At 72.3% G+C, this 48,654-nt stretch carries 39 protein-coding genes and 1 pseudogene (1 of these 40 running past the window's edge); 11 read left to right on the top strand and 29 right to left on the bottom strand.

All coding sequences use genetic code 11. The features are described from left to right. Nucleotides 1–577 (bottom strand): GNAT family N-acetyltransferase (locus ACWCP2_RS23310; RefSeq protein WP_450910494.1); only part of this gene is annotated, 577 nt, incomplete at its 3' end. A 129-nt stretch (nt 578–706) separates the two neighbouring features. On the opposite strand from ACWCP2_RS23310, the gene ACWCP2_RS23305 reads away from it, so the two are divergent. Continuing rightward, nucleotides 707–1,408: a nitroreductase family protein gene (locus ACWCP2_RS23305; protein ID WP_450910493.1), complete on the top strand. Its 702-nt coding sequence runs from the start codon at nt 707–709 to the stop codon at nt 1,406–1,408. 60 nt (nt 1,409–1,468) lie between these two features. Then, nucleotides 1,469–2,392 carry a quinone oxidoreductase family protein gene (locus ACWCP2_RS23300; RefSeq protein ID WP_450910492.1) on the top strand — a complete coding sequence of 308 codons (924 nt, stop codon included), beginning with the start codon at nt 1,469–1,471 and terminating at the stop codon, nt 2,390–2,392. A gap of 90 nt (nt 2,393–2,482) precedes the next feature. Here the strand turns inward: ACWCP2_RS23300 and pruA are convergent, their stop codons facing one another. Next, on the bottom strand, nt 2,483–4,114 hold the full coding sequence (pruA, locus tag ACWCP2_RS23295) for an L-glutamate gamma-semialdehyde dehydrogenase (RefSeq protein WP_450910491.1): 1,632 nt from the start codon (nt 4,112–4,114) through the stop codon (nt 2,483–2,485). 33 nt (nt 4,115–4,147) lie between these two features. Next, entirely contained in the window at nt 4,148–5,074 is a 927-nt protein-coding gene (locus ACWCP2_RS23290) for a proline dehydrogenase family protein (protein WP_450910490.1), read from the bottom strand. 201 nt (nt 5,075–5,275) lie between these two features. Here ACWCP2_RS23290 and ACWCP2_RS23285 point away from each other — a divergent pair, with 201 nt between their 5' ends. Further along, the gene (locus ACWCP2_RS23285; protein ID WP_450910489.1) at nt 5,276–6,709 is read left to right on the top strand and encodes a PucR family transcriptional regulator; all 1,434 of its coding nucleotides are present in this window, start codon (nt 5,276–5,278) and stop codon (nt 6,707–6,709) included. Nucleotides 6,710–6,754: 45 nt separating this feature from the next. On the opposite strand, the gene ACWCP2_RS23280 is transcribed toward ACWCP2_RS23285, so the two are convergent. Together ACWCP2_RS23280 and ACWCP2_RS23275 are read right to left on the bottom strand one after the other, a co-directional pair. Then, nucleotides 6,755–7,630, bottom strand: a complete 876-nt coding sequence (locus tag ACWCP2_RS23280; RefSeq protein WP_450910488.1) for a hypothetical protein — start codon at nt 7,628–7,630, stop codon at nt 6,755–6,757. A 68-nt stretch (nt 7,631–7,698) separates the two neighbouring features. Beyond that, complete coding sequence (locus ACWCP2_RS23275; RefSeq protein ID WP_450910487.1) at nt 7,699–8,289, bottom strand: TetR/AcrR family transcriptional regulator; 591 nt, start codon at nt 8,287–8,289, stop codon at nt 7,699–7,701. A gap of 103 nt (nt 8,290–8,392) precedes the next feature. Here ACWCP2_RS23275 and ACWCP2_RS23270 point away from each other — a divergent pair, with 103 nt between their 5' ends. After that, on the top strand, nt 8,393–9,928 hold the full coding sequence (locus tag ACWCP2_RS23270; RefSeq protein WP_450910486.1) for an MFS transporter: 1,536 nt from the start codon (nt 8,393–8,395) through the stop codon (nt 9,926–9,928). Between the two features lie 88 nt (nt 9,929–10,016). Here ACWCP2_RS23270 and serA read toward each other — a convergent pair whose 3' ends face one another. The 6 genes from serA to ACWCP2_RS23240 all read right to left on the bottom strand — a co-directional run bounded on the left by serA (nt 10,017) and on the right by ACWCP2_RS23240 (nt 19,830). Then, on the bottom strand, nt 10,017–11,606 hold the full coding sequence (gene serA / locus ACWCP2_RS23265; RefSeq protein WP_450910485.1) for a phosphoglycerate dehydrogenase: 1,590 nt from the start codon (nt 11,604–11,606) through the stop codon (nt 10,017–10,019). A 279-nt stretch (nt 11,607–11,885) separates the two neighbouring features. After that, nucleotides 11,886–12,887, bottom strand: a complete 1,002-nt coding sequence (ilvC, locus tag ACWCP2_RS23260) for a ketol-acid reductoisomerase (protein WP_403712719.1) — start codon at nt 12,885–12,887, stop codon at nt 11,886–11,888. 141 nt (nt 12,888–13,028) lie between these two features. Next, nucleotides 13,029–13,553, bottom strand: a complete 525-nt coding sequence (ilvN, locus tag ACWCP2_RS23255) for an acetolactate synthase small subunit (protein WP_243337813.1) — start codon at nt 13,551–13,553, stop codon at nt 13,029–13,031. 32 nt (nt 13,554–13,585) lie between these two features. After that, a complete protein-coding gene (locus ACWCP2_RS23250) occupies nt 13,586–15,475 on the bottom strand; it encodes an acetolactate synthase large subunit (RefSeq protein WP_450910484.1) in 1,890 nt (629 codons plus the stop codon). A gap of 215 nt (nt 15,476–15,690) precedes the next feature. After that, the gene (locus tag ACWCP2_RS23245) at nt 15,691–18,591 is read right to left on the bottom strand and encodes a putative bifunctional diguanylate cyclase/phosphodiesterase (RefSeq protein ID WP_450910483.1); all 2,901 of its coding nucleotides are present in this window, start codon (nt 18,589–18,591) and stop codon (nt 15,691–15,693) included. 282 nt (nt 18,592–18,873) lie between these two features. Further along, a complete protein-coding gene (locus ACWCP2_RS23240; RefSeq protein WP_450910482.1) occupies nt 18,874–19,830 on the bottom strand; it encodes a 2-hydroxyacid dehydrogenase in 957 nt (318 codons plus the stop codon). A gap of 90 nt (nt 19,831–19,920) precedes the next feature. On the opposite strand from ACWCP2_RS23240, the gene ACWCP2_RS23235 reads away from it, so the two are divergent. From ACWCP2_RS23235 to ACWCP2_RS23225, 3 genes are all read left to right on the top strand, one after another. Further along, nucleotides 19,921–20,922 carry an aldo/keto reductase gene (locus tag ACWCP2_RS23235; RefSeq protein ID WP_450910481.1) on the top strand — a complete coding sequence of 334 codons (1,002 nt, stop codon included), beginning with the start codon at nt 19,921–19,923 and terminating at the stop codon, nt 20,920–20,922. Nucleotides 20,923–21,019: 97 nt separating this feature from the next. After that, nucleotides 21,020–22,435: a PQQ-dependent sugar dehydrogenase gene (locus ACWCP2_RS23230; RefSeq protein WP_450910480.1), complete on the top strand. Its 1,416-nt coding sequence runs from the start codon at nt 21,020–21,022 to the stop codon at nt 22,433–22,435. Between the two features lie 41 nt (nt 22,436–22,476). Continuing rightward, nucleotides 22,477–22,662, top strand: a complete 186-nt coding sequence (locus ACWCP2_RS23225) for a DUF6191 domain-containing protein (RefSeq protein ID WP_450910479.1) — start codon at nt 22,477–22,479, stop codon at nt 22,660–22,662. 33 nt (nt 22,663–22,695) lie between these two features. Here ACWCP2_RS23225 and ACWCP2_RS23220 read toward each other — a convergent pair whose 3' ends face one another. The 6 genes from ACWCP2_RS23220 to ACWCP2_RS23195 all read right to left on the bottom strand — a co-directional run bounded on the left by ACWCP2_RS23220 (nt 22,696) and on the right by ACWCP2_RS23195 (nt 30,345). Beyond that, entirely contained in the window at nt 22,696–25,746 is a 3,051-nt protein-coding gene (locus ACWCP2_RS23220; protein ID WP_450910501.1) for a helix-turn-helix transcriptional regulator, read from the bottom strand. An 81-nt stretch (nt 25,747–25,827) separates the two neighbouring features. Further along, on the bottom strand, nt 25,828–25,995 hold the full coding sequence (locus ACWCP2_RS23215) for a hypothetical protein (RefSeq protein ID WP_450910478.1): 168 nt from the start codon (nt 25,993–25,995) through the stop codon (nt 25,828–25,830). 220 nt (nt 25,996–26,215) lie between these two features. Further along, a complete protein-coding gene (locus ACWCP2_RS23210) occupies nt 26,216–26,815 on the bottom strand; it encodes a hypothetical protein (protein WP_450910477.1) in 600 nt (199 codons plus the stop codon). 124 nt (nt 26,816–26,939) lie between these two features. Further along, nucleotides 26,940–27,494, bottom strand: coding sequence for a GNAT family N-acetyltransferase (locus tag ACWCP2_RS23205; protein WP_450910476.1), 555 nt, complete (start codon nt 27,492–27,494; stop codon nt 26,940–26,942). Nucleotides 27,495–27,533: 39 nt separating this feature from the next. After that, nucleotides 27,534–29,777 (bottom strand): MMPL family transporter, encoded by a 2,244-nt coding sequence (locus ACWCP2_RS23200; RefSeq protein WP_450910475.1) that lies wholly within the window; start codon nt 29,775–29,777, stop codon nt 27,534–27,536. Nucleotides 29,778–29,934: 157 nt separating this feature from the next. Then, complete coding sequence (locus ACWCP2_RS23195) at nt 29,935–30,345, bottom strand: signal peptidase I (protein WP_450910500.1); 411 nt, start codon at nt 30,343–30,345, stop codon at nt 29,935–29,937. 66 nt (nt 30,346–30,411) lie between these two features. Here ACWCP2_RS23195 and ACWCP2_RS23190 point away from each other — a divergent pair, with 66 nt between their 5' ends. Continuing rightward, nucleotides 30,412–31,227 (top strand): GNAT family N-acetyltransferase, encoded by an 816-nt coding sequence (locus tag ACWCP2_RS23190; RefSeq protein WP_450910474.1) that lies wholly within the window; start codon nt 30,412–30,414, stop codon nt 31,225–31,227. Between the two features lie 473 nt (nt 31,228–31,700). Here the strand turns inward: ACWCP2_RS23190 and ACWCP2_RS23185 are convergent. Then, nucleotides 31,701–32,975: pseudogene (locus tag ACWCP2_RS23185) on the bottom strand (chloride channel protein); the annotation flags it as partial. 105 nt (nt 32,976–33,080) lie between these two features. On the opposite strand from ACWCP2_RS23185, the gene ACWCP2_RS23180 reads away from it, so the two are divergent. Beyond that, nucleotides 33,081–33,671 carry a DinB family protein gene (locus ACWCP2_RS23180; protein WP_450910473.1) on the top strand — a complete coding sequence of 197 codons (591 nt, stop codon included), beginning with the start codon at nt 33,081–33,083 and terminating at the stop codon, nt 33,669–33,671. A 46-nt stretch (nt 33,672–33,717) separates the two neighbouring features. Here ACWCP2_RS23180 and ACWCP2_RS23175 read toward each other — a convergent pair whose 3' ends face one another. Beyond that, the gene (locus ACWCP2_RS23175) at nt 33,718–34,518 is read right to left on the bottom strand and encodes an alpha/beta fold hydrolase (RefSeq protein ID WP_450910472.1); all 801 of its coding nucleotides are present in this window, start codon (nt 34,516–34,518) and stop codon (nt 33,718–33,720) included. 149 nt (nt 34,519–34,667) lie between these two features. Between ACWCP2_RS23175 and ACWCP2_RS23170 the strand changes: the two genes are divergently transcribed. Together ACWCP2_RS23170 and ACWCP2_RS23165 are read left to right on the top strand one after the other, a co-directional pair. Then, on the top strand, nt 34,668–35,063 hold the full coding sequence (locus ACWCP2_RS23170; protein WP_450910471.1) for a PPOX class F420-dependent oxidoreductase: 396 nt from the start codon (nt 34,668–34,670) through the stop codon (nt 35,061–35,063). A gap of 99 nt (nt 35,064–35,162) precedes the next feature. Next, nucleotides 35,163–37,076, top strand: a complete 1,914-nt coding sequence (locus tag ACWCP2_RS23165; protein ID WP_450910470.1) for a protein kinase domain-containing protein — start codon at nt 35,163–35,165, stop codon at nt 37,074–37,076. A 157-nt stretch (nt 37,077–37,233) separates the two neighbouring features. Here ACWCP2_RS23165 and gatB read toward each other — a convergent pair whose 3' ends face one another. The 10 genes from gatB to ACWCP2_RS23115 form a co-directional block, all read right to left on the bottom strand. Beyond that, nucleotides 37,234–38,742, bottom strand: a complete 1,509-nt coding sequence (gene gatB, locus ACWCP2_RS23160; protein WP_450910469.1) for an Asp-tRNA(Asn)/Glu-tRNA(Gln) amidotransferase subunit GatB — start codon at nt 38,740–38,742, stop codon at nt 37,234–37,236. A 15-nt stretch (nt 38,743–38,757) separates the two neighbouring features. Continuing rightward, nucleotides 38,758–39,009: a hypothetical protein gene (locus ACWCP2_RS23155; protein WP_356509652.1), complete on the bottom strand. Its 252-nt coding sequence runs from the start codon at nt 39,007–39,009 to the stop codon at nt 38,758–38,760. Continuing rightward, complete coding sequence (gatA, locus tag ACWCP2_RS23150) at nt 39,006–40,517, bottom strand: Asp-tRNA(Asn)/Glu-tRNA(Gln) amidotransferase subunit GatA (protein WP_450910468.1); 1,512 nt, start codon at nt 40,515–40,517, stop codon at nt 39,006–39,008. Before gatA ends, ACWCP2_RS23155 begins: the two co-directional genes overlap by 4 nt. 5 nt (nt 40,518–40,522) lie before the next feature. Then, nucleotides 40,523–40,819, bottom strand: coding sequence for an Asp-tRNA(Asn)/Glu-tRNA(Gln) amidotransferase subunit GatC (gatC, locus tag ACWCP2_RS23145; protein ID WP_007266718.1), 297 nt, complete (start codon nt 40,817–40,819; stop codon nt 40,523–40,525). Nucleotides 40,820–41,238: 419 nt separating this feature from the next. After that, nucleotides 41,239–41,685 carry a nucleoside 2-deoxyribosyltransferase domain-containing protein gene (locus tag ACWCP2_RS23140; protein ID WP_450910467.1) on the bottom strand — a complete coding sequence of 149 codons (447 nt, stop codon included), beginning with the start codon at nt 41,683–41,685 and terminating at the stop codon, nt 41,239–41,241. A gap of 20 nt (nt 41,686–41,705) precedes the next feature. Then, nucleotides 41,706–43,784, bottom strand: a complete 2,079-nt coding sequence (locus tag ACWCP2_RS23135; RefSeq protein WP_450910499.1) for a putative bifunctional diguanylate cyclase/phosphodiesterase — start codon at nt 43,782–43,784, stop codon at nt 41,706–41,708. Nucleotides 43,785–44,294: 510 nt separating this feature from the next. Beyond that, entirely contained in the window at nt 44,295–46,505 is a 2,211-nt protein-coding gene (gene ligA, locus ACWCP2_RS23130; RefSeq protein ID WP_450910466.1) for an NAD-dependent DNA ligase LigA, read from the bottom strand. A 31-nt stretch (nt 46,506–46,536) separates the two neighbouring features. Next, on the bottom strand, nt 46,537–47,532 hold the full coding sequence (locus ACWCP2_RS23125) for a methionine synthase (protein ID WP_450910465.1): 996 nt from the start codon (nt 47,530–47,532) through the stop codon (nt 46,537–46,539). After that, complete coding sequence (locus ACWCP2_RS23120; protein WP_450910464.1) at nt 47,529–48,218, bottom strand: SDR family oxidoreductase; 690 nt, start codon at nt 48,216–48,218, stop codon at nt 47,529–47,531. Before ACWCP2_RS23120 ends, ACWCP2_RS23125 begins: the two co-directional genes overlap by 4 nt. A gap of 103 nt (nt 48,219–48,321) precedes the next feature. Then, nucleotides 48,322–48,654, bottom strand: partial view of a DUF1330 domain-containing protein gene (locus tag ACWCP2_RS23115; RefSeq protein WP_450910463.1) — the 3' portion only. The gene runs 12 nt beyond the window's last position; only the last 333 of its 345 coding nucleotides appear in the window; its start codon lies off the right edge, out of view — the gene reads right to left on this strand; the stop codon is at nt 48,322–48,324.

Raw genomic sequence — 48,654 nt, 5'->3', positions numbered from 1 at the left:
GCGGGAAGCCGAGGACACCCTCGACTCCTGGGACGAATACTCCGACCTGCACACCGACCCGGACGAGCCGGACCCCGCCGGGCGGCGCCCAGACGTACGTCGACCCCTCCTCCTCGGGCAGCCGCTCGGGCCCGCCGGGCCCGAGCACCCCGATCTCCCCGCCCCACACCCGCCAGCCGCGGCCCGCGTACAGCCGGGCCCCGGCGTCGGAGGCGCTGAGCGCGCCGAGCACGTAGGCCCGCGCGAGGACCCCCTCGGCCGCCTCCATCACCACGCCGCCGAGCCCGCGCCGGCGCCGGTCGGCCCGCACGGCCACGGCCTCCACGTAGCCGGTGCGCAGGGCCCGCCCCCGGTGCAGCACCCGCCGCTGCACGACGCTGCCGTGCGCGACGAGTTCCCGGCCCTCGTACACGAGCGCGTGCATCCCGCCGAGCGCGTGCTCGAAGTCCTCGTCCCCGAAGTCCCCCTCGAAGGCGGCATCGAGCAGCTCCCGCACCCGGCGCAGCTCCCCCTCGCCGAGTTGCGCGGTGTGCCGCAGCGAGACGGCGCCCGCGCTTCCCGTGTCCTCGTCACCCATCCCGGGACCGTACCAAGCGGGCTCCCCCACCACTCGTATCCGCTATGCGGACATGAAATATCGCCCACCGGCCGAATCGGGCCGACGCGACTCTGGCGGTCTGGACCATTGGCTCGGCAGACTCGCCCCATGTCTCCCGATACCCAGCAGTGGACCCCGATCCACGGCCAGCCGTACCGTCCCGCCCCCTACCGCCCCGAGCGGATGCCGGCGCCCGAGTCCCTCGCGCGGGCCGCCGAGCTCCGTACGCGGATGGACGAGCGCAGGACCGTACGCCACTTCTCCGCCGACCCGGTGCCCGAGCAGGTCGTCCGGGACGCCATCGCGTGCGCCGCGACCGCGCCCTCCGGCGCCCACCAGCAGCCGTGGACCTTCGTCCTCGTCAAGGACCCGGCCGTACGGGCGCAGATCCGCGCGGCCGCCGAGCAGGAGGAGCAGCTCTCCTACGACGGCCGCCTCGGCGACGAGTGGCTCGCCGCCCTGCGCCCCATCGGCACGGACGCCGTGAAGACCCACCTCACCGACGCCCCGGCCCTGATCGTAGTCTTCCAGCAGCGCTACTGGCTCGGCGAGGACGGCACGAAGCACAAGCACTACTACGTCGACGAGTCGGTCGGCATCGCGGTCGGCATGCTCCTGTCCGCCCTCCACCTCTCGGGCCTGGCGGCCCTGATCCACACGCCGAGCCCGATGCGCTTCCTCTCCCACGTCCTGAACCGCCCGGAGAACGAGAAGGCCTTCGCGGTCGTCCCGGTCGGCTACCCGGCGGACGACTGCGAGGTCCCTGACCTGGTCCGCAAGTCCCTGGACCAGGTCTTGGTGGAGGTCTAGGGGCGCGGGCGGCCGGAGTTACCGTGGACCTCGCACAAGATCCACAACGGGAGGTCCCCCTTGCTCCGCATCCGCTACGAGGTCAACGGCGGCCCCGAGGCCCTGTTCGCCGAGGAGGCCGCCGTGCCCGCTCCGGGACCCGGTGAGGTGCTCGTACGGACCGAGGCCGTCGGGGTGACCCTGCCGACCGTCCGCAAGGTGCGGGAGGCCGCCGAACCGGCGCCCATCGGCGGCGAGATCGCCGGGCGGGTCGTCGCCACCGGCGAAGGCGTCACCGCCCTCGCCGCCGGCGACCGCGTCACGGGTCTGTGCTTCGCCCACGCCTACGCCGAGTTCGCCGTCCTGAACGCCGCGATGGCCTCCCGGATCCCGGACGGCGCGAGCGCCGTCGAGGCGGTCGCCCTGGTCCGCAGCGGGCTGGTGGCCCGCGGGGCCTACGAGGCCGCGCACGTGCAGCCCGGGGAGTCGGTGCTGGTCACGGCCGCCGCCAGCGCCGTGGGGACGCTCGCCCTGCAGTTCGCCAGGGCAGGCCGGGCGGGGCGCGTGGTCGCCGCCGTCAGCAGCGCCGACAAGGCGGACTTCGTACGGGGCCTGGGCGCCGACGAGGTCGTCCTGTACGGGGACACCGCGTGGGGAGGCCCGTACGACGTCGTCCTCGACGGCGTCGGCGGCGACCTGCTCGGCCCCGCCGTCCGGGCCCTGGCGACCGGCGGCCGGCTGGTGGCCTTCGGCTCCGGCGGCGGCACGGTGGAGGCGTACGAGCTGCTGGTCCGCGGCGCCTCGGTGATCGGCTTCCAGATGCGGGCCATCGCCTTCGGCAAGCCCGAGCTGTACGAGCGCTGGCGCCGCGACCTGTGGGAACTGCGCGACGCGGGCACCCTGCGCACCGCCGTGCACGAGGAGATCCCCCTTGCCGAGGCGGCCCGGGCGCACGCCCTGATCGAGCAGCGCCGCAACCTCGGCAAGGTCGTGCTCGTCCCGTAGCGGCGCGCCACGGCCGCCGGGCATGAAACCGCCCCCGCTCCGGACTTGGGGGTACCGGAACGGGGGCGGGGTTCAGTGGGACCGGGACGGTCAGCCCATGTGGGGGTAGCCGTACTCGGTCGGCGGGACCAGGGTCTCCTTGATGGAGCGGGTCGAGGTCCAGCGCATCAGGTTCGAGGCCGCGCCGGCCTTGTCGTTGGTGCCCGAGGCGCGGCCGCCGCCGAAGGGCTGCTGGCCGACGACGGCGCCGGTCGACTTGTCGTTGATGTAGAAGTTGCCCGCGGCGAAGCGGAGCTTCTCCATCGCGTCGGCCGCCGCGTAGCGGTCCTGCGCGATGACGGCGCCGGTCAGGGCGTACGCCGAGACGGACTCCATCTGGGCCAGCATCGCGTCGAACTCCGCGTCCTCGTAGACGTGGACGGCCAGGATCGGGCCGAAGTACTCGGTCGTGAAGACCTCGTTCCCGGGGTCCGTGCACGCGATGACCGTCGGGCGGACGAAGTAGCCCTCGGAGTCGTCGTACGTGCCGCCGGCGACGATCTCGCAGGTCGGGTCGGCCTTCGCGCGGTCGATCGCGGCCTTGTTCTTCGCGAAGGAACGCTCGTCGATGACGGCGCCGATGAAGTTCGTCAGGTCGCGGACGTCACCCATGGTGATGCCGTCGACCTCGGCCGCGAAGGCCTCCTTGAAGCCGTCGTTCCAGATCGAGGCCGGGACGTAGGCGCGCGAGGACGCCGAGCACTTCTGGCCCTGGTACTCGAAGGAGCCGCGGGTCAGGGCGGTCTTCAGGATCGCGCGGTCCGCGGACGGGTGCGCGACGACGAAGTCCTTGCCGCCGGTCTCGCCGACCAGGCGCGGGTAGGACTTGTAGTGCTCGATGTTGTTGCCGACCGTCTTCCACAGGTACTGGAAGGTCTTGGTCGAACCGGTGAAGTGGATGCCCGCGAGCTCCGGGTGGGTCAGCGCCACCTCGGAGACGGCGATGCCGTCGCCCGTCACCAGGTTGATGACGCCCTTCGGCAGGCCGGCCTCCTCCAGCAGCTCCATCAGGAGGACCGCGGAGTGGGTCTGCGTCGGGGACGGCTTCCACACGACCACGTTGCCCATCAGGGCCGGGGCGGTGGGGAGGTTGCCCGCGATGGCCGTGAAGTTGAAGGGGGTGATCGCGTAGACGAAGCCCTCGAGCGGGCGGTGGTCGCTGCGGTTCCACACGCCGGCGGAGTTCGCGACCGGCTGCTCGGCCAGGATCTGGCGGGCGAAGTGGACGTTGAAGCGCCAGAAGTCGACGAGCTCGCACGGGGTGTCGATCTCGGCCTGCTGCGCGGTCTTCGACTGGCCCAGCATCGTGGACGCGGCCAGCTTCTCGCGCCACGGGCCGGACAGCAGCTCGGCGGCGCGCAGGATGATCGCGGCGCGGTCGTCGAAGGACATCGCGCGCCAGGCCGGGGCGGCGGCCAGGGCGGCGTCGACGGCCTCCTGGGCGTCGGCCGCGGTGGCGTTCGCGTAGGTGCCGAGGACCGACTTGTGGTCGTGCGGCTGCACGACGTCGAAGCGCTCGCCGCCGCCCATCCGCTTGACGCCGTTGATCGTCATCGGGAGGTCGACCGGGTTCTCGGACAGCTGCTTCAGCTGCGTTTCGAGGCGCGCGCGCTCCGGGGTGCCGGGGGCGTACGAGTGGACCGGCTCGTTGACCGGCACGGGGACCTGGGTTACAGCGTCCATGATGCGGGGTGCTCCTTGAGCTAGTGGGAGGGCCTAGTTCTTGGTGATCATCGAGCGGAGGAAGAAGAGCAGGTTGGCCGGCTTCTCCGCGAGGCGCCGCATGAAGTAGCCGTACCAGTCGGTTCCGTAGGCCGTGTAGACGCGCATCCGGTGGCCCTCGGCGGCCAGCCGCAGGTGCTCCTCGCTGCGGATGCCGTACAGCATCTGGAACTCGTACTCGTCCAGCTTGCGGCCGGCCTGGCGGGCGAGCTCCTGGCCGATGGCGATCAGGCGCGGGTCGTGGGACCCGATCATCGGGTAGCCCTCGCCCTCCATCAGGATCTTCAGGATGCGGACGTACGCCTTGTCGATCTCGGCCTTGTCCTGGTACGCGACCTCGGCGGGCTCCTTGTAGGCGCCCTTCACGATGCGGACGCGACTGCCGGCCGCGGCCAGCCGGCGGGCGTCGGCCTCGGTGCGGAAGAGGTACGCCTGGATCACGCAGCCGGTCTGCGGGTGCTCGCGGCGCAGCTCCTCGTGGATGGCGAACATCGAGTCGAGGGTGGTGTGGTCCTCGGCGTCCAGGGTCACGGTGGTGCCGATGGCGGCGGCGGCCTCGACGACCGGGCGGACGTTGGCGAGGGCCAGCTCGTGGCCGCCTTCCAGCGCCTGGCCGAACATGGAGAGCTTCACCGACATCTCGACGGTCTCGCCGAGGCCCAGGTGGGCGAGCTGCTCGATGAGGTCGAGGTACGCGTCGCGCGCGGCGTGGGACTGCTCCACGGTGGTGATGTCCTCGCCGACGACGTCGAGGGTCACCTCCAGGCCCTTGCCCGTCAGGTCCTCGACGATCGGGATGACCTGGTCGACCGTCTCACCGGGGATGAACCGGTTCACCACGGGCTTGGTCACCGGGGCGGCAGAGACGATTCGGCGCATCTTGTCGCTGCGCGAGGCGGCGAGGATCGCGGGACCCAGCACGGGGTACCTCCAACGGGGGCGGACAGAAGGAGACATTCAGCCCGCGCCGGGACGACGGAGGCCATAAGGAAAACGCAAGTAAAACCACCGTGAAACCTAGGGATCTCCCCGATCCTCTGCCATCGACAGCTGTCACGCATCCGTGGCCCGGATCTCATACATCTGTCTGAAGGGCGGTCGCGAGGGTGGGAGAATGTGCGGGTGAAGGGCGATTACCAGGACCTGGTGGACGAGATTTCGGCGCTGCTCGGCGCTCCGGCGACGCTGGAGAACCGGGACTTCCGCCTCATCGCCTTCGGCGCGCACGACAGCGAAGACGATCTGGCGATGGACCCCGTACGGACCCGCTCGATCCTGACCCGCCAGTCGACGGCGGCCGTCCGGTCCTGGTTCGAGGGCTTCGGCATCGCCCGCGCCACCGGACCCGTCAGGATCCCGGCGGCCCCGGACGCCGGCGTCTTCCGGGGGCGCGTCTGCCTGCCGGTGCGCCACCGCGGGATCGTCCAGGGCTACGTGTGGCTCCTCGACCGGGAGCCCGGCCCCGACGCGGAGTCCCTGGCCGCCGCCATGGAGGTGGCCCAGCGGATCGGGCTGCTGCTCGCGGAGGAGGCCCGGGCGGGGGCCGACCTGTCCCGGGAGTTCCTCGCGGTGCTCACCGCCGGGCGCGGCTGGCAGCAGGACATGGCGGTGGCCGCCCTACGGGTGGCACTCGGTCCGGGCGCCGAGGGGCCGCACGCCGCGGTCTGCGTGAGCCCGTGGTCCGGCGAGGCCCCGGCTTCGGTCCCGGGAGCGGCGGCCGTGTGCGTGGTCCCCTGGCGGGGGGCCGGCGCGCAGGAGCCCCGCCCGGGCGACGGCGCCCCGGCGGGCCGGCCCTCCCTCGCCGTCCTGGTCCGGCTGCGCGGCGCGGACCCGCTGGCTCCGGCCCTGACGGCGATCTCCCGGCTGCTCCCGGGCGCGGCCGGCCCAGGAGCCCCTGGTTCCGGCGGCCCCGTCCCCGGCGGCCCCGTCCCGCCGGCCCGACCGGGCACCCGCGCGGGCCGGCCCGCGGCGGGCGGCGGTGCGGGCGGCGGTGCGGGCGGCGGTGCGGGCTCCGGGGGCGGCTCCGGGGGCGGCTCGGACGCCGGCTCCCGGGCAGGGCGTACCGCGCCGGCCGCCGCCGGTGGCTCCGCGGGCGGCTCCGGCGGTTCCGGCTCCGGCGGCCCGGGCTCCGGCCGGGGCGGGCCGACCGCCGGGGTGTCCGACCCCGTGCGGGCGCTCACCGCGCTGCCCGCCGCCTGGCAGCAGGCCACCGCAGCCGCCCGGGCCGCAGCCGCCGGGCCGCGGCTCGGGCCGGTGGCGCAGTGGTCCGCGATCGGGCCTTACCGGATGCTCGCCTCCGTCGCCGAGGAGGCCCTGGACGACCCGGTGACCCGCGCCCTGCGCGGCCCGGCCAATCCCGAACTGGCCCGGACGGCCGAGGTGTTCCTGGACTGCGCCGGCCAGGCGGGCCGCGCGGCGGCGGCCCTGGGGATCCACCGCCAGACCCTGTACTACCGGCTGTCCCGGGTGGAGCAGCTGACGGGGCTCGACCTGGACGAGGGCGAGGACCGCCTGCTCCTGCACATGGCCCTCAAGGCCACCCGCCTGCACGGCTGACGGGGCGGGGCCGGGCGGCCCCGGCCCCGCAGGGGCTCGCGCCGGTCAGCTCGCCCGGCTGCGCGACAGGCCGATCGCCGCACCGGACACCGCGTCGACCAGCACGCGGTCTCCGAGCGGCCGGGTGAGCGCGACCGGGACCGTCGCCCGGAGCAGGACCGCGGGGCACCCTCCGCCCTCGGCGACCTCCTTCCCCGGCAGGATCCGGCCGCCGAGGACCACGGTGTCGGTGCCTTCCAGCACGTCGACGGCGACCCCGCCGTCACAGGCCCCGTGTCCGGCGCCCACGGTGAACTCCGTGGAGGTGCGGTCCGCGGGTCCGTGGTCCATCACCGAGGTGGCGCCAGCGGCCGGGTCCAGCGGCCCGATCGGCGGCTCGGCCGGCCGGGCGTCGGCCAGGGCGACCCGGACGAGCGGCTCCCCGTACCCCTCAAGGTCGAAGAACCACGCCGGGACCAGGGCCGGCCCGCGGCTGGTCTTCACGCTCAGGTCGCCGAAGCGGGCGCCGGTGACGGTCAGCGGGCGCTCGCGGGTGGGCGCCCCGCCGGTGAGCTCCCGGTACGCGTCGCTCGCGCTCAGCGCGGTGGCCTCCAGGGTGGCGCCGTCGGCCCAGCGGATCAGGGCGGGGGCGGCGCCCCGCGCGGGCAGTTCGCCGCGCAGGGCGAAGTTCTGCTCCGTGTAGGCGGTCTTGTCGTTCCCGTCGTGGAAGGCGTCCGACGGCAGCGTCACCGGCTCCTGGAGGAGGTGGAACCCCTCGCGCCACTCCTTGAGTTCGGCCGAGCCCTCCCAGGCGCGCGCCACCTCCTCCATGCGGGGCCGGAGTCGGGGCGCGGTGACAGCCCGGGGGGCGCCCGCCTCTCCGCATCCGGTCACCACGAGCACCCCGAGCAACACCGCAACCCACGTCACCGCACGTCTCATGACTCCCCCTCAGGCCGGGCCGGTCCGGGGCTGGGACGCGGGCGCCGCGGCGGCGGTTCCGGCTCCGGTTACCCCCCGGCCGGCGGGGCCGTCTTCGTCATGGTCTCCACCGCCCGCCGCATTCCCTCGGTCAGGTCCGCGGGAGTCGCGGCCGACGCGGGGTCGAAGAGCCACTGGAGCATGAACCCGTTCAGCAGGGCCTGGTAGAAGGCCCCGGTGGTCCGCAGGTCCTCCTCCGTCAGCTCCTCCTCCGGCACTCCGGTGAACATCGCGATCAGCCCCTTGCGGCCCTCCCCCTGCGAGGCGGCGAGCAGTGTGCGCAGCTCCGGGAGCCGGTCCCGGGCGAGCGCGACCTCCATGCTGGCCGCCCATACCGGGGCCGACTCCTCGTGTTCGGCGTGCACCCCGTCCCAGACCGAGCGGAAGCGCTCCAGCGAGCCGCCCTCTCCCTCCACCCCGGTGGTGAACCGGTCACCCCAGTCCTGCATGACGGCGATGAACGCCTCCGTCATGAGGGCGTCCTTGGAGCCGTAGTGGTAGCCGATCGAGGCCAGGTTCGCACCCGAGGCCTTGACGATGTCGCGGGCGGTCGTGCCCACGAAACCCTTCTCGACCAGGCACTTCTTGGCGCCTTCCAGCAAATCCTCGCGATGTCCCATGGCTTCACGGTAGCCAAGACGTCCGTCCAAGACAAACGTCCTACACAATCGTTCTATACATCCGTACTAGACAGACGTTTATGACGCTTGTACATTGCTGCTCATGACGAACCCCGCAGCACGCCCCGCCGGTCGCCGGGAATGGATCGCCTTCACCGTTCTCGTGCTCCCCCTGCTCCTGGTCTCGATGGACGTCTCCGTCCTCTACTTCGCCATCCCGGCCATCACCCGGGAGCTCGACCCCAGCGCCACGCAGCAGCTCTGGATCTTCGACAGCTACGCCTTCGCCCTCTCGGGCCTGCTCATCACGATGGGCTCGCTCGGCGACCGGATCGGCCGCCGCAAGCTGCTGCTGATCGGAGCGGCGGCCTTCGGACTGGCCTCCGTCGCCGCGGCCTACGCCACCAGCGCCGACATGCTCATCGCGGCCCGCGTCCTGCTCGGAATCGGCGGCGCGACCCTGATGCCGTCCACGCTGGCCCTGGTCCGCAACCTCTTCCAGGACGACAAGCAGCGCGGCAAGGCCATCGCGATCTGGTCCGGCGCCATGACCGGCGGCGTCGCCCTCGGCTCGGTCATGAGCGGCGTGATGCTCAACCACTTCTGGTGGGGCTCCGTCTTCCTGATCAACGTGCCCGCGATGCTGCTCCTGCTGGTCCTGGTCCCCGTGCTGGTCCCCGAGTTCAAGGACCCGGCGCCCGGCCGCTTCGACCTGCTGAGCGTGCCGCTGTCGATGGCGGCCGTGCTGCCGGTGGTCTACGGCCTCAAGGAGATCGCCGCCGAGGGCTTCACCCCGCTGTACGCCGGCTGCATCGCCGCCGGCCTGGCCTTCGGGTACCTCTTCGTCCGCCGCCAGCGCACCCGCGGCGACGCCATGGTCTCCCGGGCCCTCTTCCGGGGGCGCGGCTTCGGCGCCGGCATCGGCCTGAACACCGTCGCCGCCTTCGCCATGATGGGCTCGGCCTACTTCACCACCCAGTACCTGCAGTCGGTGCTCGGCATGGGCACCCTGGAAGCCGCCCTCTGGAGCCTCGCGCCCTCGGTCCTCATCGGCGCCGCCGCCCCCGTCGGCGCGGTCCTCGCCCAGAAGACCGACCGGGCCCACGTCGTCTCCGGCGGCTTCGTCCTCGCCGCCGCCGGGTTCACCCTGATCAGCCTGGTGGGCACCGACTCGCTGTGGCTGCTGCTCGCCGGAGCCGGGGTGCTGGCCGCCGGCATCGTCACCGTGATGTCCCTGGTCTCCGACATGGCGCTCGGCTCCGCCCCCGCCGAGAAGGCCGGCTCCGCCGCCTCCCTGCTGGAGACCGGCCAGGAGTTCGGCGGCGCCCTCGGGATGGCCGTCCTCGGCAGCCTGGGCACGGCCGTCTACCGCTCCGACCTGGCCGGCTCCGAGCCCGCCGTACGGGAGACCCTCGGCGGGGCCGTGGCCACCGCCCAGGGGCTCGGCGGCGCGGCCGGCGGGCAGGTCCTGGCCGCGGCCCGGGAGGCCTTCGTCCACGGAATGCAGTACGCGGCCTGGGGCGGTACGGTCCTGCTCCTCGCGGCGGCGGTGCTCGCCGCGGCCCTGCTCCGGGGCCGCGGAGCGCAGGCCCCGGCCGCGGCGGAGCGGGCGGCGGCCGGCGAAGCCCTCGCGCACTGAGCGGCGTAGGAACGCCCGAAGGGGCAGGACACACGAAAGGGCCCGGGGGTCTCCCCCGGGCCCTTCGCGCGTGTCCGCAGCCGCAGCGTCAGCCGAGGCTGACCGTACGGGCCGAGACGGCGCCGATCTCGGCGGCGATGTCCGCGAGGACGTTCACCGGGGCCTCGGCGTCGACGGTGAGGACCGCGAGGGCCTCGCCGCCCTCTTCGGCGCGGGCGACCTGCATGCCCGCGATGTTGAGGCCGGCCTCGCCGAGGATGCGGCCGACGGCGCCGACCACGCCCGGGCGGTCGGCGTAGCGCAGGACGACCATGTGGTCGGCGAGCGCCAGGTCCACGTCGTACTCGCCGATGCCGACGATCTTCTGGAGGTGCTTGGGGCCCACGAGCGTGCCGGAGACCGAGACCTCCTGGCCGTCCGACAGGGTGCCGCGGACGGTCACCACGTTGCGGTGGTCCGGGGACTCCGAGGAGGTGGTCAGGCGGACCTCGACCCCGCGCTCCTGCGCGAAGAGCGGGGCGTTGACGTAGGAGACCGTCTCGTCGACGACGTCCTCGAAGACACCCTTGAGCGCGGAGAGTTCGAGCACCTTGACGTCGTGCTGGGTGATCTCGCCGCAGACCTCGACGTCGAGGCGGACCGCGACCTCGCCGGCCAGCGCGGTGAAGATGCGGCCGAGCTTCTCGGCGAGCGGCAGGCCGGGACGGACGTCCTCGGCGATGACGCCGCCCTGGACGTTGACCGCGTCGGGCACGAGCTCGCCGGCGAGCGCGAGGCGCACCGACTTGGCGACCGAGACACCGGCCTTCTCCTGGGCCTCGTCCGTGGACGCGCCGAGGTGCGGGGTGCAGACGACCTGGTCGAGCTCGAACAGCGGGGAGTCCGTGCAGGGCTCCTTCGCGTACACGTCGAGGCCGGCGCCGGCGACGCGGCCCTCCTTGATGGCCGAGTACAGCGCGGCCTCGTCCACGATCCCGCCGCGGGCGGCGTTGACGATGCGGACGGACGGCTTGACCTTGTGCAGGGCTTCGTCCCCGATGAGACCGAGGGTCTCGGGGGTCTTGGGCAGGTGCACGGTGATGAAGTCGGCGACCTCGAGCAGCTCGTCGAGCGTCAGCATCTTGACGCCCATCTGGGCGGCGCGCGCGGGCTGCACGTAGGGGTCGTACGCGACGATCTTCATGCCGAAGGCCGACATGCGCTGCGCGACCAGGACACCGATGCGGCCGAGGCCGACGACACCGAGGGTCTTCTCGCTGAGCTCGACGCCCGTGTACTTGTTCCGCTTCCACTCGCCGTTCTTCAGGGCGGTGTTGGCCTGCGGAATGTTGCGGGCCGTCGCGACGAGCAGGCCGCAGGCCAGCTCGGCGGCGGTGACGATGTTGGAGGTCGGAGCGTTCACGACCATCACGCCGGCCTTGGTGGCGGACGAGACGTCGACGTTGTCCAGACCGACGCCGGCGCGGGCGACGACCTTCAGCTTCTTGGCCGCGGCGATGGCCTCGGCGTCGACCTTGGTCGCGGAGCGGACCAGGATCGCGTCGACGTCGACGATCGCGGGGAGCAGCTCCGCGCGGTCGGCGCCGTTGCAGTGACGGATCTCGAAGTCCGGGCCGAGCGCCTCCACGGTGGCGGGCGACAGCTCTTCGGCGATGAGTACGACAGGTTTCGAGCTCACGTGGGTCATCCTCACAAGTCCAGTGCGGACGGCCGTCCCGACGGCCGCAGGCGGTGGAGGGGGTAGCCGCGTGGAAGACGCACGACACTGTGGGCCTGACGCGTTGTGTTGAGCAGTGTAGTGGCGGATCCGGGAGGGAATTCCGCCTGTACGGAAGGATCACCCGCACGAGATTGGCCGGGGTGGACAAGCGGGCCCCGGCGAGGCCCTCCGTACGGGTGCCCGGGTCCGTGTGCCGCGGGGCCGGGACGGTGTGTCCCGGCCCCGCGGCGCCGCGGATCAGCTCTCGTCGTTGTCGACCCAGCTCATCAGCTTGCGGAGCTTCTTGCCGGTGGTCTCGAGCAGGTGCGCCTCGTCGGCGCTCTTGTACGCGTTGTACTTCGGCAGGCCGGCCTTGTACTCGGCCATCCAGGTGTTGGCGAACTCGCCGCTCTGGATCTCCGCGAGGACCTTCTTCATCTCGGCCTTGGTGGCGTCCGTGATGATGCGGGGACCGGTGATGTAGTCGCCCCACTCGGCGGTCTCGGAGACCGACCAGCGCATCTTCTCCAGGCCGCCCTCGTACATGAGGTCGACGATGAGCTTCAGCTCGTGCAGGCACTCGAAGTACGCGATCTCGGGCTGGTAACCGGCCTCGGTCAGCGTCTCGAAACCGGCCTTCACCAGCGCGGAGGCACCACCGCAGAGAACGGCCTGCTCACCGAACAGGTCGGTCTCGGTCTCCTCGGTGAAGGTGGTCTTGATGACGCCGGCGCGCGTGCCGCCGATGCCGGCCGCGTACGACAGCGCGAGCTGGAAGGCGGAGCCGGTGAAGTCCTGCTCGACGGCGGCGATGCAGGGCACGCCGCGGCCTTCCTCGTACTGACGGCGGACCAGGTGACCCGGACCCTTGGGCGCGACCAGGGCCACGTCCACGTTGGCCGGGGGCTTGATGAAGCCGTAGCGCACGTTGAAGCCGTGGCCGAAGAAGAGCGCGTCGCCCTCTTCCAGGTGCGACTCGATCGACGCGGCGTAGATCTCGGCCTGGAGCGGGTCCGGGGTCAGGATCATGATGACGTTCGCCCAGGCCGCGGCCTCAGCGACGGGGAGGACCTTCAGGCCCTGCTCCTCGGCCTTGGCCTTGGACTTCGAGCCCTCGTGCAGGCCGACGACGACGTCGACGCCGGAGTCACGGAGCGACAGCGCGTGGGCGTGGCCCTGGCTGCCGTAACCGATGACCGCGACCTTGCGGCCCTGGATGATGGACAGGTCGGCGTCGTTCTCGTAGAACAGCTCGGCCACTGGGATATCTCCTTGGTGCGCTGGTGTTGCTCCCACCGTACGGCGGGGAACGGAATACGTGGTTCTCGGTCTCGCCATACGAGCGAGCGAGAAACGGACGGGCGGGGCACGGCCGGGCCGGTGTCACCGGCCCGGCCGGGCTCAGGCGCTGCGGTCGAGCGCGCGCAGGCTGCGGTCCGTGATGGACCGGCCGCCGCGCCCTATGGCGATCGTGCCGGACTGGACGAGCTCCTTGATGCCGAAGGGCTCCAGCATCTTGAGCATCGCGCCCAGCTTGTCGGTGCCGCCGGTGGCCTCGATGGTGACGGCCTCCGGGGAGACGTCGACGGTCTTGGCGCGGAACAGCTGGACGATCTCGACGATCTGCGAGCGCGTCTCGTTGTCGGCGCGGACCTTCACCAGAACGAGTTCCCGCTCGATGGCGTTGGTGTGCTCCAGCTCGACGATCTTGAGCACGTTGACCAGCTTGTTGAGCTGCTTGGTCACCTGCTCCAGCGGGAGGTCCTCGACGTTCACGACGATGGTGATGCGCGAGATGTCGGGGTGCTCGGTGACACCGACCGCGAGGGAGTCGATGTTGAACCCGCGGCGGGAGAACAGTGCGGCGATCCGGGCGAGGATGCCGGGCGTGTTCTCGACCAGGACGGAGAGCGTGTGCTTGGACATGTGAGTCGTTCTCTCTCTCGGGCTCTCTCGGCTCAGTCGTCTTCGTTGTCGCCGAAGTCGGGGCGGACGCCCCGGGCGGCCATGACCTCGTCGTTCGAGGTGCCGGCGGCGACCATCGGCCACACCATGGCGTCCTCGTGGACGATGAAGTCGACGACGACCGGGCGGTCGTTGATCGCGTTGGCCTCGGCGATGACCTTGTCCAGGTCGGCCGGGTCCTCGCAGCGCAGCGCCACGCAGCCCATGGCCTCGGACAGCTTGACGAAGTCCGGGACGCGGGTGCCCATGCGGGGCGCGGCCGACTCGCCGAGCTGGGAGCCGACGGCCGTGTCGGTGCCCGTCTCGCCCGCGTGCAGGACGGTGTTGGAGTACCGCTGGTTGTAGAACAGGGTCTGCCACTGGCGGACCATGCCCAGCGCACCGTTGTTGATGATCGCGACCTTGATCGGGATGTTGTTCAGGGCGCAGGTGGCCAGTTCCTGATTGGTCATCTGGAAGCAGCCGTCGCCGTCGATCGCCCAGACGGTGCGCTCCGGCATGCCGACCTTGGCGCCCATCGCGGCGGGGACCGCGTAGCCCATGGTTCCGGCGCCGCCGGAATTCAGCCAGGTGCGGGGCTCCTCGTAGTTGACGAAGTGCGAGGCCCACATCTGGTGCTGGCCGACGCCGGCCGCGTAGATGGTGCCCTGCGGCGCCAGCTGGCCGATCCGCTCGATGACCTGCTGAGGGGAGAGCGAGCCGTCCTCGGGCAGGTCGTAGCCCAGCGGGTACGTGTCGCGCCAGCGGTTGAGGTCCTTCCACCAGGCGGTGTAGTCGCCGGCGTTGCCGTCGTTGGCCTCGGCCTGGACGGCCTGGATCAGGTCGGCGATGACCTCGCGGGCGTCACCGACGATCGGGACGTCCACGGCGCGGTTCTTGCCGATCTCGGCCGGGTCGATGTCCGCGTGGATGACCTTGGCGAAGGGGGCGAAGCTGTCCAGCTTGCCGGTGACGCGGTCGTCGAAGCGGGTGCCGAGCGCGATCAGCAGGTCCGACTTCTGCAGGGCGGTCACGGCGGTGACGGCGCCGTGCATGCCCGGCATGCCGACGTTCTGCGGGTGGCTGTCCGGGAGGGAGCCGAGGGCCATCAGGGTGGTGACGACCGGGACGCCGGTGAGCTCGGCCAGGACCTTCAGCTCGGCGGTCGCGCCGGACTTCATGACGCCGCCGCCGACGTAGAGGACCGGCCGCTTGGCGGCGGCGATCATCTTGGCGGCCTCGCGGATCTGCTTGGCGTGCGGCTTGGTGACCGGCCGGTAGCCGGGGAGGTCCTGGCTGGGCGGCCACGAGAAGGTGGTCTTCGCCTGCAGGGCGTCCTTGGCGATGTCGACCAGGACCGGGCCGGGGCGGCCGGTGGAAGCGATGTGGAAGGCCTCGGCGATGGTCCGGGCGATGTCCTCGGCCTTGGTGACCAGGAAGTTGTGCTTGGTGATCGGCATGGTGATGCCGACGATGTCCGCCTCCTGGAAGGCGTCGGTGCCGATCGCCTTGGAGGAGACCTGGCCGGTGATCGCGACGAGCGGCACGGAGTCCATGTGCGCGTCGGCGATCGGCGTCACCAGGTTCGTGGCCCCCGGTCCGGAGGTGGCCATACAGACGCCGACCTTTCCGGTGGCCTGCGCGTAGCCGGTGGCGGCGTGGCCGGCGCCCTGCTCGTGGCGGACCAGGATGTGGCGGACCTTCTTGGAGTCCATCAGCGGGTCGTACGCCGGGAGGATGCAGCCGCCCGGAATGCCGAAGACGGTGTCGCACCCCACCTCTTCGAGAGAGCGGATGAGGGACTGCGCACCCGTGACGTGCTCAACTGCGGCGGACTGGTGTCCGCCGGAACGGGGCCGCGGCTGCGGATGGTGGGCCCCGGTGGCCTGCTCGGTCATCGGCATTCTCTTCTCGAAGCTGAGGGTTTTGCGAGGAGGGTTTTACGAGATTCGACGTTGCCAGTGCAACAAAAAACCCCTCGTGCCGGGAGGCAAGCGAGGGGAGCGCGTCGGGTGCGTTGAGCGGGGACATGCTGGTCCCAGCTTCAGCCGACGCGCTTTCCAAGTACGAGAATTCGGGTGCGCATGGCATTGACCCTCCCTCCGGCGGGAGGGTGATGTCAAGCGGGTGGGACGGGCGTCTCATTATGTGAGCCTCTGTGGATGACCATCGAGCCCCCGGGCGAACCACCGGCCAACGCGGGTTGGGCCGCACCGCCCGGTACTGGGAACGTACCGCGCACGAGCGCTCGCCGCAGCCTGTACTCGTCCAGAGGGCCGGAGAAGGCCATTCCCTGCCCGTGGGTGCAGCCCATCGCACGCAGTGCCATGACCTGCTCCGGGAGGTCCACCCCCTCCGCCACCGACTGCATGCCGAGATCGTTTGCGATCCGCAACAAACCCGCGGTGATCTTGTGCAGCCGGGGGGATTCCACGACCCCTTCGACCAGGCCCCGGTCGAGCTTGAGCATGTCCACGGGGAGCCTGCGCAGGGCGCTGATGGCCGCGTACCCGCTGCCGAAGCCGTCCAGGGCGATCAGTACCCCGAGCCGGTGCAGGGCCGCCAGGCGGCGCTCCAGGTCGTCGAAGGGCACCCTGGGATCGGAGACGGCGAGCTCCAGGACGAGCCCCCCGGACGGCAGCCCGTTCCGCGTGAGCAGCGCCTCCACGGAGCCCAGCGGCATGGACCGGTCGAGGAGCCGCTGCGCGGTCATCCGTACGGCCACGGGGACGTCGTGCCCGGCCCGGTGGCGCTCGGCGGCCTGCTCCACGGCCTCCTCCAGCAGCCAGCGCCCCAGCTCGGCGGTGCGCGAGGCGTCCGGGACCGCGCCGCGGGAGGGCTGCCCGCCCTCGCTGTACTCGGCCACCCGCAGGAACTCGGCGGGGGTGAACAGGATCCCCTGCGCGGAACGCCACCGGGCCTGTGCCACCACGGCCGAGATCTTCCCCGTGGCCAGGGAGACCACCGGCTGGTGCAGCAGGGCGAACTCTCCGTCGTGCAGCGCGGTGCGCAGCCGGCCCGCCAGCTCCGCCTTGCGGACGACCTCGGCCTGCATCTGGGGGACGTACATCTCGACCCGGTCCTTGCCGCCCGCCTTCGCCCGGTACATCGCGAGATCCGCGTTGCGCATCAGGTCCGAAGGGGTGATGCCGGGATCCGCGAAGGCCACGCCGATGCTGGCGGCGACCCGGACCTCGCTCCCGGCGATCCGGTAGGGCTGGGAGAGGGTGGTGCGCAGCCGGTCGGCGATCTCGTGGACCTGGTACTCGCGGGCGGTGCGGTCGCGGCTGCCGTCGCCCAGGATCAGCGCGGCGAACTCGTCCCCGCCGAGGCGGGCCGCGGTGTCCCCGGAGCGGACCGAGTCCTGGAGCCGGCGGGCGGCCTCGATGAGCAGCTCGTCGCCCGCCTGGTGGCCGATGGTGTCGTTGACCGCCTTGAACCCGTCGAGGTCGATGAAGAGCACGGCGGTGCTGTGGTCCCCGGCCCGGCGTCCGGTGAGGGCCTGGCGGACCCGGCGGGTGAACAGGGCCCGGTTGGGCAGGTCGGTGAGCGGGTCGTGCTCGGCGCTGTGCTGGAGCTGTGCCTGGAGCCGGACCCGTTCGGTGACGTCGCGGCTGTTCAGGATGAGCCCGCCCTGGTGGCGGTTGACGGTGGACTCCACATTGAGCCACTCGCCATCGCCCGATCTGAACCGGCACTCGATGCGGGTGGTCGGCTCCTCGGCGGGCGGCGCGGCCAGGAAGCGGCGCACCTCGTGGACCACGCGGCCGAGGTCCTCCGGGTGAATCAGGGCGGCCAGCTCGGTGCCGACCAGCTCCTCCGCCTCGCGGCCGTAGACCCCGGCGGCGGCGGGGCTGACGTAGCGCAGGGTCCCGGTGGGCGCGGCGATCATGATGACGTCGCTGGAGCCCTGGACCAGGGAGCGGAAGTGGTTCTCCTTCTGGGCCAGTTCCTGGGTCAGCGCGATGTTGTCGAGCAGCATGATGCCCTGGCGGATGACCAGGGCGAGGACGACCGTGCAGCCCGTGAAGACGACGACCCGGTCGACCTTCCGGCCGTCCACCACGTTGTAGAGGATCCCGAGGGTGCAGACGGCCGCCGCGAGGTACGGGGTCAGGGCGGGCAGGGAGCCGGTGATGGGGCGGCTGTGCTGCCGCTCGGCGCGCGCGTGCGGGTGGACCGGTTCGGGGCCGGGACCGGGGCCGGGGTGCAGGCGGCGGGCGCCCCAGGGCGCGTACGCGAGGAGGAGCGAGCCGGCGAACCAGCCGGCGTCCAGGAGCTGGCCGGACTGGTACTCGGCGCTGAGCAGCGGCGAGGTGAACAGCGCGTCGCTCAGCACGGTCAGGGCGAGGGCCGCGATGGCGGTGTTCACGGCCGAGCGGTTGGTCTCGGAGCGGCGGAAGTGCAGCACCAGCACCATCGAGACGAGCGCGATGTCCAGGAGCGGGTAGGCCAGCGAGAGGGCGGCGCGCGGGACGCTGCCGGGGGCGCCGGACTGGGCGGTGCGCGCGGCGTGCGCGAGGGCGAGGCTCCAGGAGAGGGTGAGCAGGGAGCCGCCGATGAGCCAGGAGTCGAGGCCGAGGCAGACCCAGCCGGCCCGGGTGACCGGGCGCTTCGCGAGGACGAGCAGGCCCACGATGGCGGGCGGCGCGAAGCAGAGGAAGGCGAAGTCTGCGATCGAGGGCTTCGGCACGGCCTCGCCGAGCACCACCTCGTACCAGCCCCAGACGGCGTTTCCGAAGCAGCCCATGAGCGAGGAGAACGCGAACAGCAGCCAGGCCGGGCGCTCACGGCTGTCGATGGCCCGGGCGTAGGTGAAACAGGAGACGGCGGCGAGCAGGCCGGCGGAGCTGAGTCCGAAGTCGCCCATGATCTCGGCGAGTTCCTCGGAGCCCCAGCCGAGGGCGGCGCCCACGGCGTAACCGCTGCTGACCACCGCGAGGAGGAGCTGCATCGCCAGGCCCTTGCCGCTGCCGGCGAGGGGCTGGCGGGTCAGCAGCGCCGCCCCCGGGGTGCTCACCGGTCCCCCTCGCCGGCTGGTTCCGGCGCGGTCCAGTCCCGGCACCTTCGCCTCCGGCGGCTTCGCCGCATCGGATCCTTCGTCCATTGGCCGTGCATCGCCCGTCGCCCCCCAAAGTGTCCGATCACTCCCCAGCGCCAGACGTTCGTGGCGCAGCCCCTTGTTCCGGACGATACACCACTTTCGTCACTCAGGGACATAGTTTCTCTACGCTCCGTCACCATCAAGGGAGTTGTGTCCACCGAGCGCATCCGGACGAACGCGGAGCGTGCGCGCCGCGCGTCAATCCGTGATCAACACCGTGTTCTCCACGGGCTCTCCGGCGGCGAACCGGCGGAGCTGACGGGCCACCAGACGCTTGGCCCGCGGCTCGAACGCCGAGCTGCTGCCGCCCACATGGGGCGTGATCAGGACACCCGGAGCATGCCAGAGCGGGTGTCCTGAAGGCAGCGGTTCCGGATCGGTGACGTCCAGCGCGGCGCGCAGCCGGCCCGACTCCACTTCCGCCAGCAGGGACTTGGTGTCGACGACGGGTCCGCGGGCCACGTTCACGAGCAGCGCGCCGTCCTTCATGCGGGCGAGGAACTCCGCGTCCACGAGCCCCCGCGTCTCCTCGGTGAGCGGGGTGGAAAGGATCACCACGTCGGCCGCGGGCAGGAGTTGGGGCAGTTCCGCGAGTGCGTGCACCGGCCCGCGCGCCGTGGTGCGCGCCGTCCGCGCCACCCGCACGACGCGCTCGCACTCGAAGGGCGCGAGCCGGTCCTCGACGGCCGCGCCGACCGCGCCGTAGCCGATGATCAGTACGGACTTGTCCGCGAGGGCCTCGTAGAACCCGAAGCACCACTCCTCGCGGTCCTGGCCGCGCACCATGCCGGGGATCCCGCGCAGGGAGGCCAGGGTCAGGGTGAGGGCGAGCTCCGCGGTGCTCGCGTCGTGGACGCCCTTGGCGTTGCACAGACGTACGCCGGGGGCCAGGTCGCCGAGGCCTCCCAGGACGTGGTCGACCCCGGCGGTCAGGGTCTGGACGACCCGCAGCCGGGGCATCGCGGCCAGCGGTCGCAGGGTGACGGCCGGGGACTTCATGTACGGGGTGACGTAGAAGACGCAGGCGGCCGGATCGGCGGGGAAGGTCTCCTCGCCGTCCCAGTGGCGGTAGCGGAAGCCATCGGGCAGCCCTTCGATCTCCTCGGCGGGGAAGGGGAGCCATACGTCGGGGGTCTCGCGCGTCTCTGCAGTCATGATCAGGAGGCTATGCCAGGGGATCCGGACCGAGCCGTTAGTTTGTGTGCCGGAACCGGGAGGACCAGGCGGGACCAGGGGGGACACGCGGTGGAGCGCAGGTCGATCGGGGCGGGGGCGCTGACGGTGGGTGCCGTCGGCCTCGGCTGCATGCCGATGAGCGGGGCGTACGCGCCTTCGCGCAGACGGCGCGAGGACTCGCTGCGCACCCTGCACACGGCCCTCGACCTGGGGGCGAACCTGCTCGACACCGCCGATCTGTACGGCCCCTACACCAATGAGCTGCTGCTCGGCCGGGTGCTGCGCGAGCGCCGGCCGGACGCCTTCGTGTCCGCGAAGGCGGGGCTGCGGGCCGACGGAGTGCACGTGGTGGCCGACGGGCGCCCGGGGTACCTGCGGCGGGCCTGCGACGCCTCGCTGCGGCGGCTGCGCACCGACGTCATAGACCTGTACCAGCTGCACCGGGTGGACCCGGACGTGCCGGTCGAGGAGTCCTGGGGCGCGCTGGCGGAGCTGGTGGGCGCGGGGAAGGTGCGGGCGCTGGGCTTCTGCGCGCTGGGGGCGGGCACCGGGCCGGGTGCGGGGCCGCGGGGCGACCGGGCGTACGAGGCGACCGTCCGGCACCTGGAGCGGGCCCAGCAGGTGTTCCCGGTGAGCGCGGTGCAGGCGGAGCTGTCGGTCTGGTCGCCGCAGGCGGCGTGGCGGCTGCTGCCGTGGTGCGCGGCGCGGGGGGTCGGGTTCCTGGCGGCGATGCCGCTGGGGAGCGGGTTCCTGACCGGGACGCTGGTTCCGGGCGAGGGGTTCGAGCCCGGGGACGTGCGGGCCAGGCATCCGCGGTTCACGGCGTACGCGATGGCGGCGAACCAGGTGCTCGTGGCGGGGCTGCGGCGGGTCGCCCGGCGGCACGGGGCCGAGGTCACGGCGGCGCAGGTGGCGCTGGCGTGGGTGCTGGCCCAGGGGCCGCAGGTGGTTCCCGTCCCCGGGGCCGGGCAGGCGCGCTGGGCGCAGGAGAACGCGCGGGCGGCCGAGGTGCGGCTGACGGGCGAGGACCTGGTGGAGCTCTCGGGGCTGCCGGTGCCGGTCGGGGCCTGAACCACTCGATCGAGTGTACGAGTGGTGGAACTTGGGGCATGGTCGGCGCTGTTGAGTCGTGTGAGGGCACGATCGGAGGACCGAGGGGAGCAGGGCGATGCGCAACGGACAGGGCCGGGAGCAGGGGCCGGAGCGGGGTCTGGGTGGCCGGGGCCGGGGGCAGGGACGGCCGCAAGGGCCGGGCCCGGGGCCGGACCGGGCCCGGGAACAGAACGCGGAGCGGGAGCGGGGACAGGGCCCGGAGCAGGGGCGGGAACAGGGCTGGGAGCAGGCCCAGGGCCGGGCGGGCGGGCCGGTGCGGTCGTACGCCGGGCCGCGCGGGCGGGCCCGTGGGGTGCTGGCGGCCGTCGCCCTGGCGGGATGCGGGGCGCTGCTCGCGGCGGGCTGCTCGCCGCCGGCGGGCGCCGGGGCCCGGCCGGGCGAAGCGCCACCGGGCACCACGGCCGGCTCCGCGCCGCCGGGCGGCTCGGGCGGGCCCTCCGCCTCCGCGTCGCCCTCCGGGCCGCCGGCGCCGCCTGCGAAGGGGCGGGTGACGGTGACCGGTGTGGCCGCGCAGGGCCTGGAGTCCCCGTGGGGGGTGGCTCCCCTGCCCGACGGGAACCTGCTGGTCGCCTCGCGGGACAAGGGCACGATCAGCCGGGTCGACGTGGGCACCGGGGCCGTGACCCCGGTGGGCAAGGTGCCCGGGGTGGCTCCGGGCGGCGAGGGCGGGCTGCTGGGCCTGGCCGTGTCCCCTTCCTTCGCCTCGGACCTCATGGTGTACGCCTACTTCACCACCGAGTCCGACAACCGCATCGCACGGCTGCGGTACGACGAGAAGAGACCGGCGGGCGACCAGCTCGGCGCGCCCGACACCGTGTTCCGGGGTATCCCCAAGGGGCTCATCCACAACGGCGGGCGGATCGCCTTCGGCCCGGACAAGATGCTCTACGCCGGGACGGGCGAGACCGGGGACACCGGGCTGGCCCAGGACAAGAAGTCGCTGGGCGGGAAGATCCTGCGGATGACCCCGGACGGGGAGCCGGTGCACGGCAATCCGGAGGCGGACTCCGTCGTCTACTCCTACGGGCACCGCAATGTGCAGGGACTCGCCTGGGACAAGGACAAACGGCTGTGGGCGGCCGAGTTCGGCCAGAACACCTGGGACGAGCTGAACCTGATCGAGCCCGGCGCGAACTACGGCTGGCCGGAGGCCGAGGGCAAGGCCGGCAAGCCGGGGATGCGCGATCCGGTGGCGGTGTGGAAGACCGACGAGGCCTCGCCGAGCGGGATCGCCTGGGCGCAGGGCTCCATCTGGATGGCCGGGCTCAAGGGGCAGCGGCTCTGGCGGATTCCGCTGGCCGGGACGGAGCCGGTGGCGCAGCCCGAGGCGTTCCTGACCGGAGAGTACGGCCGGCTGCGCACCGTGGTGGCCCTCGGTGGCGACAGATTGCTGCTGGTCACGAGCGAGACGGACGGGCGCGGGTCGCCGGAAACCGGTGACGACAGGATCCTGACACTGACCGTGGAGTGACCGTGGGATGACCGGCGGGCTCCGACGGGGGAACGAAAGGCGTGGTGGACGCGGTGTTCAACATGATCGAGGAGCTGTTCAGTCCGGGGCGCAAGCACACGGACGAGGAGAAGAAGCGGCTGGAGCTCTCCCGGACCGACGTGAATGACGGCGACCCGGGAAAGGGCCCGATAGACCTGGACTCCGGCAAGGTGCTCATACGCACCACGGAGCACCCGGCCGCCTAGCCGGGGCTCCGCTCCAGGCCGGAATCGCGCCCCTCAGCGGGTCCCGGCCGGCTGCTGGGCCACGGGGCCGAAGAGCCGTAGCCGGTGGGCCAGGGCGGCCGCTTCGCCGCGGCCCGCGACGCCGAGCTTCGCCAGGATGTTCGAGACGTGCACGCTGGCCGTCTTCGGGGAGATGAAGAGCTCCTCGGCGATCTGGCGGTTGGTGTGCCCGGCCGCGACCAGGCGCAGCACGTCCCGTTCGCGGCTGGTCAGGCCCAGCGTCTCGACCGGGTCCGCGCCCGGAGCGAGCAGGGCCTTGGCTGCGGCGTCCACGGGGGTGAGCGGGAGCCTGGCGCGCTGCGCGAGCAGGGCCAGGTCCTCGCGGATCCTGCGGGCGCCGAGCCGCTCGGAGGTGGCGTAGGCCTCCTGGAGCAGTCCGGCTGCGGTCTCGCGGTCCCCGCCGGCGGCCAGCAGGGCCTCGACGAGCCGGTACTGGGCCCTGGCGAGCAGGTAGGGCCGCTCCAGGGGACGTACGGCCGCTTCCACGGCCGTCCAGTCGGCGACGGTGTCCCGGGCCTCGGCGCGCAGCAGCTCGGCCCTGAGGTACTCGGAGTGGGCGCTCCACACCGGGGCGGGTGTGGCCAGGTGCCGGGCCGCGGTGCGCAGGACCGTCAGCGCCTCTTCCCTGCCCGCCTCGGCGGCCGGCAGGCCGCGGGCCTCGGCTTCGGCCGAGGCGGCGGCGAGCAGCAGCGGCCAGGCGTAGCGGTGGATGCCGAGCGGGAAGCCGTGGCCGATGACGGCGGTGACCTCGCTGCGGACGTCGGCCATCCGGCCCTCCCCCGCGGCCACGCCGATCGCGAGGCGGAACAGCGGGATCCGGTGCTGGGGCTGGCCGTCGTGGGATCCGAAGTGGGTGCGGGCGGCGGTGAGCTGGGCGGCGGCCTCGGCGAGTTCGCCGCGGGCCAGGGCCAGGTAGGACAGCCGTACGACGGCGGCGGCGCGGGGGGCGGCGCTGCTGACGAGGGTCAGGGTGCGGCGGGCCTGCACCTCGGCCTCGTCCCACCGGCCCAGGCTGTACAGGCTCTCCGCCATGTTTCCCCGGATGTACGCCTCGGAGTCCATCAGATGGGAGTTCTTGACCAGCTCGGCACCTTCTTCGGCCAGTTCCACGGCTTCGCGGGACCGGCCCAGGCTTTCCAGATGAGAGGTGAGGTTCACATGGGCGCGTCCCACCAGGGCGGCGAGTCCCAGTTCGGCGGCACGGTCCCTGACCGCGTGCATCTCGGCGAGTCCGCGTTCGGGCTCCCCGGCGTCGACGAGCAGGCTGCCGACGGTGATCCGGGCATTGAGTTCGGTGTCCTCGGCGCCGACCATCCGTGCGTACTCCACGGCGCGTTCGGCGGCGACGATGTTGTCCGGCCCGGGCTTGTGGAGCATGCCCCAGCTCGCGGCCCGGACCAGGACGTCGGCGTGCACCTGGGACGGGGGCAGCCCCCGGACGAGCTCCTGCGCCCTGGCCAGCTCCTCCCAGCCGTCGCCGCGGGCGAGGCTGGCGATCATCCGGGAGCGTTCGGTCCAGAACCAGGCGGCGCGCAGCGGGTCGTGGCCGTCCTCCAGCAGCCGCAGGGCCGTCTTGGTCAGCTTCAGCGCGCGTTCGCGCTCGCCGCCGAAGCGGGCCGCGACGGTGGCTTCGGCCAGCAGGTCGAGGCGTTGCAGCGGGGTGGTCGCCGGGTCGCAGCCGCAGGGCGGGTAGACCTCGGTGTAGTCCGCCGGGCGCAGTTCGGCGCGCACCTCCTCCGGTACGGCCTCCCACAGTTCCATGGCCCGTTCCAGCAGGCGCAGTTGTTCGGAGTAGGCGTGCCGGCGCCGGGCGGCCACCGAGGCGGCGAGCACGGCGGGCAGGGCCTTGACCGCGTCGTTGGCGTAGTACCAGTAGGTGGCGAGGCGGATGACCCGCTCCTCCGCGCGGATCAGCGAGTCGTCCTGTTCGAGTTCCTCGGCGTAGCGGCGGTTGACGCGGGCGCGCTCGCCGGGCAGCAGGTCGTCGGAGACGGCCTCGCGGACCAGGGAGTGGCGGAAGCGGTAGCCGTCGCCGTCGGAGGTGGCGAGGAGGATGTTGGCGCCGACCGCCGCGCGCAGGGCCTCGATCAGTTCGTCCTCGGTGAGCCGGGTGACGGCGCGCAGCAGGGCGTACTCCACGGTGGAGCCGCCCTCGGCGACGATGCGCACGACGCGCTGCGCGGCGTCCGGGAGGACTTCGACGCGGACCAGGAGCAGGTCGCGCAGGGATTCGGTGAGGCCGGTGAGGCAGCCGCTGGCGCGGGAGGCGACGAGTTCCTCGACGAAGAAGGCGTTGCCGTCGGAGCGGTCGAAGACCGATTCGACGAACTCCTCGTCGGGCTGCGAGGCGAGGATCCCGGCGAGCTGGCGGCGTACTTCGGCCCGGTTGAAGCGGGACAGCTCGATGCGCTGGACGGTGCGCAGCCGGTCGAGCTCCGCGAGGAGCGGGCGCAGCGGGTGGCGGCGGTGGACGTCGTCGGCGCGGTAGGTGGCGACCACGACGAGGCGGCCGCTGCCGAGCGCGCGGAAGAGGTAGGAGAGCAGGTGCCGGGTGGAGGTGTCGGCCCAGTGCAGGTCTTCCAGGACGAGGACGACGGTGCGGTCGGCGGCGAGCCGTTCCAGCATCCGGGCCGTCAGCTCGAAGAGCCGGGCGGTGCTTTCCTCGTCGTGCGGGCCGCGCGGAGTCTCGCCCAGTTCGGGGAGGATGCGCGCGAGTTCGTCCTCCTGGCCGACGGCGGCCGCGGCCAGTTCGTCGGGGAGCAGCCGGTGCAGGGTGCGCAGCGCGGTCGAAAACGGGGCGAAGGGAAGCCCCTCCGCCCCGATCTCCACACAGCCTCCGACGGCGACGACCGCGCCGCGGCGGTCGGCCTCGCAGAGGAACTCCTCGGTGAGGCGGGTCTTGCCGACCCCGGCCTCGCCGCCTATGAGCAGGGCCTGCGGCTCCTGGCCGGCGGCGCGCGTCAGGGCGTCGGTGAGTACGGCCAGTTCGTCGGCTCGGCCGACGAACACCGGGCTGACAGATCTGGTCTCCACGCCGCCGAGCATCGCACAGAGGCCCTGCCCGTCGGCACTGGATATCGGTGCGCTTCTCATCACGTGCCGGTCCGCACGGTCTCGCGGCGCGGGTTACGCGGCGCGGGTGAACCGGCCGCGCTGCCCTCTCACCGACCCCTCCGGTTCCTGGCTCCGGGAGGAGCGGCGGTGGGCCTTCTTCGCTTCCCGGACCAGACGGTAGGCGTCGGCCTCACGGATGAGGTCGTCGCGGCGGGCGGTGGCGATCTCGTACTCGAACATCTCGTGCTCCCTGGTTCGCGTTTCTCGGACACCTCGTTCGGTGTGATCCAAGATTCGCTCCCCAGGGGGTGCCGGCACATCGGGAGCATGCCGCATCTGCACGGGCCGGGGGGCCTTAGGCCGGGACCGGGGGTCCCTGAGGCGGCCTAAGGCAGTACCTAGGCGGGCCGCCGGGCAGGCGCGAACGGCCTAGGCGGGCCGCCCGGAGGCGGCGAACGGCTTAGACGGCGGGGGCCGTCGGGAGGGCGAGGAGATACATGAACGCGAAGGCGGCCACACCGATGGCGGCGACGACGACGGCGGCCCAGGAGACGGAGCGGACCCAGGCGGGGAGGGTGCGGCCGGGGGCGCCGAAGGCCGGACGGGCCAGCACGAAGACGGCGATGAGCAGCGCGATCGTCGACAGGACGCCGTTGACCAGGGCGGTCATGTGCCAGGCGTTGCCGTACAGCGCCTCGATCTTGTCCTCGGTGCTGGTGGCGCTGGCGGAGCTGATCTGGCCCTGGAGGGTCTCGCGCTCGCCGATGACGCGGGAGGTCCAGCTGCCGCTGAGGGCGATCAGGCCGAGACCGGCGGCGACGATCGCGGAGGCTCCGGAGGCGACACCACTGCTCTGCTGCTCGTCGGCCTCGGCGTCGAGGCCGTCGAACTCCTCGTCCTCCTCGCCCAGGTCCGAGGCGAGCGCCTCGCCCTGGACCTCGTCGGTGGCGGCGGTGCCCGCGGCGGCCGGGGCGGTCGTCTCGTCGGTGGCGGCCTTCTTCAGGTCGGCCGGGGAGTCCGCCTCGGGAGCGGTCGGGGCGGGGGTCTTGGTGGTGTCCATGCGGGGCACCGTAGGCGGCGTTTCTGAGAGGTTCCTGAGAATCCGGCCGCACGGCGCACGGCGCCGCGCCCCGGCCCCGCGGCGGGCTCGGGGCGGGGCGGGGGCGCAGGGGTTCGGGCGGTGCCTACGCGGTGCGGGCCGCGGACCACTCGGGGGCGAGGAGCGCCCAGACCTCGGTGTCCTGGCGGACGCCCCGGTGCAGGTGGTTCTGGCGCAGGACGCCCTCGCGGGTCATGCCGAGGCGCTCGGCCACGGCGAGGCTCTTCTTGTTGCCGGAGGCGGCGTGCCATTCGACGCGGTGCATGCCGCGCTCACCGAAGGCGTAGTCGATCAGGACCGTGCAGGCCTTGGTCACCAGGCCGCGGCCGGCCGCGGCGGGCTCCAGCCAGCAGCCGATCTCGCAGTTGCCCGTCTCCGCCTCGAAGGCCGGGAAGAGCACCCCGCCCACGAGGGTGCCGTCGAGGCGGATCCCGAAGAACCGCGCGCCGTCCTCCCCCGCCGTGAGCGCGTACTTGGCCAGCAGGGCCCGGGCGGACTCCAGATCGGAGGACCGGTCCGGGAAGCCGACGTACTGGCCGATGAACTCGCGTCCGCGTTCGATGTGGGCGAAGAACTCCTCCGCGTGCCGGGCTTCCAGCGGGAACAGCTGGGCGTCGTCGGCGAGGTCTATCGAGAACATGCGCGTTCTTCCTTGGGTATCGAGCGGCGGATGGCCGGATCACCGGGAGCTGGTCGCGGGCTCGGCCGCTTCCTCGCTCGTGACGGGGTCCGCGCCGGGCCGTTGCAGGGGAAGTTTCGCATGCGGACGGCGCTCGGGGGGCTCGATGCTGATCTTCGGGAGCCGGCGGTCCAGCCAGGCCGGCAGCCACCAGTTGGCTCCGCCGAGCAGGTGCATCAGGGCCGGGACGAGCAGGGTCCGCAGAACGAAGGCGTCAAGGGCGACGGCCGCGGCGAGCGCGATCCCGAACATGGCGATGAGCCGGTCGCCGCTGAGCACGAAGGCCAGGAAGACGGAGATCATGATGACGGCCGCCGAGTTGATCACCCGGCTGGTCTCGGCGAGGCCGACGCGCACCGCCCGCCGGTTGTCCCCCGTCTCCAGCCACTCTTCGTACATCCGGCTGACGAGGAAGACCTGGTAGTCCATGGACAGCCCGAAGAGCACCGAGACCATGATCACCGGGAGGAAGGGCTCGATCGGCCCGGCGCTGCCCAGTCCCAGGGGTTCGCTGCCCCAGCCCCACTGGAAGATCGCGACGACGACTCCGAAGGAGGAGGCGACGGCGGCGACGTTCATGGCGGCCGCCTTGACCGGGATGCCGATGGAGCGGAAGGCCAGCAGCAGGAGCACGCAGCCCAGCGCGATGACCACGCCGACGAAGAGCGGCAGTTTGCCGACGATGACCTCGGCGAAGTCGTCGTACCCGGCGGTCACGCCGCCGACGTGGGCCTGCACGGAGGTGCCGTGGCCGGCGCGCGGGATGACGTCCGCGCGCAGCCTGTCGACCAGCTCGCTCGTGGCCCGGGACTGCGGGGAGGAGTCCGGTACGACGGTGACGACGGCGGTGTCGCCGCCGCGGTTGAACACGGCGGGTCCGGCGGAGGCCACGCCCTCGGTCGTACGAAGGGACTCGGCCAGCGCCTCGACGGCGACCCGGTCGCGGGCCCCGCCGAGGCGGGCGACCACGGTCAGCGGGCCGTTCATCCCCGGACCGAAGCCCTCCGCGAGCAGGTCGTAGGCCTTGCGCGTCGTGGAAGCGGCCGGGTTGTTGCCCTGGTCGGAGGTGCCGAGGTGGAGGGAGAGCGTAGGCAGCGCCAGCACCACCATGACCACCGCGGCGACCAGGCCGAGCAGCTTCGGATGGCGCTCGACGAAGGCCGACCAGCGGGCGGCGAAGCCGGTGACCGCGTCGGGCCGCGGGCCTTCGGCGGCCAGCTTGCGGCGCTCGCGGCGGGACAGGGCGCGCATGCCGATGTACGAGAGGAGCGCGGGCAGCAGGGTCACCGAGGCGGCCACGGTCAGGACCACGGTGAGGGAGGCGGCGATGGCGACGCCGTCGAGGAAGTTCAGCCGGAGCACCAGCATGCCGAGCAGCGCGATGCAGACGGTGGCCCCGGCGAAGACCACGGCCCGCCCGGTGGTGGCGACGGCGCTCTCGGCGGCTTCCGCGACGGAGAGTCCGCGTTTGAGGCCCTTGCGGTGGCGGGTCACGATGAACAGCGCGTAGTCGATGCCCACCCCCAGACCCACCAGCGTGCCGAGCATCGGGGCGAAGTCGGCGACCGCCATCGCGTGGCCGAGGAGGGTGATGCCGAAATAGGCGGTGCCCACGCTGACCAGCGCGGTCGCGATGGGCAGCAGGCTGGCGGCCAGCGACCCGAAGGCCAGGAACAGCACCACCGCGGCGATGGCGACACCCATGACCTCGGCAAGATGCGGGGACGGGGCTTCTGTGAGGCCGATGGCGCGCCCGCCGAGCTCGACCTGGAGCCCGTCCGCCTGGGTGACCGGGTTCCGCGCGGCATCGACGACGGCCTTCGCCTGCCCCTTGGGCACCGAGTCGGCCGCACGGTCGAAGGTGACCACGGCGTAGGCGGTCCGCCCGTCGGCGCTGATCCGGGCCCCGCCGTCGGGACCGTAGGGTCCCGCCACCGATCCGACACCGGGCAGCACGGCTATGGACTCCAGGGCCCGCGTCATCCGCTCCCGCACGGCCGGTGTCCGTACGCTCTGGCCGTCCGGAGCCCGCCACACGATGGTGTCGGTGTCGCCGCCCTGCCCGTGGAAGCCCTCCCGCAGCAGGGCGTGCGCCTTGGCGGACTCGGTACCGGGGACCTCGTAGTCGTTGGAGAACGCCGTCCCGGCCCCGACCGCGGCAGCGGCGGTCCCTCCGAAGGCGAGGAGCCAGATCAGAACGGCGGCGAGTCGGTGCCGCATGCACCAGCGTGCGAGGGCTGACAACGGACGGGCTCCCTGGTGGTTCGGCTCCTTACCGGGGACGGCCCGTCGGAAAGAACGCGTGAACACTGAAAACTCGGTCCACGATCGCAGCGTCGCATGATCGTTGGCGGCCATCGTGCGCAGCGTCACAGGCCTTCGGGCAGGTCCGGGACCATGGTCACACGGGGTTCGGAGCGGAGGTCCGCCCGGACTGGCCGTCGGACTCCTCTTCTGCCCGGTAGCCCGGCAGGGAGGGCCAGCGCACGGTGAGCACCACCGAGTCCTCCTCCGCGTACCAGGAGTGGTCCACCCCGCGCCCCCACACGACGTAGTCCCCCTGCTCGGCCAGTACGACGCTCCGCCCGGGGAACTCCAGCCGGAACCGCCCGCTGATCAGCACCTGCAAGGCGGTACGGGCCTCCCCGCGCACCCAGCTCGCCCGTTCCTCCCCCTTGGGATGAACGCCCCACTTGATCTCCACGTCCTCACTGTGGCGGGGATCGCCGGACTCCTTGAAGTGCCCCAGCAGCCACCCCCGGTCGGCGGCCGCATCGGGGGCGGCCTTCCCGGTGTAGACGGCGGGGTCCATGGGCTCGCTCACAGGGGCGAGATTAATGCAGTTGTCGGCCCCCTCACCGCCTGGTGAGCTGACCGAATGACGATGGACCCAGAGGACCTACGAGCGGTGCGCGCCGAGTTCGACTCCGTGATGCGCCGGGATGCCCAGCCGGACACCAAGGACGCACGCGTGGAACGAACGAGCACGGTCGTCCGCCAGATCGTGCCCGGCCCCGGCGGGAGCATGGTGCTCTGGTCGGACCTCGACGAACACACGGCGGACGCGGCGATCGCGGAGCAGGTGGCCTTCTTCACCTCCCTCGCCGCCCGGAACGAGATCCCCTCGGCGGAGTTCGAGTGGAAGCTCTACGGCCACGACCGCCCCACGGACCTGGGCGACCGGCTCCGCGCGGCCGGCTTCAAGCCGGAGCCCGAGGAAACCCTGCTGGTGGCAAGGGTGTCGGACCTCGCCACCCTGCCGGTGGAGCCACCGCAGGGCATCACGCTGCGCGTGGTCACCGACGAGTCCGGCGTGGACCTGATGATGGAGGCCCACCGCCGGGCCTTCGGCACGGACCGCCCGCACATCAAGCACCTGATGCTGAACCTCCTGCGAGACGAGCCGGACACCATCGAAGCCGTCGTCGCCATGGCGGGCGACACCCCGGTCAGCGCGGCCCGGATGGAGATGCGCACGGGAAGCCCCTTCGCGGGCCTGTGGGGCGGCGGCACGATCCCGGAATGGCGGGGCCACGGCATCTACCGCCTCCTGGTGGCCCACCGCGCCCGCGTGGCGGCGGCCCGTGGCATCCGCTACCTCCAGGTCGACGCCTCACAGGACAGCCGCCCGATCCTGGAACGGCTGGGCTTCGGCGTCATGGGCGTGACGGTGCCCTGGATCTGGGAGGGATAGGCACCACAGCCGGCCCGCGGTCGCCGATCCGAGCGAGAGCACGCGATCTGCCGCGCCCACCGACCCTGAGGGCCTCCCTGTCGACCTCGCAGTCCGGTTGGCGGCCGAAGGCCACGGAAAGGGCGCCCAGCCGCCCGCCCCTGGATGCGCTGATCGCCCCGCGCCCTAAGTTCTGGCTGAGGTCACGGTCCTGCCGGGGCGGTGCGTGGATGCCCACCGGCCGAAGGGGGCTGCGCATCTCTGACGAGGCCGCTCCTCCCTCCTCTCCCTCCCGGCCGTTCCCCGGGGGGAACCCGGAAGTCTTGTGGCGTTTCGGGGTGGGCCGGTCGGTCAAGGGTGGCCGAAGGCCATCGCGAAGCGACGCGACGAAGGAGCGCCCTTGAGGGACCGGCCCGCACCGAAAGGACACTGGACTGCCGGGCTCCCCCGAACCCTCACGCAGCCAAGCAGGAACCGGCAGCCCCCTAAGCCGCCAGCACGATCCCCCTCCGCGTCAGCTTCAGCGTGTACACCGTGTCCCTGCTGAGCAACCGGCTCACGCCCGTCGCCAGGGCCACCGCCAGCATGAAGGGGGCGATCAGGGCGTACTCCCCCGTCAGCTCCACCATGATCACCACCGCCGTGACCGGGGCCCGAGCGCTGCCCGCGAAGACCGACGCCATCCCCACCAGCGCGAAAGCAGGCGCATGGGCCGGGGAGGTCACCAGCCCGAAGGCCGCGCCGAGGGTGGCTCCGATGAACAGCGAGGGGGCGAAGACCCCGCCCGAACCGCCGATGCCCATCGTGGTGCTGGTCGCCAGGATCTTGCCCAGCATCAGGAGCAGCAGCAGCCCCGGGGCGTACTTCCCGTGGACCGCGCCCTCCAGGACGGGGTAGCCGACTCCGTACATCTGGGGCAGCGCCAGCAGGATCAGGCCGAGCAGCAGTCCGCCCACCGCCGGGCGCAGCCACTCCGGGCCGCGCCACAGCCGGTCGCACAGGTCCTCGGCCACGTAGAGGAAGCGCGTGAAGCCGATCCCCACGGCACCCGCGAGGACTCCGAGGGCGGCGAAGAGCAGGTACTGCCCGGGGTGGCCCACGCGCATCGCCTCCAGGACCAGGAACGGCCGGTCGCCGAAGACCGCGCGGGCGATGGCGCAGGCCGTGACCGAGGCGAGGGCGAGGAGGCCGAAGGTGCGGGAGGTCCAGCGGCGGAGGACGAGTTCCATCGCGAACACGACGCCGGCGAGCGGTGCGTTGAAGGTGGCCGCGATGCCGCCGGCCGCGCCGCAGGCGAGGAGCAGTTTGGTGTGTTCCTCGTCGGACTTCAACAGACGCCCGAGGGTGGAGCCGAGCGCCGCGCCGATCTGGACGATCGGACCCTCGCGACCAACCGAACCGCCGCCGCCGATGCAGAGGGCGGAGGCGAGGGATTTGACGGCGGCGACGCGCCCCTTGATCTTCCCGCCGTTGCGGGCGACGGCCAGCATGACCTCGGGGACCCCGTGCCCGCGGGCCTCGCGGGCGTAGCGGTGGACGAGCGGGCCGTAGACGAGGCCGGCGGCGACGGGGGCGAGCAGGACGAAGTACGGGCCGAGGAACCGCGCGCCGGGGTGGGCGGCGTGACCGATGCCCGCGTAGTCGGCGTGACCGGACAGGAGCTCCGTCGCCCCGACCACCATCCACCGGAAGAGCACGGCGCCGACGCCCGCTCCGATGCCGATGAGCAGCACGGGTCCGAGGGTCTTCAAGTGGGCGATATGGGGCATGAGGGTACGACTCGGCGGCATATGTTCACTTTAGAAACAAAATAAGGAACAGAACAGGGCCGAACGCCTTCCGCCCCCCAGGACCAACGGGGCAAGATCACAGCCATGCCACCCACAGAGCCCTCCGACCCCTCCGGAACCTCCGAACCCTCCGAACCCTCCGAACCCTCCGGACCCCCCGGCCCCTCCGAACCCTCCCACCGCACCGCCCCTCCCCTCACCGGGGGCGAGCGCGAGACGCTCCGCGCGTACCTCGACTTCCACCGGGCCACCCTCGCCTGGAAGTGCGAGGGCCTCACCGACGAGGAACTGCGCCGCCAGGCGTCCCCGCCCTCCACGCTGTCCCTGCTCGGACTGGTCCGGCACATGGCGGAGGTGGAGCGGCACTGGTTCCGGCGCACCTTCGGCGGGGCGGACGTCCCCCACCTGTGGTCGGACACCCACGACTTCCAGGCCGCCTACGACGCCTCCGGCTCGACCCGCGCCGAGGCCTTCGACGCCTGGCGGGCGGAGGTCGAGCACGCCCGCGCGGTGGAGGAGGCCGCCGAGTCCCTCGACGTGACGGTGCGGGTCGAGAAGTGGGAGGAGGACGCCTCACTGCGCCTGCTCATGCTGCACATGATCCACGAGTACGCCCGCCACAACGGCCACGCGGACTTCCTCCGCGAGGCCGTGGACGGCACCACGGGCGCCTAGGAGGTCTCCTTCGGATCTTGCCGATCAGGCCAGACACCCCCTGGCCCTACCGCCCAGCCGGCAGCTCCGCCAGGAATCCGGTGACCAGCTCCGCCCACTCCCCCGGGCGTTCCGCGAACGGCAGGTGCCCGGTGGCCAGTTCCGCCCACCGGGCGCCCCGCAGCGAGTCCGCGAGCTCCCGCTGGACCTCCACCGGTACGAGCGGGTCGGCGGTGGTCGCGATGACGAGCGCGGGTACGTCGATCCGCGCGAGGTCGGCCCGCAGGTCGGCCCCCTTCACCAGAGCGGCGTGGTCCCCGCCCCCGGGCGGGAAGGAGGCCGCGGTGGCCCGTACGGCCTCCTCCACCTGCTCCTCACTCAACCCCTCCAGCACCCGAGGATTCAGTGCGAGCGGCACGAGGAGCCGGGCGAGCAGTTCGCTCTCCCCGCGGCGGGCCAGCTCGGCCCAGAGGTCGGTGATGAGCCCGAGCCGGTGACCGCCACGGGCGAAGCTCGCCGTGAGCACGAGCGCGGTGACCCGCTCCGGGTACCGGGCGGCGATGCGGGCGGCGACGTTCCCGCCGAGGGAGTAGCCGAGCACGGCGAACCGTTCCAGCCCCTCGTCATCCGCGGCGGCGACCAACTGATCGGCGAGCTCGTCCAGTTCGAGCGGCTTCTCGGCGCGCGGGGTCCCTCCCGTGCCCGGATAGTCCACGCCCACGACGGTGTGGACTTCACCCAGGGCATCGAGGATCGGACCGAAGTTCGACTCGACCGAACCCCCTCCACCGTGCGCGAGGAGCAGGCCGGGACCACCACTCCCCTTGCGGACGGTGCGGGCGTAGGTGCTGGTCAGCGTGGTGCGCATGAGGGATCCCCCAATTTCGATAACGATCACTACAGAAGGAACCGTACACGCTTTCCCTAGCGATCGCTACAGAACCCGGGAAGGATCCGGCGCTCACATCTGTTCCGGGGACGTAGCGAACTCACGTACACCCAACGAAAGGTGAGGCCATGTCAGTGGCGTTCAACGAGGAGACGCGCAAGCTGCTCGACGGAAGGAACTTCGCCACCGTCGCGACGGTGAATCGGGACGGCGGTCCGCAGACCTCGGTGGTCTGGATCGCGCGGGACGGGGACGCGGTGGTGTTCTCCACCACGGCGGGGCGCCAGAAGGCGCGCAACCTGGCCCGGGACCCGCGGATCAGCCTCACCGTCTTCGACACCGAGAACCCGTACCACTCCGTGGACATCCGCGGCACCGCCGAACTGATCGAGGACCCCGGGAAGTCGCTGCCGCTCGAGCTCTCCCAGAAGTACCTCGGCGAGGACCCGATGGCCGAACCGGAAGAGATCCTCCGGCTCATCGTCCGGGTGACGCCGCAGAAGATCACCGGCTTCTCCGTCTGAGATCCCCGATCGCCTATCCCGGCACCGGACTCCCATTGACCGCCCCAGGCCCCGCGCGGGAAGCTGATCCCCACTCAAACAATTGGCGCTGGGGGGAAATTGACCAGCCAGAATCTGCACATCGGGCCGGACGCGGCAGCGGACCGCTACCGCTTGCTCCGGTCCATCGGGCGCGGCGGGGAGGCCGTGCTCTATCTCGCGGAGATCGAGCTCGCGGGAGGATCCGAGCCCGTCGTCGTGAAGGTGCTCGACTCCAAGACCACCATCACCCCGGACGTCTTCGACCGGATCAGCCAGAAGTGGAACGAGCAGGCGGAACTGCTGCGCTTCGTCCACCGGCCGGGCGTCGTGGGCGTACGGGAGCACTTCGAGGGGCCGCCGATCCACCGGCCCGGGGAGTCCTCGACCCTGACCGGGCGGGCCCTGGTCCTGGTCATGAACCACGTCGACGGACTCGACCTGCGCGACTGGCGGGCCGAGCGCACCCTCACCACGGCCTCCGAGCGGCGCGAGGTGATGCGCACGCTGGAGCAGCTGGCCGACGTACTGGACTGGCTCCACTCGGGGAGGGCCACCCCCTCCGGGCGCCAGGTGATCCACGGTGACCTGTCGCCCGGCAACGTCATGGTCGACGCGCACGGGCAGGCCACCCTGGTGGACTTCGGCCTCAGCAAGCTGACCGCCGACCACCAGACGGCGGAGGTGTGGTTCACCCAGGGCTACGCCGCGCCGGAGGTCTTCGAGGGGAAGCGGACCCCGGGCGCGGACCGGTACGCCTTCGGGGCCATCGCGTACTTCCTGCTGAGCGGGGAGTCCCCGCCCTCGACGCCCGAGCTGCTGGCGCACGCCATGCTCCGGCTGCCTCAGTTCGCGGTACTGGACGCGGAGCAGCGGGAGCGGATCGCCTCCGTCTACGCCGCCGACCCGCTGAAGCGTCCGCTGAACCTGGCGGGCTGGATGAAGGACATCCGCCGCGCGGTGGTGTCCACCACCAGCTCCACCTCGCAGCGGGTGGTCCAGGACGCGGTGCCCGTTCCGGTTCCGGTGCCGCTGCCGGCCGCTCCCCCGGTCCCGGCCGCGCCCCCGGAAGCGGTGGCGGCCCCGCCGAAGCCGGTGGCCCCGCCCCAGCAGCCCTCGCAGCCGCCGGCCGCGCCGGTGGCGGCTCCGGCCGTCCCGGCGGACCCGCCCGCGACGACTCCCCCGGCCCAGCCCGTGTACACCCCACCGCCCACCGAGCCCGCCTACACGCCCCCGCCGGTCCGGGCGACCGTGCCGCAGGGGTACGGTCCTGCGCCGGCGGCCGACTCCCGTACGGAACCGGCGCCCGCGCCGCCCCCGCGCAAGAAGCGGCGGACAGGACTCGTCCTCGGAGCGGTGCTCGCGGTCCTCGTCGTGGCCGCCGGCGCGGTGGTCGGCGTCAAGCTGCTCGGCGGCAAGGACGGGGACGACACGAAGACGGTGGCCGGCGGGGACAAGCCGGCGTCCTCGTCCGCCCCCGAGAACCCGTCCCCGGCGCCGACCCCGACGCCGAGCTCCGAGGAGCCCTCGCCGTCCCCTTCGGACGAGTCGGCGACCCAGCCCACCGCGGCCGGTTCCGAACCCCCGTCGGGGGTGGCACCGGGCGTGAAGGCGGCCGATCTGACCGTCATGGCCCCGGTGAAGGACCTGGACGAGTTCACGGTCGGGCCCGCCAAGATCAACACCAAGCAGTACGGGGCCGCGTTCATCAAGGAACGCAGCTGCGACTACGAGTCCTTGGCGGAGTTCGACCTCAACCGCGCCTGGAAGACCCTGGAGTTCACTGCGGGGATCGACGACGGATCGGTGAAGGAGAAGGGCCGGGTCAGCATCTCGCTCGACGGCCAGCCCGCCGCCTTCTCCGAACTCGTGGAACTGGGCAAGCCGATCACCCGCACGCTGGACGTGAGCGGCGCCCTGCGCCTGCGCATCAAGGTGGACAAGGGCTGCGACTACGGCACGGTCGTCATCGCCGCTCCCCAGCTCAAGCGCTAGCTCAAGCGCTGGCTCAAGCGCTGGCTCAAGCGCTGGCTCAAGCGCTGGCTCAAGCGCTGGCTCAAGCGCTGACGCGCCAGGGTCCGGACACGCAAGGCGGCCCCGCACCGGAGAACCGGTGCGGGGCCGCCGCGTGCGTACGGTGCGACTGCGTCGACTACTCGGAGACGCCCAGCCGCTCCAGGATGAGCTCCTTGACGCGGGCCGCGTCGGCCTGGCCGCGGGTGGTCTTCATGACCGCTCCGACCAGCGCGCCGACGGCGGCGATCTTGCCGCCGCGGATCTTGTCCGCGATGCCCGCGTTGCCCGCGATGGCCTCGTCGACGGCCGCGCCGAGCGCGCCCTCGTCCGAGACGACCTTCAGGCCGCGCTTCTCGACGACCTCGTCCGGGGTGCCCTCGCCGGCGAGGACGCCTTCGAGGACCTGGCGGGCCAGCTTGTCGTTGAGCTCACCGGCCGCCACCAGGGCCGCGACGCGCGCGACCTGGACGGGGGTGATGGGCAGCTCGTCGACGACGACGCCCTGCTCGTTGGCGTTGCGCGCCAGCTCGCCCATCCACCACTTGCGGGCGGCCGTCGAGTCGGCGCCGGCCTCGATGGTGGCGACGATGGAGTCCACCGCGCCCGCGTTGAGGATCGACTGCATGTCGTGCTCGGTGACGCCCCACTCCTGGAGGAGGCGGTTGCGGCGCACGCGCGGCATCTCCGGGAGACCGGCGCGCAGCTCCTCGACCCAGGTGCGGGCCGGGGCGATCGGGACCAGGTCGGGCTCCGGGAAGTACCGGTAGTCCTCGGCGTTGTCCTTGATGCGGCCGGCCGTGGTGGAGCCGTCCTCCTCGTGGAAGTGCCGGGTCTCCTGGACGATCGAGCCGCCGGAGGAGAGCACCGCCGCGTGGCGCTGGATCTCGAAGCGGGCCGCGCGCTCGACGGAACGCAGCGAGTTGACGTTCTTCGTCTCGCTGCGGGTGCCGAACTCGGACTCGGGGGTGGGGCGCAGCGACAGGTTGACGTCGCAGCGCATCTGGCCCTTGTCCATGCGGGCCTCGGAGACGCCGAGCGCCTTGATGACCTCGCGCAGCTCGGCGACGTACGCCTTGGCCACCTCGGGGGCGCGCTCGCCGGCGCCCTCGATCGGCTTGGTGACGATCTCGATGAGGGGGATGCCGGCGCGGTTGTAGTCCAGCAGCGAGTGGGACGCACCGTGGATGCGGCCGGTGGCGCCGCCGACGTGCAGCGACTTGCCGGTGTCCTCCTCCATGTGGGCGCGCTCGATCTCCACGCGGAAGATCTCGCCGTCCTCCAGCTGCACGTCGAGGAAGCCGTTGAAGGCGATCGGCTCGTCGTACTGGGAGGTCTGGAAGTTCTTCGGCATGTCCGGGTAGAAGTAGTTCTTCCGGGCGAAGCGGCACCACTCGGCGATCTCGCAGTTCAGCGCGAGACCGATCTTGATGGCGGACTCGATGCCGATCTCGTTGACGACCGGCAGCGCGCCGGGCAGGCCGAGACAGACCGGGCAGGTCTGCGCGTTGGGCTCGGAGCCCAGCTCGGTCGAGCAGCCGCAGAACATCTTGGTCTTCGTGCCGAGCTCGACATGGACCTCCAGGCCCATGACGGGGTCGTACGACGCGAGGGCGTCCTCGTACGACAGCAGTTCAATGGCAGTCACAGTGGAAATTCCCTCTCAGCCCAGCAGGACGTCGTCGTCGCCGAGACGCTTCAGCTCGCGGTACAGGATCGCGAGGCCGGTGACGATGGCGGCGGCGGACACGACGGCGTCGATCAGCTTCAGCGTGTCGTGCTCGGTGCGGGCCTTCCTGGCCTGCTTGACGACGCTGAGGGCACCGAAAGCGGTGGTGCCGATGGACAGGTACGTACCGGACTTGGACTTCCTGAAGCCCTTGGCCTTGGACAGCGCACTCGTATTGGAACTCACAGCGACGGAGCCTCCTCAAGCAGCGGGTGACCCCAGCGCGCGACGAAGGCGGCCTCGACGGCGGCACCGACCTTGTACAGCCGGTCGTCCTTCATCGCCGGGGCGATGATCTGGAGCCCGACCGGCAGACCGTCCTCCGGAGCCAGGCCGCAGGGCAGCGACATGGCGGAGTTGCCGGCCAGGTTGGTCGGGATGGTGCACAGGTCCGCGAGGTACATCGCGAGCGGGTCGTCGGTGCGCTCGCCGATGGCGAAGGCGGTGGTGGGCGTGGTCGGGGAGACGATCACGTCGACCTGCTCGAAGGCCTTCTCGAAGTCCCGCGTGATGAGCGTGCGGACCTTCTGGGCGGAACCGTAGTACGCGTCGTAGTAGCCGGAGCTGAGCGCGTAGGTACCGAGGATGATGCGGCGCTTGACCTCGTCGCCGAAACCGGCCTCGCGGGTCAGCGCGGTGACGTCCTCGGCGGACCTGGTGCCGTCGTCGCCGACGCGCAGGCCGTAGCGCATGGCGTCGAAGCGGGCCAGGTTGGAGGAGCACTCGGACGGCGCGATGAGGTAGTACGCGGCCATCGCGAGGTCGAAGGACGGGCAGTCCAGCTCCACGATCTCGGCGCCGAGCTCGCCCAGGAGGGCGACGGACTCGTTGAACCGCTGCACGACGCCGGCCTGGTAGCCCTCGCCGGCGAACTGCTTGACGACACCGACGCGCATGCCGGAGACGGAGCCGTTGCGGGCCGCCTCGACGACCGGCGGGACCGGGGCGTCGATGGAGGTCGAGTCCATCGGGTCGTGCCCGGCGATGACCTCGTGGAGGAGGGCCGCGTCCAGGACCGTACGGGCGCAGGGGCCGCCCTGGTCGAGGGAGGAGGAGAAGGCCACCATGCCGTAGCGGGAGACGCCGCCGTAGGTGGGCTTCACGCCGACGGTGCCGGTGAGGGCGGCGGGCTGGCGGATGGAACCGCCGGTGTCCGTGCCGATGGCCAGCGGCGCCTGGAAGGCGGCCAGCGCGGCCGCGGAGCCGCCGCCGGAGCCGCCGGGGACGCGGGTGAGGTCCCAGGGGTTGCCGGTGGGCCCGTAGGCGCTGTTCTCGGTGGAGGACCCCATGGCGAACTCGTCCATGTTGGTCTTGCCGAGGATGACGACGTCGGCTTCCTTCAGCTTGCGCGTCAGGGTCGCGTCGTACGGCGGGATCCAGCCTTCGAGGATCTTCGAACCGACGGTGGTGGGGATCCCGACGGTGGTGAAGATGTCCTTCAGGGCGAGCGGTACGCCGGCCAGCGGGCCGAGCGCCTCACCGCGCGCACGCTTGGCGTCGACGGCGGCGGCCTGGGCGAGCGCGCCCTCGCGGTCGACGTGCAGGAAGGCGTTGACCTTCTCGTCGGTCGCCCCGATACGGGCCAGGTGGGCCTCGGTGACCTCGACGGCCGTGAGCTCGCCGGAGGCGATCTTCTCGGCGGTCTGGGCGGCCGTGAGCCGGATGATGTCGATGGTGCTGTTGATGTCAGCCATGGTGATTAGTCCTCCCCCAGGATCTGCGGCACCTTGAAACGCTGCTGCTCCTGGGCGGGAGCGCCGGAAAGCGCCTGCTCGGGGGTGAGCGACGGACGGACCTCGTCCGCGCGCATGACGTTCGTCAGCGGCAGCGGGTGGGAGGTCGGCGGGACGTCTTGGTCGGCGACCTCGGAAACGCGGGCGACCGCGCCGATGATGTCGTCGAGCTGTCCAGCGAAGTGGTCGAGCTCTTCGCTCTTCAGCTCCAGACGTGCCAGCCGAGCGAGGTGGGCGACCTCCTCGCGCGTGATGCCAGGCATGCAGCGATCCTCTGGGGGTTCGAGTGTGTAGGTTTCGGCCCCAATCCTATGGGGCCCGGCCCATGCCCGGCGCCCCGGTTTCCCCCGGGGGCGGTACGGGGCCCCGCGCGGGCCCGATTCCTCCCCGGCGGGGCCGCGCCCGAAGGCTCCGCCGGAGCCCGCCCCGACCCGGCGGCGTGTGCGCCGCAGCCCCCTTGCCGCTGCGCGGGGCAAAGTCCCCGCGCCCCCCTTGCCGCTGCGCGGGGCAAAGTCCCCTACCCGCCCTTCGCCCGTTCCCCGGGCTCTGCCCGGACCCCTCCTGGGGCTCCGCCCCGGACCCCGGCAACGGCGCCGCCGCACGCGGAAACGGGGTCCGGGGCGCAGCCCCGGGGAACGGTGGAAGGGCGGGTAGGGGACCTCGCCCCGCAGGGCAGCGGGCCTCAGGCCAAGGTGTCCAGCTCGGCGCGGGCGGCCGCCACCGCTTCGGGCAGGGTTCCGTGGACCGTGAGGTCCGGGCGGGACAGGCTCAGCTGCGTGACCACGTCCGCGCGCCGCGGGTAGCCGGGGTCGGCGCCGACGGTCAGGCGGCGGCGAGGGGTGGCCGCGGCCGCGCCGAGTTCGTACAGGGTGATCGGCTGGACCGTGAGGGACGCATCGCACGCGGGGAACCAGAAGAGAGTGAGGTCGGCCCGCAGCAGGTGCGCGTACTCCCACGCGATCTGGACGTCCGTCTGCGCGGGGTCGGACACGTCGAAATCCGCCCGCCGCGGGTTGAGCACGACGAAGTCGGCCAGAGCGGCCGCCGCCTCCGGCTGCCAGCTCGGGCAGTGCGTGATCCCGCCCGCGAGGAAGACCGACGGCGGATCGCCCGGCGCGGGCCGGTGCACCGCCGGTGCCTCCACGTACCTCACGGGGACTGCGCCGCCGCCGCGGACGCCGCCTCCGCCGCGAGCTCCGCGGTGATGTCCGCCGGCCGCCGCCAGCCGCGCTCCCCGCGGGCCAGCAGCCAGGCCGTCGCCTCCTGCGGAGGCATCGCGGCGGCGACCAGCCAGCCCTGGACGGCGTCGCAGCCCAGGTCCCGCAGCCGCTCCCACGTCTCGTCGTCCTCGACGCCCTCCGCGACGACCAGCAGGCCCAGCGAATGGGCGAGGTCCACCGTGCAGCGGACGATCTCCGCGTCCTGGGCATCCACCGCGAGGCGGGCCACGAAGGACCGGTCTATCTTCAGTTCGCTGACGGGCAGCCGCCGCAGGTGGACGAGGGAGGAGTAGCCGGTGCCGAAGTCGTCCAGGGACATCTTCACGCCGTGGCCGGTCAGCCCGGCCATGGTGTCGGCGGCCCGCTGCGGGTCCTCCAGCAGGACGTGTTCCGTTATTTCCAGCTGGAGCCCGCTCGCCGGGACCCCGTGCCGGGCGAGGCGCGCGGCGACGGCGCCCGCGAAGCCGGGGGTGTGGACGTCGCGCGGCGACACGTTGACGGCGACCGGGACCTTGAGGCCCTGGGCCCGCCACCGGGCGACCTGCGCGAGCGCGGTCTCCAGTACGTACTCCGTCAGGTGCGGCATCAGCCCGGAGGTCTCCGCGATCGCGATGAACTCGTCGGGCGGGACCCGCCCGCGCTCCGGGTGCACCCAGCGCACCAGTGCCTCCAGCCCGGCCACCTTGCCGTCGAAGCGGACCTTCGGCTGGTAGTGCAGTTCCACCTCGCCCGCGTCCAGGGCCCGGCGCAGGTCGCCCAGCAGGCCGAGCCGGTCGGGGGTGTTGCTGTCGCGCTTGGACTCGTAGACCTCGACCCCGGTGCGGTCCCGCTTCGCCTGGTACATGGCGACGTCGGCGCGGCGCAGCAGCCCCTCCGCGTCCAGGGCGTGGTCGGGGAAGACGGCGAGGCCGGCGCTGGCCTCCAGGACCAGGGTCAGGCCGTCCAGGTCGAGGGGGGAGCTGAGTTCGGCGACGAGGTTGCGGGCGACCCGCTGGGCGCTGGTGGTCGAGTCGGTGAGGGGGAGCAGGACGGCGAACTCGTCGCCGCCGAGCCGGGCCGCCTCGGCGGCCGGGGGCAGCGCCTGGCGCAGCCGGTCCGCTATCTGCAGGAGGAGGCGGTCGCCGGCGAGGTGGCCGAGGGTGTCGTTGACGGCGCGGAAGCGGTCCAGGTCGATGAGGACCAGCGCGGCGCGGTTGCCGGAACGTTCGGCCTGGTCGAGCGCGCTCCAGGCGCGCTCCAGCAGCCACTGCCGGTTCGGCAGTCCGGTGAGCGGGTCCCGCAGCTGCTCCTCGGCGCGGGCGCGGGCGATCCACAGGGTGGAGTCCAGGGCGATCAGCGGTACGGCGAACAGCGGCAGCAGTACCGGCTGCGATTCGGCGACCACGCAGATCAGCGGGGCGATGCCGAGGAGCGCGACGGCGACCAGCGCCTGGCGCAGCAGGGCGGTACGGGCGACCGTGGGCAGTCCTGCGCCGCTCGGGGCCAGGGCGAGCCACAGCAGGACGCGGGTGACGAGCAGGTAGGCGAGGGCCACGAGGATGACTTCGGGGACCGCGTCGATCCCCCAGCCGGTGGGGCGCCACGGGGCCTCGACGGAGGGCGACTCGCCGAACGCGGCGAGGACGAGGGCGCCGGCGCCGATACCGAGGATGTCGGTGGCTCCGTGCAGCAGGCCCTGGCGCCAGCGGTGTCTGCGGGCGGCGCCGACGAGGGAGACCACGGCGAGGGAGACCAGGCCGGCGGGGACCCATCCGTAGAGGATGAGGACGCCGAGGGTGAGGGCGGCGCCCGATCCGGTGCCGCCCCACCACCGGTCGCGGCCGAGGGCGACGAGGTGGCCGACGATGATGCCGGTGAGCAGGGCGAGCGCCCAGCCGACCGGGCCGCCGGGGAACAGGGCGTGACGGCTGGTCAGTGCGGTGACGACGCCGACGCCGAGCACGACGGCGGCGAGACCGACGACGGCGAGGGGCAGCACGGCGCTCCGGCCGGCCCGGCCCGTGCCCATGCCGGTGTCGAGCGGTCGCGATTGCGGTGTCCTGGACCCCAGGACACCGATCCGGCCCGTCCGCAGGGACGGGAACTCCCCGCCGAAATCTGGTGACGGGTCGGCGCTTTCGGTGGGTTTCATGCCCGTCCCTCTCACAGCCGGCGATGCCGATGCCACGCGATGGCCCCGATGTCATGCCATCACGGCTGGAAGCGCGTCAAGCAGCCGTGCACGACAGGCGCACCCCTCAACAGTAGGACGCGGGGGGCGTCCAGGGGCAGCGGTCGGCGGCGGTTGCCCGAATACGACCCAGCCATCCTCATCAGTACGGTATCCGCCGAACGGGTGAGTTTGGACCAGGCACCCCGGTCACCCATCCGATGATCCGACAGGCCACGGGCCCGCCACCAGCCTTGTACCGGCCGGACTTGGGCCCGCGGTCCGCGGTGCGCCACCGGGTGCCACCGCCGGCCGCGCCCGGCGCGCGCCCGCTCGTCCGGCCGCACGCCACGCATCCGTTCGCCTTCGCTACTCCGCTCCGGCGTTGCTGTCCACCGGGAGGGCGGCCTCGCGCGCCGCGTCGGGGCCCTCTTCCAGCAGGACGGCGAATCCGGCGTCGTCGAGGATGGACAGCTTCAACTGCACGGCCTTGTCGTACTTCGAGCCGGGGTTGTCACCGACCACGACGAAGGAGGTCTTCTTCGAGACGGATCCGGTCACCTTGGCGCCGCGGCTCTGCAGGGCCTCCTTCGCGCCGTCCCGCGTGTGGCTCTGCAAAGTCCCGGTGACCACCACCGTCAGCCCCTCCAGCGGACGGGGCCCCTCGTCCTCGCCGGAACCTTCCTCCTCCATCCGGACTCCGGCCGCGGCCCACTTGCGCAGGATCTCCTCGTGCCAGGGCTCGGCGAACCACTCCTGGAGGGAGGCGGCGATGATGGCGCCGACGCCCTCGGCCGCGGTCAGTTCCTCCACGGTGGCGCTGCGGATCGCGTCGATCGAGCGGAACTGGCGGGCGAGTGCCTCCGCCGCGACCGGTCCGACGTGACGGATCGACAGGCCGTTGATGATGCGGGCGAGCGGGCGGTCCTTGGCCGCGGCGATGTTCTCCAGCATCGACAGGGCGTTCTTCTTCGGCTCGCCCTTCTGGTTGGCGAAGACCGTGACGATCTTCTCCTCGCCCGTCTTCGGGTCCCGCTTGGGCAGACCGCTGTCCGGGTCGAGGACGTAGGCCTTGATCGGGAGCAGCTGCTCGATGGTCAGGTCGAAGAGGTCGCCCTCGTCGAGCAGCGGCGGGACCGCGGGCTCCAGCGGGCCGGTCAGCGCGGCCGCCGCGACCATGCCGAAGTTCTCGATGTCCAGGCTCTGGCGTCCGGCCAGGTAGAAGACGCGCTCGCGCAACTGGGCCGGGCAGGAGCGGGCGTTGGGGCACCGGACGTCGATGTCTCCCTCCTTCATGGGGCGCAGCTCCGTACCGCACGCGGGGCACTCGGCGGGCATGACGAACTCCCGCTCGCTGCCGTCCCGCAGGTCGACCACCGGTCCGAGGATCTCGGGGATGACGTCGCCGGCCTTGCGCAGCACGACGGTGTCCCCGATGAGCACGCCCTTGGCCTTGACGACCTCCTGGTTGTGCAGGGTCGCGAACTCCACCTCCGAGCCCGCCACCGTCACCGGCTCCACCTGGGCGTACGGGGTCACGCGCCCGGTGCGGCCCACGCCGACCTTGATGTCGATCAGCTTGGAGTTGACCTCCTCGGGGGCGTACTTCCAGGCGATGGCCCAGCGCGGGGCGCGCGCGGTGGAGCCGAGCCGGCCCTGGAGGGCGATCTCGTCGAGCTTGACGACGACCCCGTCGATCTCGTGCTCCACCGAGTGGCGGTTCTCGCCGAAGTACGCGATGAACTCCCGGACCTCGGCGAGGGTGGAGACCACCTTGTTGTGCTGGGCGGTGGGCAGGCCCCACTCGTGGAGCAGCTCGTAGGCCTGCGACTGGTTCTCGATCTCGAAGCCCTCGCGGGCGCCGATGCCGTGCACGACCATGTGCAGCGGGCGGCTCGCGGTGACCTTGGGGTCCTTCTGGCGCAGCGAACCGGCCGCCGCGTTGCGCGGGTTGGCGAAGGGCTTGCCCTCGGCCTCGACGAGCCGCTTGTTGAGCTCCTCGAACTTCTCCATCGGGAAGTAGACCTCGCCGCGGATCTCGACCAGGGCGGGGATCCGCTCGCCCTTGAGCCGGTCGGGGATGTCGGCGATGGTGCGGACGTTGGGCGTGATGTCCTCGCCCGTGCGGCCGTCGCCGCGGGTGGCGGCGCGGGTCAGGCGGCCGTTCTCGTAGGTGAGGTTGACGGCGAGGCCGTCCACCTTCAGCTCGCACAGGTAGTGGTAGTCGGAGGTGTTGGCGTCCCGGGCCACGCGCTCGGCCCAGGCCGCCAGTTCCTCGTCGTCGAAGGCGTTGTCGAGGGAGAGCATCCGCTCGCGGTGCTCCACGGAGGCGAAGTCCGTCTCGTACGCCCCGGCCACTTTCTGGGTGGGCGAATCGGGCGTGCGCAGCTCCGGGTACTGCTCCTCCAGCGCCTCCAGCGAGCGCAGCAGCTTGTCGAACTCGGCGTCGCTGACGACCGGCTGGTCGTTCACGTAGTACCGGAAGCGGTGCTCCTCGACCTGCTCGGAGATCAGCGCGTGCTGCTCGCGCAGTTCCGCCGGTACGGCCGATTCGCTGCCCTGCTTCTGTTCGGCTGCCATGCCGTGTCCTCCCGTGACCCGTCTCGATCCATCACTCAGGGTTGTCGGCGAGCGACCTCGCCGCCCTGACGCAGTGCGCCTGAACCGCCCGCGCGTAGCCGGGCGAAGCGCCCGCCAGACCGCACGAGGGGGTGACCACGACGGACTCCGCCAGAGTCCCCGGGGTCAGCCCCAGCCTGCGCCAGAGCTTCCTGACACCCATGACGCTACCGCCCGGGTCCGACAACGGGCCGTCCGTCCCGGGCACCACTCCGGCGAAGAGTTTCGTACCGGCTTCGACGGCTTCCCCGATGGCGTCATCCTCGCGCTCGGTGAGCAAGGAGAAATCGAACGACACGCCCGAAGCCCCGGCGCGCCGCAGCAGGCCGAAGGGAACCTCGGGTGCGCAGGAGTGGACGATCACCTCCCCGTCGTGGACGGCGAACATCTCGCGCAGGGTCCCTTCGACGACCTGCCGGTCGACGGCGCGGTACGTGCGGTAGCCGCTGGCGGAGCGCACCCGCCCGAGCAGGACGGCGGTCAGCGAGGGCTCGTCGTACTGGAGGACGATCTCGGCGCCGGGGATCCGCCTGCGCACGTCGGCCAGGTGCTCGCGGACGCCTTCCGCGAGTGATCCGGCCAGGTCACGGCAGGCCCCCGGGTCCTGGAGCATGGACTCGCCGCCGTGCATCTCCAGGGAGGCGGCCAGCGTCCACGGACCGACGGCCTGGACCTTGAGGCGGCCCTGGTACCCCTGGGTGAACTCCTCCAGGGCGTCCAGGTCCTCGCCGAGCCAGGAGCGGGCCCGCTTGCTGTCGCGGCCGGGCCGGTCGCTGATCCGCCAGCCGCTGGGCTCGACGTGCGCGTACATGTCCACGAGCAGCCCGAGGGAGCGGCCGATCATGTCGGCGCCGGGCCCGCGGGCGGGCAGCTCGGCGAGGTACGGGAACTCCTCGAAGGAGCCGGTGACGGTCTTGGCGGCCTCGCGGGCGTCGCCGCCGGGGAGCGAGCCGACTCCGGTGGCTCCGCCGGGGCGGCTCGCGCTCATCGGCCGGGCCTGACGGTGAGGTCGCTGACCACGGCGTCGCGGGGCAGGTCGACGGCCATCACGACGGTGGTCGCGACGGACTCGGGGTCGATCCAGTCGGCGGCGTCGTAGGACTCGCCCTCCTGGGAGCGGACCTTCATCTGCATGGGGGTGGCGGTGCGGCCGGGGTAGACGGAGGTGACGCGGATGCCGTTCTCCTTCTCCTCCGCCCGGAGCGAGTCGGCCAGCGCCCTGAGCCCGTGCTTGGAGGCGGCGTACGCGCTCCAGTCGGCGTGGGCGGCGAGCCCGGCGCCGGAGTTCACGAAGACGATGGTGGCGTGCGAGGCCCGCAGGGTGGGCAGCAGGAGCCGGGTGACCTCGGCGGGGGCGATCAGGTTGACGTTGAGCTGCTGGTGCCAGGTCTTGGGCCGCAGCTCCCCCACCGGGCCGAGGTCCACGACGCCGGCGATGTGCAGGAGCGAGTCGATCCGCTCCGGGACGGCCTGCTTGGAGAAGGCCCACGACAGCCGGTCGGGGTCGGCGAGGTCCCCGACGAGCGCGGTGGATCCCGGGTAGCGGTCGGTGAGCTGCCGGGCGCGGGCGGCGTCGCGGGCGAGGAGGACGAGGTCGTCGCCGCGGGCGTGCAGGCGGTCCGTGACGGCTTTGCCGATGCCGGAGCCGGCGCCGGTGATGAGGTGAGTGGCCATACGGTCATGCTCGCATTCCGGCGCGGTACGGCCGCACCGGGTTTCGCCACCCCGGGCCGCACGCACCGCCCCGGCCCGCCGGGCGACGGGGTGCGCAGGGGCGTCAGAGCCCCGCCGCCGCGCGCAGGCCGGCCGCCGTCTTCGAGGCGTCGTAGTCCGCGGGGACGCCGTCGACCAGGATGATGTCCCCCGCGATGTGGTCGGCGCGGAGCGGGATCAGCGCCTGATAGGCCTCGGACGCGTACCAGCCCCGCGCGCGCTCGATGTCGGGGAAGCCGATCAGCACGACCGTGCCGGGCCAGGCGCCCTCCATGACCTCGACCTGCCGGCCGTGGACGAGGAAGCGGCCCCCGAAGGGGTCCATGGTGGACTGGATCTCCTCGATGTAGCGCAGGACGTCCTCGTTCATGGTCTCGGGGCGTATGTGGCCGATGGC

This window comes from Streptomyces sp. NPDC002104 (assembly GCF_053593795.1).
The sequence above is the reverse complement of the archived record's forward strand: the minus strand, read 5'-3'. Positions and strand labels throughout refer to the sequence as shown.

What these genes read in the sequence shown, in the direction of transcription:
- ACWCP2_RS23215 (WP_450910478.1), bottom strand. Translation starts at nt 25,995, where the DNA reads ATGTTCGAGTACGAGATCGCCACCGCCCGCCGCGACGACCTCATCCGT.
- ACWCP2_RS23180 (WP_450910473.1), top strand. Translation starts at nt 33,081, where the DNA reads ATGCCACCCACAGAGCCCTCCGACCCCTCCGGAACCTCCGAACCCTCC.
- ligA (WP_450910466.1), bottom strand. Translation starts at nt 46,505, where the DNA reads ATGGCAGCCGAACAGAAGCAGGGCAGCGAATCGGCCGTACCGGCGGAA.
- ACWCP2_RS23270 (WP_450910486.1), top strand. Translation starts at nt 8,393, where the DNA reads ATGACGAACCCCGCAGCACGCCCCGCCGGTCGCCGGGAATGGATCGCC.
- pruA (WP_450910491.1), bottom strand. Translation starts at nt 4,114, where the DNA reads ATGGACGCTGTAACCCAGGTCCCCGTGCCGGTCAACGAGCCGGTCCAC.
- ACWCP2_RS23190 (WP_450910474.1), top strand. Translation starts at nt 30,412, where the DNA reads ATGACGATGGACCCAGAGGACCTACGAGCGGTGCGCGCCGAGTTCGAC.
- ACWCP2_RS23205 (WP_450910476.1), bottom strand. Translation starts at nt 27,494, where the DNA reads ATGTTCTCGATAGACCTCGCCGACGACGCCCAGCTGTTCCCGCTGGAA.
- ACWCP2_RS23135 (WP_450910499.1), bottom strand. Translation starts at nt 43,784, where the DNA reads ATGGGCACGGGCCGGGCCGGCCGGAGCGCCGTGCTGCCCCTCGCCGTC.
- ACWCP2_RS23175 (WP_450910472.1), bottom strand. Translation starts at nt 34,518, where the DNA reads ATGCGCACCACGCTGACCAGCACCTACGCCCGCACCGTCCGCAAGGGG.
- ACWCP2_RS23210 (WP_450910477.1), bottom strand. Translation starts at nt 26,815, where the DNA reads ATGGACACCACCAAGACCCCCGCCCCGACCGCTCCCGAGGCGGACTCC.
- ACWCP2_RS23170 (WP_450910471.1), top strand. Translation starts at nt 34,668, where the DNA reads ATGTCAGTGGCGTTCAACGAGGAGACGCGCAAGCTGCTCGACGGAAGG.
- ACWCP2_RS23220 (WP_450910501.1), bottom strand. Translation starts at nt 25,746, where the DNA reads ATGCTCGGCGGCGTGGAGACCAGATCTGTCAGCCCGGTGTTCGTCGGC.
- gatC (WP_007266718.1), bottom strand. Translation starts at nt 40,819, where the DNA reads ATGCCTGGCATCACGCGCGAGGAGGTCGCCCACCTCGCTCGGCTGGCA.
- ACWCP2_RS23280 (WP_450910488.1), bottom strand. Translation starts at nt 7,630, where the DNA reads ATGAGACGTGCGGTGACGTGGGTTGCGGTGTTGCTCGGGGTGCTCGTG.
- gatA (WP_450910468.1), bottom strand. Translation starts at nt 40,517, where the DNA reads ATGGCTGACATCAACAGCACCATCGACATCATCCGGCTCACGGCCGCC.
- ACWCP2_RS23230 (WP_450910480.1), top strand. Translation starts at nt 21,020, where the DNA reads ATGCGCAACGGACAGGGCCGGGAGCAGGGGCCGGAGCGGGGTCTGGGT.
- ACWCP2_RS23275 (WP_450910487.1), bottom strand. Translation starts at nt 8,289, where the DNA reads ATGGGACATCGCGAGGATTTGCTGGAAGGCGCCAAGAAGTGCCTGGTC.
- ACWCP2_RS23195 (WP_450910500.1), bottom strand. Translation starts at nt 30,345, where the DNA reads ATGGACCCCGCCGTCTACACCGGGAAGGCCGCCCCCGATGCGGCCGCC.
- ACWCP2_RS23305 (WP_450910493.1), top strand. Translation starts at nt 707, where the DNA reads ATGTCTCCCGATACCCAGCAGTGGACCCCGATCCACGGCCAGCCGTAC.
- ACWCP2_RS23120 (WP_450910464.1), bottom strand. Translation starts at nt 48,218, where the DNA reads ATGGCCACTCACCTCATCACCGGCGCCGGCTCCGGCATCGGCAAAGCC.
- ilvN (WP_243337813.1), bottom strand. Translation starts at nt 13,553, where the DNA reads ATGTCCAAGCACACGCTCTCCGTCCTGGTCGAGAACACGCCCGGCATC.
- ACWCP2_RS23250 (WP_450910484.1), bottom strand. Translation starts at nt 15,475, where the DNA reads ATGCCGATGACCGAGCAGGCCACCGGGGCCCACCATCCGCAGCCGCGG.
- ACWCP2_RS23125 (WP_450910465.1), bottom strand. Translation starts at nt 47,532, where the DNA reads ATGAGCGCGAGCCGCCCCGGCGGAGCCACCGGAGTCGGCTCGCTCCCC.
- ACWCP2_RS23240 (WP_450910482.1), bottom strand. Translation starts at nt 19,830, where the DNA reads ATGACTGCAGAGACGCGCGAGACCCCCGACGTATGGCTCCCCTTCCCC.